This window comes from Vibrio sp. PID17_43 (genome assembly GCF_002608565.1).
GTDB lineage: Bacteria > Pseudomonadota > Gammaproteobacteria > Enterobacterales > Vibrionaceae > Vibrio.
The window spans coordinates 115343-158473 of record NZ_LIXM01000009.1 but is presented as its reverse complement, the minus strand read 5'-3'; the positions used below and the strand labels follow the sequence as shown (position 1 = coordinate 158473).

General features: G+C 44.4%; 46 protein-coding genes (1 of these 46 running past the window's edge). 24 read left to right on the top strand and 22 right to left on the bottom strand.

What is annotated here, in order from left to right:
* Positions 1 to 357: 357 nt before the first annotated feature.
* From AK965_RS08660 to tagD, 13 genes are all read left to right on the top strand, one after another.
* Complete coding sequence (locus tag AK965_RS08660; protein WP_099079230.1) at positions 358 to 567, top strand: hypothetical protein; 210 nt, start codon at positions 358 to 360, stop codon at positions 565 to 567.
* A gap of 64 nt (positions 568 to 631) precedes the next feature.
* Positions 632 to 1306: a YjbF family lipoprotein gene (locus tag AK965_RS08655; RefSeq protein WP_099079229.1), complete on the top strand. Its 675-nt coding sequence runs from the start codon at positions 632 to 634 to the stop codon at positions 1304 to 1306.
* On the top strand, positions 1303 to 2055 hold the full coding sequence (locus AK965_RS08650) for a capsule biosynthesis GfcC family protein (RefSeq protein WP_099079228.1): 753 nt from the start codon (positions 1303 to 1305) through the stop codon (positions 2053 to 2055). The genes AK965_RS08655 and AK965_RS08650 overlap by 4 nt, the downstream gene beginning before the upstream one ends.
* A complete protein-coding gene (locus AK965_RS08645; protein ID WP_099079227.1) occupies positions 2052 to 4250 on the top strand; it encodes a YjbH domain-containing protein in 2199 nt (732 codons plus the stop codon). Before AK965_RS08650 ends, AK965_RS08645 begins: the two co-directional genes overlap by 4 nt.
* 674 nt (positions 4251 to 4924) lie before the next feature.
* A complete protein-coding gene (rfaD, locus tag AK965_RS08640) occupies positions 4925 to 5866 on the top strand; it encodes an ADP-glyceromanno-heptose 6-epimerase (protein ID WP_099079226.1) in 942 nt (313 codons plus the stop codon).
* Between the two features lie 106 nt (positions 5867 to 5972).
* On the top strand, positions 5973 to 7130 hold the full coding sequence (locus AK965_RS08635; RefSeq protein ID WP_099079225.1) for an O-antigen ligase: 1158 nt from the start codon (positions 5973 to 5975) through the stop codon (positions 7128 to 7130).
* Positions 7105 to 7848 (top strand): glycosyltransferase family 25 protein, encoded by a 744-nt coding sequence (locus AK965_RS08630; protein WP_172438112.1) that lies wholly within the window; start codon positions 7105 to 7107, stop codon positions 7846 to 7848. The genes AK965_RS08635 and AK965_RS08630 overlap by 26 nt, the downstream gene beginning before the upstream one ends.
* A 157-nt stretch (positions 7849 to 8005) precedes the next feature.
* Entirely contained in the window at positions 8006 to 8989 is a 984-nt protein-coding gene (lpxM, locus tag AK965_RS08625; protein WP_099079223.1) for a lauroyl-Kdo(2)-lipid IV(A) myristoyltransferase, read from the top strand.
* Complete coding sequence (locus tag AK965_RS08620) at positions 8989 to 9711, top strand: glycosyltransferase family 25 protein (RefSeq protein WP_099079222.1); 723 nt, start codon at positions 8989 to 8991, stop codon at positions 9709 to 9711. The genes lpxM and AK965_RS08620 overlap by 1 nt, the downstream gene beginning before the upstream one ends.
* Complete coding sequence (gene waaF / locus AK965_RS08615; protein ID WP_099079221.1) at positions 9708 to 10763, top strand: lipopolysaccharide heptosyltransferase II; 1056 nt, start codon at positions 9708 to 9710, stop codon at positions 10761 to 10763. The genes AK965_RS08620 and waaF overlap by 4 nt, the downstream gene beginning before the upstream one ends.
* Positions 10757 to 12010, top strand: coding sequence for a lipid IV(A) 3-deoxy-D-manno-octulosonic acid transferase (gene waaA / locus AK965_RS08610; protein ID WP_099079220.1), 1254 nt, complete (start codon positions 10757 to 10759; stop codon positions 12008 to 12010). The genes waaF and waaA overlap by 7 nt, the downstream gene beginning before the upstream one ends.
* A gap of 1 nt (position 12011) precedes the next feature.
* On the top strand, positions 12012 to 12749 hold the full coding sequence (locus AK965_RS08605) for a hypothetical protein (RefSeq protein ID WP_099079219.1): 738 nt from the start codon (positions 12012 to 12014) through the stop codon (positions 12747 to 12749).
* A 3-nt stretch (positions 12750 to 12752) separates the two neighbouring features.
* Complete coding sequence (gene tagD / locus AK965_RS08600) at positions 12753 to 13223, top strand: glycerol-3-phosphate cytidylyltransferase (RefSeq protein WP_099079218.1); 471 nt, start codon at positions 12753 to 12755, stop codon at positions 13221 to 13223.
* 244 nt (positions 13224 to 13467) lie between these two features.
* Here the strand turns inward: tagD and AK965_RS20675 are convergent, their stop codons facing one another.
* The 3 genes from AK965_RS20675 to AK965_RS08585 all read right to left on the bottom strand — a co-directional run bounded on the left by AK965_RS20675 (position 13468) and on the right by AK965_RS08585 (position 15107).
* Positions 13468 to 13788: a glycosyltransferase gene (locus AK965_RS20675; RefSeq protein ID WP_301182226.1), complete on the bottom strand. Its 321-nt coding sequence runs from the start codon at positions 13786 to 13788 to the stop codon at positions 13468 to 13470.
* Positions 13789 to 13949: 161 nt separating this feature from the next.
* On the bottom strand, positions 13950 to 14678 hold the full coding sequence (locus AK965_RS08590) for a 3-deoxy-D-manno-octulosonic acid kinase (protein ID WP_099079217.1): 729 nt from the start codon (positions 14676 to 14678) through the stop codon (positions 13950 to 13952).
* Between the two features lie 21 nt (positions 14679 to 14699).
* The gene (locus AK965_RS08585; RefSeq protein ID WP_099079216.1) at positions 14700 to 15107 is read right to left on the bottom strand and encodes a diacylglycerol kinase; all 408 of its coding nucleotides are present in this window, start codon (positions 15105 to 15107) and stop codon (positions 14700 to 14702) included.
* Positions 15108 to 15212: 105 nt separating this feature from the next.
* Between AK965_RS08585 and AK965_RS08580 the strand changes: the two genes are divergently transcribed.
* Genes AK965_RS08580 through AK965_RS08570 form a run of 3 tightly spaced genes read left to right on the top strand, consistent with a single transcriptional unit; the run spans position 15213 to position 17858 of the window.
* Positions 15213 to 16268: a glycosyltransferase family 9 protein gene (locus AK965_RS08580; RefSeq protein WP_099079215.1), complete on the top strand. Its 1056-nt coding sequence runs from the start codon at positions 15213 to 15215 to the stop codon at positions 16266 to 16268.
* 37 nt (positions 16269 to 16305) lie between these two features.
* On the top strand, positions 16306 to 17070 hold the full coding sequence (locus AK965_RS08575; RefSeq protein WP_099079214.1) for a glycosyltransferase family 2 protein: 765 nt from the start codon (positions 16306 to 16308) through the stop codon (positions 17068 to 17070).
* Positions 17070 to 17858, top strand: coding sequence for a glycosyltransferase family 2 protein (locus AK965_RS08570; protein ID WP_099079213.1), 789 nt, complete (start codon positions 17070 to 17072; stop codon positions 17856 to 17858). The genes AK965_RS08575 and AK965_RS08570 overlap by 1 nt, the downstream gene beginning before the upstream one ends.
* 50 nt (positions 17859 to 17908) lie before the next feature.
* Here AK965_RS08570 and AK965_RS08565 read toward each other — a convergent pair whose 3' ends face one another.
* The 8 genes from AK965_RS08565 to radC all read right to left on the bottom strand — a co-directional run bounded on the left by AK965_RS08565 (position 17909) and on the right by radC (position 22977).
* Positions 17909 to 18844, bottom strand: coding sequence for a glycosyl transferase family 90 (locus tag AK965_RS08565; protein WP_099079212.1), 936 nt, complete (start codon positions 18842 to 18844; stop codon positions 17909 to 17911).
* Positions 18831 to 19313, bottom strand: coding sequence for a pantetheine-phosphate adenylyltransferase (gene coaD, locus AK965_RS08560; RefSeq protein WP_099079211.1), 483 nt, complete (start codon positions 19311 to 19313; stop codon positions 18831 to 18833). Before coaD ends, AK965_RS08565 begins: the two co-directional genes overlap by 14 nt.
* A gap of 9 nt (positions 19314 to 19322) precedes the next feature.
* Positions 19323 to 20075, bottom strand: coding sequence for a glycosyltransferase family 25 protein (locus AK965_RS08555; RefSeq protein ID WP_099079210.1), 753 nt, complete (start codon positions 20073 to 20075; stop codon positions 19323 to 19325).
* 22 nt (positions 20076 to 20097) lie between these two features.
* The gene (gene mutM / locus AK965_RS08550) at positions 20098 to 20907 is read right to left on the bottom strand and encodes a bifunctional DNA-formamidopyrimidine glycosylase/DNA-(apurinic or apyrimidinic site) lyase (protein WP_099079209.1); all 810 of its coding nucleotides are present in this window, start codon (positions 20905 to 20907) and stop codon (positions 20098 to 20100) included.
* A gap of 20 nt (positions 20908 to 20927) precedes the next feature.
* Positions 20928 to 21404 (bottom strand): hypothetical protein, encoded by a 477-nt coding sequence (locus tag AK965_RS08545; RefSeq protein WP_099079208.1) that lies wholly within the window; start codon positions 21402 to 21404, stop codon positions 20928 to 20930.
* A 175-nt stretch (positions 21405 to 21579) separates the two neighbouring features.
* A complete protein-coding gene (rpmG, locus tag AK965_RS08540) occupies positions 21580 to 21750 on the bottom strand; it encodes a 50S ribosomal protein L33 (RefSeq protein WP_004410866.1) in 171 nt (56 codons plus the stop codon).
* Positions 21751 to 21763: 13 nt separating this feature from the next.
* The gene (gene rpmB / locus AK965_RS08535) at positions 21764 to 22000 is read right to left on the bottom strand and encodes a 50S ribosomal protein L28 (RefSeq protein ID WP_005467944.1); all 237 of its coding nucleotides are present in this window, start codon (positions 21998 to 22000) and stop codon (positions 21764 to 21766) included.
* 302 nt (positions 22001 to 22302) lie between these two features.
* The gene (radC, locus tag AK965_RS08530; protein WP_099079207.1) at positions 22303 to 22977 is read right to left on the bottom strand and encodes a DNA repair protein RadC; all 675 of its coding nucleotides are present in this window, start codon (positions 22975 to 22977) and stop codon (positions 22303 to 22305) included.
* A gap of 300 nt (positions 22978 to 23277) precedes the next feature.
* Between radC and coaBC the strand changes: the two genes are divergently transcribed.
* The 3 genes from coaBC (at position 23278) to AK965_RS08515 (ending at position 26199) form a co-directional block, all read left to right on the top strand.
* Positions 23278 to 24489, top strand: coding sequence for a bifunctional phosphopantothenoylcysteine decarboxylase/phosphopantothenate--cysteine ligase CoaBC (gene coaBC, locus AK965_RS08525; protein ID WP_099079206.1), 1212 nt, complete (start codon positions 23278 to 23280; stop codon positions 24487 to 24489).
* A 163-nt stretch (positions 24490 to 24652) separates the two neighbouring features.
* On the top strand, positions 24653 to 25243 hold the full coding sequence (gene slmA / locus AK965_RS08520) for a nucleoid occlusion factor SlmA (RefSeq protein ID WP_099079205.1): 591 nt from the start codon (positions 24653 to 24655) through the stop codon (positions 25241 to 25243).
* 5 nt (positions 25244 to 25248) lie between these two features.
* Complete coding sequence (locus AK965_RS08515; protein ID WP_099079204.1) at positions 25249 to 26199, top strand: Kdo(2)-lipid IV(A) acyltransferase; 951 nt, start codon at positions 25249 to 25251, stop codon at positions 26197 to 26199.
* A 391-nt stretch (positions 26200 to 26590) separates the two neighbouring features.
* Here the strand turns inward: AK965_RS08515 and pyrE are convergent, their stop codons facing one another.
* Both pyrE and rph read right to left on the bottom strand, forming a co-directional pair.
* On the bottom strand, positions 26591 to 27232 hold the full coding sequence (gene pyrE, locus AK965_RS08510) for an orotate phosphoribosyltransferase (RefSeq protein WP_099079203.1): 642 nt from the start codon (positions 27230 to 27232) through the stop codon (positions 26591 to 26593).
* 109 nt (positions 27233 to 27341) lie between these two features.
* A complete protein-coding gene (gene rph, locus AK965_RS08505; protein ID WP_099079202.1) occupies positions 27342 to 28058 on the bottom strand; it encodes a ribonuclease PH in 717 nt (238 codons plus the stop codon).
* Positions 28059 to 28223: 165 nt separating this feature from the next.
* Between rph and AK965_RS08500 the strand changes: the two genes are divergently transcribed.
* A complete protein-coding gene (locus AK965_RS08500; protein WP_099079201.1) occupies positions 28224 to 29090 on the top strand; it encodes a YicC/YloC family endoribonuclease in 867 nt (288 codons plus the stop codon).
* A gap of 145 nt (positions 29091 to 29235) precedes the next feature.
* Here AK965_RS08500 and AK965_RS08495 read toward each other — a convergent pair whose 3' ends face one another.
* From AK965_RS08495 to AK965_RS08485, 3 genes are read right to left on the bottom strand one after another with little or no spacing between them, the layout of a single operon-like run.
* The gene (locus AK965_RS08495) at positions 29236 to 30231 is read right to left on the bottom strand and encodes a DUF2955 domain-containing protein (RefSeq protein WP_099079200.1); all 996 of its coding nucleotides are present in this window, start codon (positions 30229 to 30231) and stop codon (positions 29236 to 29238) included.
* Positions 30221 to 31327, bottom strand: coding sequence for an HlyD family secretion protein (locus AK965_RS08490; protein WP_099079199.1), 1107 nt, complete (start codon positions 31325 to 31327; stop codon positions 30221 to 30223). Before AK965_RS08490 ends, AK965_RS08495 begins: the two co-directional genes overlap by 11 nt.
* The gene (locus tag AK965_RS08485; protein WP_099079198.1) at positions 31327 to 31857 is read right to left on the bottom strand and encodes a permease; all 531 of its coding nucleotides are present in this window, start codon (positions 31855 to 31857) and stop codon (positions 31327 to 31329) included. Before AK965_RS08485 ends, AK965_RS08490 begins: the two co-directional genes overlap by 1 nt.
* A gap of 205 nt (positions 31858 to 32062) precedes the next feature.
* Here AK965_RS08485 and AK965_RS08480 point away from each other — a divergent pair, with 205 nt between their 5' ends.
* The gene (locus AK965_RS08480; protein WP_099079197.1) at positions 32063 to 32467 is read left to right on the top strand and encodes a YgiW/YdeI family stress tolerance OB fold protein; all 405 of its coding nucleotides are present in this window, start codon (positions 32063 to 32065) and stop codon (positions 32465 to 32467) included.
* Between the two features lie 66 nt (positions 32468 to 32533).
* Here the strand turns inward: AK965_RS08480 and AK965_RS08475 are convergent, their stop codons facing one another.
* From AK965_RS08475 to AK965_RS08450, 6 genes are all read right to left on the bottom strand, one after another.
* On the bottom strand, positions 32534 to 32959 hold the full coding sequence (locus AK965_RS08475) for a phosphate-starvation-inducible protein PsiE (protein WP_099079196.1): 426 nt from the start codon (positions 32957 to 32959) through the stop codon (positions 32534 to 32536).
* Between the two features lie 152 nt (positions 32960 to 33111).
* Positions 33112 to 33951 (bottom strand): ABC transporter ATP-binding protein, encoded by an 840-nt coding sequence (locus AK965_RS08470; RefSeq protein WP_099079195.1) that lies wholly within the window; start codon positions 33949 to 33951, stop codon positions 33112 to 33114.
* Positions 33952 to 33987: 36 nt separating this feature from the next.
* Positions 33988 to 34845 (bottom strand): ABC transporter ATP-binding protein, encoded by an 858-nt coding sequence (locus tag AK965_RS08465; RefSeq protein ID WP_099079194.1) that lies wholly within the window; start codon positions 34843 to 34845, stop codon positions 33988 to 33990.
* A gap of 9 nt (positions 34846 to 34854) precedes the next feature.
* Positions 34855 to 36681, bottom strand: a complete 1827-nt coding sequence (locus AK965_RS08460) for an extracellular solute-binding protein (RefSeq protein WP_099079193.1) — start codon at positions 36679 to 36681, stop codon at positions 34855 to 34857.
* A 37-nt stretch (positions 36682 to 36718) separates the two neighbouring features.
* Entirely contained in the window at positions 36719 to 37762 is a 1044-nt protein-coding gene (locus AK965_RS08455; RefSeq protein WP_099079192.1) for an ABC transporter permease, read from the bottom strand.
* Between the two features lies 1 nt (position 37763).
* On the bottom strand, positions 37764 to 38789 hold the full coding sequence (locus AK965_RS08450; protein ID WP_099079191.1) for an ABC transporter permease subunit: 1026 nt from the start codon (positions 38787 to 38789) through the stop codon (positions 37764 to 37766).
* 820 nt (positions 38790 to 39609) lie between these two features.
* On the opposite strand from AK965_RS08450, the gene AK965_RS08445 reads away from it, so the two are divergent.
* From AK965_RS08445 to AK965_RS08435, 3 genes are all read left to right on the top strand, one after another.
* Positions 39610 to 42210, top strand: coding sequence for a TonB-dependent siderophore receptor (locus AK965_RS08445; protein ID WP_099079190.1), 2601 nt, complete (start codon positions 39610 to 39612; stop codon positions 42208 to 42210).
* A 71-nt stretch (positions 42211 to 42281) separates the two neighbouring features.
* Positions 42282 to 43046 carry a DUF3450 domain-containing protein gene (locus tag AK965_RS08440; protein ID WP_099079189.1) on the top strand — a complete coding sequence of 255 codons (765 nt, stop codon included), beginning with the start codon at positions 42282 to 42284 and terminating at the stop codon, positions 43044 to 43046.
* Between the two features lie 3 nt (positions 43047 to 43049).
* On the top strand, positions 43050 to 43131 hold the beginning of the coding sequence (locus AK965_RS08435; RefSeq protein ID WP_099079188.1) for a MotA/TolQ/ExbB proton channel family protein. It continues 1280 nt past the right edge of the window; the window shows 82 of its 1362 coding nt (coding positions 1–82); the start codon lies at positions 43050 to 43052; the stop codon falls past the right edge of the window.

Genomic DNA, 43131 nt, shown 5'->3' with positions numbered 1-43131 from the left:
AACCGAGAAGGTTCGTCATTCTAGCGAGCTCAAGCGAGACTAAGAATCTAACCTCAGCAAGCTCCCCAACCAAATAGAGCCATCTCACTACCGCAAAATCGGATAGTAGGTCCTGAATCACGTTCGTTCCTCACGGTTCAGAATGACAAGTATTTTCCTTAATAGCTCAGAGACAAAATTTAAGCGTAATCCGTAATCCGTGACATTAGTTCCTAGGCCCTTTCTTTTAACCCCAGAACCTGTATTCCTTATAAGAAACTGTTTACATGCTGGTTGTTTTTTAACTAAAATAATCAATGGTGCACCATAAGTGCATCAAACATCGATGTTTTAAAATTAGAAATACAAGGATTAATAATGAAAAACACAGCTCTAGCTATTCTTATGGCGCTAAGCGCATCAACGGCGTTCGCAGCAACTGAAACAGGTACAACTGGTACAGCAGCAGCATCTGCATCAGGTACAACAGCAGTAGCAATCGGTGCGGCAGCAGCAGTAACAGTAATTGCAGTAGCAGCGTCAGATAGCGACTCTACAACAACGACTACTACTAGCGTTAAAAAATAAGTAAACTCACGTTTATTATGTCGCCCTGATTAATTCAGGGCGATTTTATTTGTAAGAGGGAATAATGACTACCTTTCGACCACGAACGTGGATGCAGCTGCTCGTTGCCCTGCCCGCATTAAGCCTGATTTTCGGTTGTACCCAAAAATTCAACGATGTTTCTGCAACAGCACAAGAAGCTTACAGTAACTACGTCGATGTAGAACTCACCGCAGAAGAAATTAAAGCCGTCCCTTACGCCAGCGCCTATTTAAAAATCGGCGACCAAAAACAAGTCTTTGTTGTTCTCGCCTTTGCCGAGCAAAACCCGTTAACCGGTAAAACCCAACTAAAATGGGTCAGTGCAGACAAGGCGATGGTGGTGACAGAAAACGGCCATATCGTAAAAACGATTGGCTTACAGAAGAATAATTTAGCGGGTGTGTACGGCAGCGTGCCGGCTTATACACCGAGTCAAATCGAGTACCCTCTCTCTTACGATTGGCGTGAACAATACCGCTACGGTTTTCCGGCGAAGGTAACGCGCACTTATCAAGGCACAGAGCCGGTCAATACGCCAATCTCTACCACTCAGACCAATGTCTACCGTGAATCGGTTCACTTTCCGACCTTATCGCAAAGTGTCGACAACGTTTATTGGGTCGATAACCAAGGGCAAGTCATCAAAACCTTGCAACACCTTGGGCCAAACATGGTGCCCATTGAGCTAACCATTTTGCAAGGGTACAGCAAATCATGAGCAAACGACTTTCCGCCCTTTTAACACTATCCCTGTTTGCCAGCACAAGCTTCGCTCAATCATCAGTAAAAACCCCTGATTCACTCCAGATGGAGTTATTGGGCACAGGCAAGCAATTGCAATCGGAGCAACCGGTGCGCTTAGAAGACGTGCTCAAACTGGCACAAGCGCAGAAAATGGTGCTGCAATACCCACTCGGCACCACATTGTTTGATGAGTCAGAACACGCAAAGCAAGAGACCACGGCGCTAAAAAACACCGTATTGAATCAGATGATTCAGTACAACTTAGCTGCGCATCCTTTGTATACGTTCATCCAGCACCAACAGTTTGCACCGCGAGTGTTGTCTGCTGTCGATATTGACCAAGTCCGCCTTGATAAATTTGATAACCCACTCCTGCGAGGCCAATTGTCCTTGGCAGCGGCAACGCGTGATGAGCAGGTTCGCTATCTTGGCAATCTAGACAATGTCTTTGCGGTCAGTTCACAAGCGGGCATTCCACTGCAACAACAACTTGATAATTTAGCGTCTCGAATCGGTGAACTTTCTCAGCCCCCTGTGCTGATCTACCCTGATGGTAATGTGGTGCAACCACACCATGGCGCTTGGCTAAACACGCAATATTACTTGCCACCACTCACCATGGTGTACATCCCTTTCGAGTCACTAGAAGAATCAGAAATGGATCAAAATATCATCAAGCTACTGACTCAACTTAAGCCAATGCCTTCGAAGACGCCACTATGACGCTAATTAGAACCAGTTTAACCCTTTCATTAATGGGCCCGGTACTCGTTTGGGCTCAAGAAATGCCTTTTGAAGCACCACCTTTGCAACCATCACAGATGGACTTTGGCGGTGTGGGCTTAATGCAAATGCCAACTGGCCGCATGGCGTCAGAAGGTGAATTCAACTTTGCTTTGACCGGCAGTGATGAATACCTATTCTACAACGTAACGCTACAAGTATTACCTTGGCTAGAAACCACAATTCGCTACACTAGGGTGAATGATGTTCTCTATAGTGAAGACCCAAGCTTTTCCGGTGATACCAAATTCACCGATAAAGGCATCGATTTTAAAATTCGCTTGTTAGAAGAATCCCAATACCTGCCAGAATTATCGGTCGGTATCCGCGACTTTGCCGGTACGGGCCTGTTTGATGGCGAATTTGTTGCAGCAACCAAGCGCTACTCTAACCCGAACGTAGGCAGCTTCGATTTTACGCTGGGCATGGGCTGGGGCTACCTAGGCACCCGTGACAACATCAGTAACCCCGCTTGCAAACTATCAGACAAGTACTGTGAGCGCCCTTCTGATTTTAAAGGTAACGGCGGCAATGTCGATTTTGAGCGCTGGTTTAAAGGCCCATCGGCGCTATTTGGCGGGGTGGAATACCAAACGCTGCATGCGCCACTGCGCTTTAAGCTCGAATACGACAGTAATGATTACAGCGAAGACTATCCAGTAACTCGTGGTAAAGTCGACATGACTCCACACACACCGTGGAACTTTGGTGTGCTGTACCGCTTAGGCCATATGGCGGATCTGCGCGTCAGCTATGAGCGTGGCGATATCTTAGTGGCGGGCGTGAACTTGTACACTAATTTTAATAAGATGCCATCGTTCTGGCGAGATACTCCAACACCTGAAGTAGGCGATCAACAACCGGATCAACTGTCTGATGTGGATTGGCAGCGAGTTACCGAAGAGCTCGATAAAATCGCTGGCTACGAGAATACGCAAATTTACGTAGAAAACGAGACGGTCTCGATTATTGGTACACAGAAGAAATACCGTGATCGTAACGAAGCACACGAAAAAGCCGCGGCGGTACTCTACAATCAAATGCCTGAAAGCGTAAACACTTTTACCATCAATGAACGAAATGGCGGTTTGATCAGCGACCAAGCGATTATTTCAAAAGACAAGTATCGAGATTTTGCGCAAGTAAACTACATCGAGCCAAAAATTGAAGACGCGGTTTCTACATCGAACGACACTCCTCAAAGCGAATTGACATACGATGGTTTTAAGCGTTTTGACTACGGCTTTTCTCCACAGCTAGTACAAACACTAGGGGCCGCTGAAACATTTTATTTCTTTAGTGTCGGTCTTAAGGGAGAAGCCTCTTACTGGCTAACAGACCAACTAGAAGTAGGAGGTGCGCTTTACTGGGATTGGTACAATAACTACGACAAATTTAACTACGTTACTCCGCCTGATGGCACCACAATCCCTCGCGTGCGTACTATGTTTAGAGCATATCGAGACGAATACCCTGTAACCATGCAAAACCTACAATTGACTTGGTTCCAAGAATACTCGGATACCATGGACCAGCAGTTCTATGCGGGTTACTTGGAAAGCATGTTTGCTGGTGTCGGTACGGAATTTTTGTACCGACCTCAAGGCGCTAACTGGGCAATTGGTGCGGATGTTAACTTGATTTCTCAACGTGATCCGCAAAGCTACTTTGGTGTTTACGATGAAAAGTGGCAATATGTTCCAGAATACGGAGATCCTTTCCAAGTCATCGATAAAGGATTTACAGGTTTCGTTTCTGCGTACTACTACCCGCAATGGGATTTCCTATCCAATTTGATGATTCAGGTCGATGTGGGGCAGTTCCTAGGTGGTGACGTTGGTACTCAGTTAAACGTAGCTAAACAATTTGATAGTGGCGTAATAGCTGGTGCTTATGCTTCGTTTACAAATTTAACTGCTGATGAATTTGGTGAAGGTAGCTTTACTAAAGGTCTCTATATTTCAATCCCATACGATATCATGACCGTGAAACCAAGTAATAATAGAGCAAACTTTTCTTGGCAACCGATCACTCGTGATGGCGGCCAAAAGCTAAATAGAAAGTATGATCTCATTAAATTGACGGACGAACGTAATCCTTGGTTACAAAGACCAAACCGTTCGGAAGTAAAATAGTAAAATCGATTAGGGGGCTTCGGCTCCCTTTTTGTTTTTTAAAGATCCTAGATTTTAGGGCCTAGGTTTTAGATCCTAGGTCCTAAGTGGAGCGTGCTGGAAGTTTGTGGATTTCATTACCTTTTGAGAAAGTGACTGGAATACCGAATACCGAGCGCTGCGCTTACAGAAAAACACTCACTGAACTAACGGCGTCATTCCGGACGAGCTCAAGCGAGCATCCGGAATCTATTATCAGCGCACTATTTAATTTCGGAATATCTCCTTAGTGATATCAAACTCGGTCTGTAGATTCTGAATCACGTTCGTCCCTCACTGTTCAGAATGACAGTTACTTTAACGCGCTCTCAACCGAGAAGGTTCGTCATTCTAGCGAGCTCAAGCGAGACTAAGAATCTAACCTCAGCAAGCTCCCCAACCAAATAGAACCATCTCACTACCGCACAATCGGTCAGTAAATTCTGAATCACGTTCGTCCCTCACGGTTCAGAATGACAAGTATCTTCCTTATAACTCAAAGACAACGATTGCGCATAATCCGTAATCCAAAACATTAGGCCCTAGGATCCTAGGACCTTTCTTTTACCCTCAAACCTTTCTTTCCCCATCCATAGCGCTATTTTTCGTTTCTTGCTAAAATTCCTGAGAAAATTTTAATCTATGGTGGAAGTCTTATGATCATCGTAACTGGTGGTGCTGGCATGATCGGCAGCAACATTGTTAAAGCGCTAAATGAAGCAGGTATTAACGATATTCTGGTTGTCGACAACCTAAAAAATGGCAAGAAGTTTAAAAACTTAGTTGATCTTGATATCACTGATTACATGGATCGTGACGACTTCCTTACCCAAATCATGGCTGGTGATGATTTTGGCCCGATCGAAGCGGTGTTCCATGAAGGAGCTTGCTCAGCAACCACTGAGTGGGACGGCAAGTACATGATGCTGAACAACTATGAGTACTCAAAAGAGCTACTTCACTACTGTTTAGATCGTGAAATTCCGTTCCTATACGCTTCATCTGCTGCGACTTACGGTGAAACCGATACGTTTGTTGAAGAGCGTGAATACGAAGGGGCACTCAACGTATATGGTTACTCAAAACAGCAGTTTGATAACTACGTACGTCGCCTAAGCCAAGATGCCGAAGAGCACGGTGAGAAACTGTCACAAATTACTGGTTTCCGTTACTTTAACGTCTACGGCCCACGTGAAGATCACAAAGGCAGCATGGCATCGGTAGCATTCCACCTGAACAACCAAATCAACGCCGGTGAGAACCCAAAACTTTTTGCTGGTAGCGAAACATTCAAACGTGATTTCGTCTACGTTGGCGATGTCGCTAAAGTAAATCTTTGGTTCCTAGAGAACGGTGTATCAGGCATCTTTAACTGCGGCACTGGCCGAGCAGAATCCTTTGAAGAAGTGGCAAAAGCGGTGATCACCCATCACGGCAAAGGCGAAATCCAAACCATCCCATTCCCAGACCACCTTAAAGGCGCGTACCAAGAGTTCACACAAGCCGATCTGACGAAGCTTCGTGCTGCAGGCTGTGACGTAGAATTTAAGACGGTTGCAGAAGGCGTTGCTGAGTATCTTGCGATTCAAAATAGCTAATACTATCGATTCCGTTTGTTACAACCATTTTGGAACGCCCTACAGTTTCAGTCTCTTAAAAAAAAGGAGCGGCCTTTGACTCCGCTCCTTCCTGAGATATTTTAAAATGAATAACGCACTTCGCTCAGTCGCACTCTTGCCGATTCTGTTTGTTTTTACCGCGATGTTTTGGTACGCCGATGCGACCAAAGATATCATACTCATTACTTTAGCTTCGATCGCAATCTATCAAATTGTCTATTTTCGAGCTCACCATCAATTCCATTTTCACTGGGATTGGATAAGCAAAGCTCTTATTATCATTTCTATTTACTATATTTTTAGCAAAGAATATCATGACTTTAGCTCAAGCACGCTTCGAGTTGTCATTTCAATAGCTTTATGCTCGCTTTTTCTCGCACGACCTAAGCTTTCAAAAAACATGCTAGCAGGACTTGTTGTGTTATCAGCAGTATCGGCATGTCTATACTATGTGCTGCTAGGCAGTGACAATATCTGGCATTTAAACCGCATAAACTTTGCGACATACACGGCTACCATTGCAATTTTGAGCCTTTACTTGGTCGCCCAGACACCATTATATTTCAAACTAACGGGTATCACCTCTTTCATCTTGGTTAGCTTTCCGTTTATTGGCGCTTCTTCTCGAGGGCCGCTACTCGCCTTAACTGTGGCTATCAGTATATTAATCTTGCAAGCCCTTTTTGAGAAGAAACCTAAAAACGCTCTTATCATTTTTTTTCTGAGTATTAGTGTTCTGACACCTCAGGTGCTATCCAACTCTTTTCTAAGCCACAAGTTAAATCAAGTGGGCGAGTACAATGAAAATACGTCAAATAAATCCTACAGTATCCACTCTAGACTAGAGCTATGGAAGGCAGGATTATCGTTTATCCCATCTGCGCCACTGCTTGGGCATGGCTATGAGGACAAGCCTTTACTACAAGAGCGCTTTGATAAACATGGCGGACTAGACTTAACCGTCCTGCATCACTACCACAATCAAGTCATTTCAAGTTGGGTTCGTGATGGTTTAATTGGCGTCGTCATCGTCATCGGTTTTTTGATTGTTCCGGTTGTTCATTACGTGCGGTATTTCATGCCCCGTACCGATGCTATGCTACTGGTATGTAGTGTATATGCGGTCTCAGGTTTAACCGATGTACCTTTAAGTAACGCGAGTACACTAAGCTTCTATTTATGTTGTTTGCTTTTATATTATTCAAATGAGTGCCGTGATGAAAATCTTCGTCTTAAGTCTTAAGAAGTCCATTGAACGCCGAGAGCGAATTAGCGCAATGCTCAATGCTGCCAATGTTGAGTTCGAATTCTTTGATGCTCTATCTCCTCAGGATTTAACAGATGCACAAAGAGAACAGGTAAAACCGGCTAAAACATACCGCTTAAAAGGCTACCAACTAACAGAGGGCGAAGTTGCCTGCTTTTTTAGTCATATGGCCATATGGCAATGGTGTGTCAAACATCAACAAGACGTACTAGTGTTGGAGGACAATGTCGATATTCATCCAGAGATCGCATCTTTAGTAACGGTATTGAAAGATGCAGATACCAAATTCACTCCTCGCGCGCTTGTTAAGTTAGCCGCATCCAAGCGAGGCATTCCATTTAAAACAGTAGAAGCGATAACAGAAACGTTTGCTCTCGGTGATTATGCTAGCCCCACAACGGGGGCTATGGGGTATTTAATACGCCCAGAAACTGCTTCACAACTTGTGAATCATGCCAAGGAAATACTCTTTCCTGTCGATGACTACATGGAAAAGGTCTGGATTCATGACATTGATATTATGAGTATCTTTCCTGACGTAGTATTCCGTGCAGCGATACCCTCGACCATTGGGCATACACGAAAATGTAAAGCCAAATTGGGTTTGACAAACAAGTTATACATCGAAGCCTTTCGATTCTATGAACAGTTAAGAAGAAAACTGTATTTGCTCACAAAGTATCATTCTAATTAACATGGATAATTTATACTCTTGTACTTTGCAATGAAGTAAATTCTCGAGCAATAACTACCTACGGATATCATTGACTCTTACGCTAGAATACATAACCATTTGGCTAGATAGCAATGAGCACCATAATTTTGAACAATAAAGGTTGTAAATTACTGTAATGACAACTGAACGTAATGACTTCGATCCTAAAGCTTATAACCCCAAGTTTGAGCGTCACTTTCTTGCGCCAAAATATTGGGGAACATGGTTAGGTGTCGTGCTTTCTTTACCACTTGCGATGTTGCCTTTAGGGGCTCAACAATGGCTTGCAAAAACCATCGCAAAAAAGCTGGCGAAATCACACAAGGGGCCTGCTCATCGTACTCGTGTGAACTTTGAATTGTGCTTCCCAGAAAAAACGTTTGCAGAGCGTGAAGCCCTTATTGAGAAGACCCTATATACCGCTGCCCTATTCTTTTTCCGCTTTAGTTTACTTAGCTTACGTTCACCAACGTGGTTGCAGCAACGTTGTCAGATCCGTGGCCTTGATATTTTGCAACAACACATCGACAACAATGAAAACGTCATCCTAATGGTACCCCATTCTTGGGCGATCGACATTCCTGCAATTTTGCTGGCTTCAATGGGCATGCCCGTCTCTGCAATGGCAAAAAAACAGAAAAATGAAGTGGCTGACTGGTTGATGCACAAACAGCGAGTGCAGTACGGCGGTCGTGTTTATGAACGTTCTGGTGGTATCAAACCGTTTTTGAAATCCATTCGTGATGGCTACATTGGTTACTACCTACCAGACCAAGATCACGGCCCAGAACACAGTGTGTTTGTCGATTTTTTCGCGACAAGAAAAGCAACGCTACCAGGCTTAGGTAAAATCGCTAAGTTATCACGCGCGAAAGTGTTACCAATGTTCGCTTCCATGAATACCGAAGATGGGTCATTTGATATCGAAATCCTACCAGCCTTCGAGTTAGACCAAGGCGAAGAGCAAGATGCTCGCACTTGTAATCAAGCCATCGAATATTTTGTCGAAACTAAACCTGAGCAATATATGTGGGTGTTACAGCTTTTACACTCTCAAGAAAACGGCAACAATTATTACAATCTATTTAAACCAAGATATAACAGAGACTGGAAAGTGTAGTGAAAGTATTTGTCGTGAGTTTGGCTCGATCGATCATTCGCCGAGAACGTATTGAAAAAAAATTAAAACAAGAAAATATCGAGTTTGAATTTTTTGATGCCATCGATGGCTCTGTGGACGGATTTTTACATTCAGAAAAATGCCGTCCAACAATAACTCAACAACGTAAGGGCTATCAGCTCAAAACAAGTGAAATTGCCTGTTTCTCAAGCCATTATGAATTGTGGATGCGCTGCGTTAATCTTGATGAGCCTATCGTTATTTTAGAGGATAACGTGAATCCTATTGAAGGGGTGAAAACCATCCTTCAAAGCACTTTCCCTCTAACAAAAAAATATGACTACATTAAACTTTCTGCGACTAAAAAACGTAAATTTACCCCAATTGTCGCTATCGACAATGAGCATTTTTTAGGTGGCTACTCTGGTGGCACCTGTGGCACAACGGCCTACATTGTGACTCCGGCTGCTGCCACTAAATTTGTCAATCATGCTCAAGAGTTTATTGAACCTGTAGATGACTACATGGAAAAGCCATGGCGTCATAACGTCCAAACCTATAGCGTCGCTCCGGATTTATTCACAAGAGCACAGATAGCTTCGACAATTGGTAGCAAACGAAAAGATAAGTCAAAAATGACGTTAGCTAACAAGATTTACGCAGAATTTTTTAGAACCTACGAATCTGTTCTTAAATTTTTGTACTGGAAGAATAAAGCATGAAAATACTCATTATCGGCCCTTCTTGGGTTGGCGATATGGTGATGTCACAATCACTCTACATCGTATTAAAGCAACTTCATCCAGAAAGCCAAATTGATGTGATTGCCCCTGGTTGGTGCAAACCCATTCTTGAGCGAATGCCAGAAATTAACCAAGCTATTGAAATGCCAATTGGGCATGGTGAATTCAACTTGCTTGGCCGTAGAGAAATCGGTAAATCGCTACGCGAGAAGCAATACGATCACGCCTACATTCTGCCAAAGTCCGCAAAGTCCGCACTGATACCATGGTTTGCGAACATTCCACTTCGAACTGGCTGGAAAGGCGAAATGCGCTATGGCCTGCTCAACGACATTCGTCCGAACATGAAATCTTTCCAATTCATGGTTGAGCGCTATGTGGCGTTGGCTTATTCGCAAACGGAGATGATCGATTCTTCTTCTTTAGGTGGTCTAGAGACCCTGCCTCGCCCAAGTCTGTTTATTGATAAAAAAGAACAACGTGCGACTATCGATAAGTTTAAGCTAGACCAAGAATCCCCGATTGTTGGTTTGTGCCCAGGTGCTGAGTTTGGTCCTGCGAAAAAATGGCCAGAAGTGCACTATGCAGAAGTCGCATCAGCTATGGCAAATCAAGGAAAGCAAGTGTGGCTATTCGGCTCTCAAAAAGATCTTGATACCTGTAACAATATTAAGAATCTAGTACCTACAGAGCTTCAGCAAAAAATTCATGTTCTTGCAGGGCAAACTAGCCTGATTGAAGCCGTTGATCTGCTTGCCGCATGCCAAACTGTCGTGGCAAACGACTCTGGTCTCATGCACGTGGCAGCCGCTGTTGGCTGTAATGTTGTTGCTGTCTACGGTTCCACGTCGCCGAAATACACGCCGCCACTGGCAGAAAAAGTCGAGATTGTTCATACCGACATTGACTGCCGTCCATGCTTTAAACGCGAGTGTCAGTTTAAACACTTGAAGTGTTTGACGGAGTTATCGCCTGAGCAAGTTCTTAACAGTATCCAAAAACTTGAAGCGATTACCGTCAGCCCATGTTAATTCGTATTATCTATACATTACTGTTAGCACTTGCCTCGCCGGTCTTGTTGTTTGGTTTGTACAAAAGCAAACCAAACAAGCCCAAGTTTGGTAAACGCTGGAAAGAGCACTTTGGCTTTACGCCGAAGTTAGAATCGATTGAGCGACCAATTTGGATTCATGCAGTCTCGGTCGGTGAGAGTATTGCGGCAATACCTCTGATCAAAGCCTTGAAAAAGCAAAAACCAGAGCAACCGATTCTCGTCACGACGACGACAAGTACTGGCGCAGAACAAATTGCCAAATTAGGCGATTTAGTTGAGCATCGATATATGCCTATAGACTTCGCTTTTGCAGTTAAAGGCTTTCTTAAAGCAACAAAACCAAAGCAAATGTTGATTATAGAAACTGAGCTTTGGCCAAATACACTCAACGCTGTTCACAAAGCCAATATTCCGATTAACGTGGTTAATGCTCGCCTTTCTGAAAAGTCATGTAATAACTACGCTAAAGTGCAGCCCCTGTTTAACCTTTTAATTCCTTGTATCAATAAAGTGCTGTGTCAAGCACAGTCAGATGCCGAGCGCTTCGAGCGTTTAAGCGTCGAAAAGAGCAAACTTTTTGTTACTGGCTCGATTAAGTTTGATATTCAGATCTCGGACGAAGTAAAAGAAAAAGGTAAAGCGCTTCGCACTGAACTTGGCCACGACCGCCCAGTTTGGATTGCCGCAAGCACCCACAAAGGCGAAGATGAGCAGGTACTGGAAGCTCACAAACAAATCTTAGAGTCTCAACCGAATGCGCTTCTAATCCTTGTGCCTCGGCATCCAGAACGATTCGACAACGTATTTGAGCTTTGCCAAAAGCAAGGGTTCGACACCATTCGTCGCACAAGCCAATCAATGGTGACAGAATCAAATCAGGTTTACCTTGGGGATACCATGGGTGAGATGTTGCTCTTGATGGGGGCTGCTGATATCTGCTTTATGGGCGGTAGCTTAGTTGGTGATAAGGTTGGTGGACATAATATAATAGAGCCATTAGCACTATCTATTCCTGTTCTGTCGGGACCAAGTTACTATAACTTCCAAGAAATAGTAGATACCTATATTGAACAAGGTTTTGTTACCATAGTTCAAAAGGAAACGTTGGAAACAGAAGTACTTCGTCTTTTAAATCGACAGACCAATACTTCACTTTCAGCAATAAAAATAACAAACTCACCGATACAAGCTACGATATATCATTTAATTCAAAGAGAGCAGTAGAATGTTATTAAAAAGAATTGAGCATTTTTTGAAGAACCTTGCTCTTGTAAAAAAATTGAGATCTAAGCGTAAGAAAACAAAAAAGAACAACGAACTCCCTAAAAATCAGGCGCACCTAGCAGATGAGGTACTCTGCTTAGTTAGGGATATAGAGCCTAATATCTATCCGATGTTCGGTACACTATTGTCTATCTATAGAGATTCTGAGTTTAAGTTTGCTGATGATTTTGATTTCGCAGTCAATGATAAGTCTTTGTTTAGTCATGATTTGATAGACAAGTTCGAAAGTCATGGTGCTAAACTTACATCAATTTCAACTGTAAACAATCACCTTGATATTGTTGAACTATCTTTTAATTTCAAAGGTGCAAAGGTTGACTTATTCTACATTGATAACGATGACAATTACTCAATACATCGCTGCCCAAACTTTAGAACAAACAAAAGCAAACCTAAAAAATTATTTAAAGGCGGTCTAAAATTTAATATTTACGAATCATACTTTGAAGTTAAGTACCCTAAAATAGCACTTAAAATAGATAAAAACTTTAATATTTCCATACCAAATGATCCTGTCTCAATTTTTGAGCGCCATTACGGCTTAGATTGGGCAACCCCTAAACTAACCAACTTTATAGATTTTAAATATTACACATTTATAGAGTTCGAGTCATCAACCATATCAGGTAGTAGCAAAAACCTAAAACGCTACTTTAAAAAGGCTATGTTGGAGAGCTAAAAATTGAAAAGAATTATTACATATGGAACATATGATTTATTTCATGCTGGGCATGTTCGCTTATTTAAACGATTAAAAGAAGAGAACTGCTTTCTTATCGTAGGGGTATCTACGGATGAATTTAATGAAGAGAAAGGTAAAAAGTCTATTTTTTCTTACGAAGAGAGAAAAACCATTGTTGAAGCTTGTAAATATGTTGATTTAGTGATTCCAGAATCAAGCTGGGAGCAAAAGAGAAATGATGTAATTCAACATAACATCGATGTCTTCGCTATGGGGGATGACTGGCAAGGTAAGTTTGATGACCTCTCAGAACTATGTGAAGTTAAGTATTTGAGTAGAACACAAAACATTTCTACTACTGACGTCAGAAAAGCTATTATTTCTAACAAGCTATCCCACATTGATGATGTCATAGAAGTAATGGAAGAAACCGCAAATCTCATAAAAAACTTGCGCCAATCCTTAAAATAACTAGGCGAGAGGTCACCTAGGACGATCTCTCATTTCCTAAACAAATACTTTTGACTTGTATATAGCTTACCCCAAAATCCCATATGCTTAGATTTCAAATATGATACTTTTTTAGGGTTTTTCCAGCTGAATTCCCCCCAATGAATAACATAGTTATCACTACATGGAATATGCTCTTTTCCTTTCCCTTTATATCCATGAAAATAATCAATTGGCAGAATCTTAATACCTTTATAATTTCCTTCTAAAAAAATTTGCTCATTATCTTTGGCCCCATAAAAAGAGGAGATTGCATGATTTCATTTTCATAGAAACAAATTACATCATTTAATACATCCGAATCTGGCATTGAATATATAGTTGATATACCAACATGATTTTCTGAGGCAAAACCTATGACAAACTGCTGACCTTCAAACAAATGAAAAGGTTTTTTTCTGATAGTAACATCTGTATCTAGGTACAAACCTCCTTCGTGCTGTAGTACCTTTAAACGCAGGTAGTCACTAACGAAAGCATAGAGTTTTCTGTCATAACATTCTTTAGCAAATTCACATTCATTTATCCATTTTTTAATGAGGCTGTCTTCTTCAGTCCAAACCTTGTACTCAAACCCCTACTTATTCCAATCATCAATACAAGCAAGGGCAAGAGCACTCAACCTATTACCTAGCCAAACAGCATGAATTTTCTCAATAACCATCTCTTACTCTCTCTAAGATATACTTAACCTTGCCGCTCAATTTGCAAAAAATCAGTGTCTTTCCAATGGATTTTCTTATTTAATAATTCTTTTTGAAAAGACCGCTTTAACCTATTTAAGTTACTTTGCTTCCAATCACCAGAAGCTTCCTGGCGACACTTATCAAAATCGATGATCCACACTTTATCTTGGTCATCAATTAGAATGTTATGGATGTTTAAATCCGTGTGGTTAACGTTCGCCTTATGCATCTTGGCAATCTCTTGCCCTATTTTCTGATACATAGCACTTGGCAATGGCTTTTCTTGCAAGATACTGACCAAGTCTCTGGCATTGGGGATCCGTTCGCTCAACAAATCCGCTTGGTAGGTAGGACCCGATTTAACCGCTCTTGCGGCAATTGGCCGCGGCACATTAACACCAGCATCAATTAGACGTTGAAGTAAATGGAACTCTTGCGCACTGCGCGTTTGTTCCCATCCCGCAAACCAATAGTGATCGTTAACGAGTTTGCCAAACAAGCCACCTCGACGATAATGACGCAACGCCGCCTGCATACCATCAATTTGTATACCCTCGACTTGCATACTCTCGAGTTGCACAAACCACGTGGTTCCTCGGCCCTTAGCGCTCCCCACGACTCGGTTTTGAGATTGCCAATAATTAGCATCAAAAATCGCCGGTGTTGGGTCGCTAATCCATTCATCGTCAAACCAAATGACGCTGTTATCATTTTGATAAATTGTAATCACATTGATCCTCAACGTCTTGACTTAACGCAGGTAAATACCACCAAGAATATACAACCAGGTAAACGCAGCAAAACCTAAGGTCACCATAACGGCTGCAGAACCGATATCTTTCGCTCGTCCGCTGAGTTCGTGATGCTCAGTGCCTATTCTATCAACAACCGCTTCTATCGCCGAGTTGATAAGTTCCACAATCAATACCAAAACCACCACTCCGAGCATCAAAATTCGCTCAACGATAGTCACATCGAAAAAACACACTAAGCCAATCGCAATCGCTAACAACACCAGTTCTTGCCTAATTGCCGCTTCATGTTTAAATGCCGCTTTTAACCCTTTCCAGGAATAACCTGTGGCCTTAATGATTCGTGTTAAACCGGTATTACCTGGCTTACCTGAAGTTTGAGAATGATGTGATTGCGTCTTTGACATTGCGACTATGCCCGTCACTGCTAAGTATAGAAGCGATGTATTTTACATTTATTGGGGATGTCTGCATAATTTAGCTGCATCTATTTACTCGATCAGACAATAACTATGCTCACTTCTCCCCCATCTTCGCTCTGTATATTGCGTTTATCTGCCATTGGTGATGTTTGTAACACCATCGCTACTGTGCAGGCGATCCAAAAACAATGGCCTGAGGCTCACATTACGTGGATCACAGGAAAGCTAGAGGCTCAGCTACTCAAAGCCATTGACGGCATCGAAGTCATTGTCTTTGATAAGAAAGCTGGTTTAAACGGCTATAAGGCGTTATGGCAGCAATTGAAAGGTCGTGAGTTTGATGCCTTGTTACACATGCAATATGCCATTCGAGCAAGCTTGGCAACATTAGGCATCAAAGCCAAATACAAACTTGGTTTTTCCTCTGATCGCAGCCAAGATTTTCAAACGTTGTTTACCAATGTAAAAGTACCTTCACCCACATCGCTCCATGTTGCCGATGGCTTAATGGCATTCGCACATCAAATTGGGGTCCCTAAGTCTGAGCTGACTTGGTCACTTTCTTATTCAGAGCAAGACAAAACGTGGGCAATGCAAGAGCTCGGCACGAATAAACCCAACTTACTTCTTGTTCCTGGCGCAAGTAAAGCATACAAAAACTGGAACGCTGATGGCTACGTTGACGTCATCAATCACGCACGTGAAAAAGGGTGGAATGTCATCCTTGCAGGCAGTCCAGCAAAAGTAGAAGTCGACTTAGCCGATGACATTCAGAGCAAGCTCGGCAAACCCTGCTTAAACTTGGTTGGAAAGAGTTCAATCTTGCAGATGTTAGCCCTCATCGATGAGGTGGAAATGGTGATAGCACCAGATACTGGTCCAGCACACATGGCGAGTGCGATGAATACACCGATTATTGGTTTATATGCGCACCATAACCCCGTTCGTGTCGGCCCATATCACTATTTGAAGTATGCGGTATCGGTATACGAAGAAGCGATTTTTGCTGAAACAGGCAAAACAAGCCAAGAGTTAAACTGGCGCACGCGAGCCAAAGATGAAAAAGCAATGGATCGAATCTCGAGTGAAAGTGTCATCAGCATGTTTGATCAAGTCGTAGAAGATTTGTACCCACAATACCAATAAACCTTATCTGTATAGATTGCCTAAAAAGGAAAACACCTTGTCTAAACCCACTTTAGCCGTTGCCTTAATTGTAAAAAATGAAGAGAAGCACCTCAAAGCTTGCTTAGATACCGTAAAAGATTGGGTCGATGAGATTGTTATTTTAGACTCGGGCAGCTCTGACCGCACCGAAGAAATTGCACGTCAGTACACCGATAAGTTTTATACCAACCTAGACTGGCCGGGATTTGGTAAACAACGTCAACTGGCTCAAAACTATGTGGCATCGGATTTTGTGCTTTGGTTGGATGCCGATGAGCAGGTCACGCCCGAGCTAAAAGAAAGCATCTTACAAGCGGTATCAGAAGATACGCCAAACACCTTGTATAAAGTGAACCGTCTCAGCGCAGCCTTTGGTAAGTTTATTTACCATTCCGGTTGGTCTCCAGATTGGATTGTCCGTTTATATCGCACTCGTTACACGCAATACAATGATGCTCTCGTGCATGAAAAAGTAGAAGATAAAGGCTTTGCAATCAAAAAGCTTGATGGCAGATTGCACCACTACACCTATGAACATCTGCACCATTACATCAACAAGACGACGGGCTACTTAAAAGCTTGGACCGACGAGCGAGAAGGTAAGAAAAAGTCAGGGCTAAGCACTGCAATCATTCATGCGCTAGCAAGCTTTCTAAAAATGTACATCCTTAAACGCGGTTTTTTGGATGGTAAACATGGCTTCATATTGGCGTGGTTAAGCATGCACTCTACCTTTGTAAAATACATCGACTTATACTTACGTGAACAGGCAAAAAAATAATGAAAACGACGTTAATTATTACCACTTATAACTGGAAAGAAGCACTAAAGTCTGTGTTAGAAAGCGTCAAACGCCAAACCATTTTACCTGACGAAGTGATTGTAGCCGATGATGGATCTCGCGAAGACACCAAAACTATGATTGACCAAATGCGAGAGGGGTTTCCTGTTCCATTACTGCATAGTTGGCATGAAGACAATGGTTTCCAGCTTTCTATGAGCCGTAACCGTGCAATTGCTAAAGCATCTGGTGACTACCTGATCATGATAGATGGCGACATGGTACTGTCTCAAACCTTTATCGAGTCCCATAAGCGCGTGGCAAAACCAAATTGGTTTGTTCAAGGTGGGCGAGTTCTGACTGATGAAGCATGCAGCCGTGAAATCATGGAAAATGGATTGGTTCCTTCTGTATTTAGCAAAGGGATCCGTAACCGTAAAAACTGTATTACCAACTCATTATTATCTAAGTGGTTCTCTTACGAGCGCAACAATGATAAAGCAACCCGAGGCTGTAATATGGCGTTTTGGAAAAGTGATGTTGTCGAAGTTAATGGCTTCAACCAAGACTTTGTTGGCTGGGGACGAGAAGACAGCGAATTTGTTCACCGCATGCTTAACTCAGGAAAGTCTCGCCTTTACCTGAAGTTCGCTGGTGTCGGTTACCACCTTTACCACGTAGAAAACTCGCGTGCGTCACTTGGCCAAAATGATGAGATTTTGGAAAACACCATTAATCACAAACTCAAGCGTTGTGAAAATGGTGTAAACCAATTTATCGATGACTAGGCAACAACGAAACATGAGAATAAAGAAAAGGGCCCTGATGCCCCTTTTCTTTATTTCTGGCCTGATAGCGTAAAGTACTTATCCGCCACCATGAGTGAAATTAAGCGTTCACGCTTATCATTTTTAAATTGCTCAACCCATTGGTGTGCATTATCAATAATGGCTAGTGCCTCTTCTTCGTTCTCTAGATAATAATTCATCTTTTCAGGTAGATCTGAATAGTCATCATTCACTTCCACATAATGAACGCCCGCTTGGAGTTTCCCCTCCATAAACCATGTTTCGTATTTTGGTTTAGACATGATAACCAACGAGTTTGAAGACATTGCCCACTTCAAGTTAGTCGCAACATCATTGCCTTCAATACACAGTAAAAACTTATACTGAAGCTGTTCCTCTATACTCATAAAGCCTTTTTCCCAAGGCTGCCCCTCAACAGGACGAGTCTGACCAATGTTGCATTGCGGATGATCGTAAAAAGCATGAATCACTTTTGTACGGTGTGGTTGAAAACCAACGCCACGCCATGCCACCATGTTTTTCTTATCTTGATAACGAACGGGATCATCAATAAATTTAAAATGACGGATCTGGTTAAGCTTTAAAACAACGGAATTTTGGTTTTGTCCCGCAATTGGCCGACTCTTAATAAAACTTGGCACATTGGGAATATGGGTAACATCACCATTAATATAGTTAAAAGCGAAGCGAGAGGGAAAGTAGCGCACCACTTGGCGTATATCAAAAAAGTAAGTCCACCCTTTTGTCTTTTTATACCCACTGATCGTCGCGTAACTTTGCTCGTTACTATCCACCTGAAACGGGGCACCACACTTATTGTAGTAATTAACTCGATCTAGACAGTTCGCCCTTTCAGATTCTGTCAGTGTCGACAGCAACTGCTTAGCTTGTGCTCTGTAAATAAAACGAGGAAGAAGAATAGACAAAGCATTAAAAAAGTAATACGGAAATTTACTGTCTTTCATTCACTTTTATCTCGATAGCGTTGGCCACGACTCTTGGCACAAATTGTTCAATACAACCACCATGAATGGCCACTTCACGAACAATCGTTGATGAGAGAAATGCAAACTCTTCCTCCGGTGTCAAAAATACACTCTCAAGGCCTGGCAGTAACTTCCTGTACATATTGGTTAAACCAAATTCATACTCAAAATCAACGGTCGTTCTCAAACCTCGAATCAAGACTTTAGCTTGTTCCTCTCTCGCAAAATCGACTAATAATCCAGAAAAACCCTTTACCGTTACCCCCGGGAGGTGAGCAACAACGTCTTCCATCAGTGTCACTCGCTCTTCCAATGTGAACATCGTATTTTTGGATGGGCTCGCGGCCACACCGATAACGACTTCATCAAACAATTCATGTGTACGTTCAATTAAATTTAAGTGACCATTAGTCACTGGGTCAAAGGTTCCTGGATATATCACTTTCATTCGTTTTACTCAGTGTTTTTTTACATTTTCAAAGCTGGCTAAGCGCTTTTTGCTCAGATTAGTCACGACATAGCGTTGGTAAGAGTCTCTAAAAAAAGAGGTGATAGAGGTAAAAGCACTTTGCTTTCTAGAGCTTAGGTCGCTATCAAAAGTGCCATTCTTACTTCCTTGATAAACGACAGGAGGATCCATCCAAAATGTATTATATTCTAATACATCTCGCATCTGGGTTTGGAATACATCGCTAGGCATACCCGTTCTATTTTCCTCAAAGAATTGAACAAACTTTCTAGCAACATCAAGGTGTATGATATAGCCACCCGTTCGTTTAGTATGGGATGCTAAATAGCATAATTTTCCTTTTTCTTTGATTTTCAAAGGAACAGAACGGTTACTATGCTCGATATTGACAATAAAGTTCACTTCATCACGCATTTCACATTCGACGAGTTTTAACTTATCTACAGCATCACTTGCCAGAAAAGCATCGTCCTCTAGGACAAGAGCTACCTCTATATTCCTTTTAACGATTTCCTCATAAACCAATATATGTTTATACGCGCAAGAAAGCTCAGGTAAGTTGTCATTTCCTTTGAAATACTTCGTTTTCACTTCTGGCGTGAGATCTTTGATATCGCCACGCAGCATATATTCGAAGTGAACAATCCCTCTCTCAGGAAGGTGCTTATCAATATGTTGTCTACGTTCTTCGTAGCCTTCACTAACATGAATAACAAATACGTGATCTAGAAAACTGGTCATTAGAGCTATATCTCAAAGAAGGTTAATGCTGACACAAAGGACAAAGAAAAGTATTTCTTTGCCCAATTTTTAGGGCTTCAATAATCGTACCACACTCTGGACAAGGTTCGCCTGCTTTACCATAAACTTGAAGTTCTTGAGCAAAGTACCCCGGCTTTCCATCCGCTTGAGAAAAATCTTTAAGTGTGGTTCCACCTTGCTGAATCGCGATCTCTAGCGTTGCTTTAATATTCTCTACAAGCAACTGCCACTCTTTTATTGATAACTTACCTGCTGGCCGCGTCGGGTGAATGCGTGATTTGAACAGAGACTCATTGGCGTAAATGTTCCCGACTCCGACGACGATTTTGTTGTCCATGATGAACTGCTTAACCGCAACGCGCTTACCTTTGGCTTTCTCCGCGACGTAGTCCGCATTGAACTCTTCCGTTAAAGGCTCTGGTCCCATATGCGCTAACACTGCGTGAGATTCATTTGGCGCGCACCAAAGCCATGCCCCAAAGCGACGCGGATCGTTGTAACGTAGGATTTTGCCATTCATCAGTTTGAGATCCACATGATCGTGCTTTGCTGCTGGGAAGTCTGCATCCAACACACGAAGCGATCCCGACATGCCCAAGTGAACAATCGCCGTGCCTTGCTCAGTTTCAATCAGCAAATACTTAGCTCGACGGCGAATATGGCGGATAACCTGTCCTTCTAATTGCTTTAACTCTTGGGGGATCTCCCAACGCAACTTAGGGGTACGGAACACAAAGGCCTTGATCGTTTGCCCAACCAGATGTGGGCTGATGCCCATACGGCTGACTTCAACTTCTGGTAACTCTGGCATAGGTTTTTCCTCTAAGACGTTTACTTGGGCATGATGTAATTACCATCGACAGAGATGGCAATCCATTTATCTTGCCAATTACGAAACAGCCAAAAGTCATCCATTCGAAAGAAAGTGACACGCTGCGGTTCATCTAACCCCTGGTACCAAATCTCGATGCTTTCAGGTGCGGTCAGCCTTGGCTTAAGATGACTATATTGCTCAGGGGTAAGTTCAGTCCCTTCCAAAGATTGCCAACGAGTGATGATCTCTTGTACGGGAATATTGGCTTTAATGTTCGATTGCCATTGACCGTTTTGCTTTTCCATCTCCCAGCCACTGAAGTACAGCGCACTCACTTCGTAATCTGAGCGCAGAAGATTAGGATAAGGATCCGCATCCTCAGTAAGTAGATAAGTTTTGATCCAAGTCGGCGCATTTAAGATCACCATGAAGGCGATAATGCCCAAGATAAGAATGTTGTTCCAACGACGGCGACGAGCCGGACTAATGCGCATAGTGGTTCCTAATCTCATGTGATTAGAGACAAACTATCAAAGCTCATCCATCTTGACTAGAACATCCGTATGCAAACGTGGTGAAGGTAGGGAGGAAGTGATGGGACAAATTTCAGATAATAAAAAACCCAACTCGAGAGTTGGGTTTTTCAAATCGTCAAAGAGACAAAACCAATTACTTGATTTTAGCTTCTTTGTACATAACGTGCTGGCGTACAACTGGATCAAATTTCTTGATCTCAAATTTGCCTGGCATGTTACGCTTGTTCTTATCAGTTGTGTAGAAGTGGCCTGTACCTGCTGAAGATACTAGACGGATTTTCTCACGAACGCCTTTCTTTGCCATTGCCTATTTCCTCTTAAACGTTTTCGCCACGTGCACGGATATCTGCAAGAACGGTATCAATACCTTTCTTGTCGATGATGCGCATACCTTTTGCAGTAAGGCGTAGTTTAACAAAACGTTTTTCGCTCTCTACCCAGAAACGATGAGTTTGTAGGTTCGGCAGAAAACGACGCTTAGTAGCATTTCGTGCGTGTGAACGGTTGTTACCCGTTACTGGACGCTTACCAGTTACTTGGCATACTCGTGACATGAATGTCTTCTCCAAAATCGTTTCAGCTCGATATCAACCTTGGTGGCCGAACCTCTCTATTTCTCGAAAAGAAGTTTGAGGTTAAGAACCGCTATGGAAAATCCATACAAGGCTATCAAAGGTCGCGCATTATACTAACTTGATATGCATTGCTCAAGACCCGAACAGATCCTTTTTACAGGTTTTCGTGATCTTTTTTTAAACAGCGGGTTTTTCTAGCAGTTCAAGCTGAATTCAGTTAAAAATTTAGTGGCGAGGATGATAGCAGATTTTTAGCAACTAACAACCTAAAAAATGCACAGTTATATCCACCCTCTTTCTGCGAAAGAAACACTTTCTCCATCACCAATGACAAAATGGTCCAAAACACGAATATCCACCAATGCTAATGCATCAATTAAACGGCGCGTAATTCGTCGATCCGCTTGACTCGGCTCTGCCACTCCGGATGGATGATTGTGTGCTAGAATCAAAGCTGCCGCGTTATGGTGTAGAGCGCGCTTAACCACTTCTCTCGGATAAACTGACGCCGTATCCAGCGTACCTTCAAATAGGATCTCATCTTTTATTACTCGATGCTGGTTATCTAGGAAAAGAATGTAAAACGCCTCTCTTTGGCGATCTCTTAAAATAGAAGAGAGATATAATTTGGTCTGCTCAGGGTTGGTTAATGCATCCCCCCGCTTTAACGTTTCAGCAAGATAGCGCTGCGCCATCTCAAGAACAGCCTGTAATTGCACATATTTAGCCTGCCCCAAGCCTTTGTGTTGGCAAAAGGATTTTTCAGACGCAGAAAACAACTGCCTAAGCGTCCCAAAGTCTTGAATGAGGAAATCAGCCAGCTCGATGACGTTCATACCTTGTGTGCCCGTGCGCAAGAATATCGCCAGTAGCTCGGCATCGGTCAGGGCTTGTGGTCCTCGCTGGAGTAACTTCTCTCTCGGCATAGAGTCATTGGGTAGGGCTTTAAGGGGCATCAGGCTTCTCACTCAATAAATGAATCCCTATTCCACAAAACCCCCAATAAAAGTCGAGTATCAATGTCGCTTTCCTAGCTCCCAACGGCGTTTCTATGTAATTGTGTGGATCATCAAGAGGTAGGAATTTCGATCAAATTAGCCCGAACGCTAGGCAAATCTTTTTGCCTCTGCGAGAAATAAAAATTGTAAGCATTCGTCACACTTTGTTTGATGTAGATGCATGTCCCATCCGATTTGCGCAGGCGATAAGCGTTTGAGTTGTGCTAGAATCCTCGCCAGAAAAATTGGAGAGCTCACATGCAAACACTAGCAGGAAAGAAAATTCTACTCGGCATCAGTGGCGGTATTGCCGCATATAAATGTGCGGAGCTAACCCGTCGCCTCATAGAAAGAGGGGCGCAAGTTCAAGTTGTGATGACAAAGGCGGCGAAAGAGTTCATTACGCCTTTAACCATGCAAGCCGTTTCTGGGCGCCCGGTCTCTGACAGCTTGTTAGATCCAGCGGCAGAAGCGTCAATGGGCCACATTGAATTAGCGAAATGGGCCGATTTGGTTCTTCTTGCTCCAGCAACAGCCGATTTGATTGCTCGCATATCTGCGGGTATGGGCAACGATTTGCTCAGTACGTTAGTACTGGCAACCGATTCGCCAGTCGCGGTGTCTCCTGCCATGAACCAACAGATGTATCGCAATGTGGCTACTCAAGAGAACATCGCGACATTAACACGCCGTGGTATGCACATTTGGGGACCTGCTGCAGGTGAACAAGCGTGTGGTGACGTGGGGCCTGGCCGAATGTTAGAACCGATGCAACTAGTGCACTTGTGTGAGCAGTTTTTTCAGCCAAAAGTGCTGGCTGGTCAATCTATTTTGATCACGGCAGGTCCAACGCGTGAGGCGCTCGATCCGGTGCGTTACATCACCAACCACAGCTCGGGCAAGATGGGGTATGCGTTGGCGAATGCGGCAACGCAAATGGGAGCGAAAGTCACCCTCGTTAGCGGCCCTGTTAACTTGAACACGCCAACAGGCGTAGAGCGCATTAACGTGTCTAGTGCACAAGAGATGCACGACGCGGTCATGGCGCACGCCGCCACTCACGATGCTTTCATCAGCTGTGCGGCGGTTGCAGACTATCGTCCAGAAGAAGTGGCCACTCAAAAGCTGAAGAAAACCGATGACAGTGATCAAATGACCATCACCATGGTGAAAAACCCTGACATTGTGGCGGCGGTAGCGGCAATGCCAAAGCAGCGCCCGTTTACGGTAGGCTTTGCTGCTGAGACCAATGACGTCGAAACCTATGCTCGCGGTAAGCTTTTGAAAAAGAACCTCGACATGATTTGTGCTAATGATGTCTCAGTTACCGGTCAAGGTTTCAACAGTAATGACAACGCGATTACGCTGTTTTGGCCACAAGGTGAACTTGCACTCACTCTTGAATCAAAAGAAGCATTAAGCTTCAAGATCCTAGAAAAAATGCACACCCTCATGCACGCACAGAAGTAATCGCCGTTCCATTTTTATCAAAATTTGACCAAAAATTGCGATAAACATGACAACTGAGGGTGTTAAAGCTCCCATTCCACCCTCCGTAGTCTAGTTTGATGCCAAATAGCATCTTATAATTCCCCCCCCCCGCCCAACTTTGTATTTTGTAAGGAAGTAATTAATGGCCGGCAGTAGAAAATCCAATCGTCGTGAAGAGATCTTGCAAGCATTAGCACAAATGCTTGAATCAACGGAAGGCGCTTCACGCATTACTACGGCAAAACTGGCAAAGCAGGTCGGCGTATCGGAAGCCGCGCTTTATCGTCATTTCCCAAGCAAAGCACGCATGTTTGAAGGCTTAATCGAATTTATTGAAGAAGCGCTCATGACACGCATCAACCGCATTCTGGATGATGAAAAAGATACCCTTGAGCGCATCCGTATGGTGATCCATCTGATTTTGGCATTCTCAGAGCGTAACCCTGGCCTGACACGCATCCTGTCTGGTCATGCTTTAATGTTTGAAAACGAGCGCCTACGTGAGCGTATCAACCAACTGTTTGAACGCATTGAAACTCAATTGCGCCAGATCTTGCGTGAACGTAAGATCCGAGAAGGCAAATCTTTCCCAGTTGAAGAACGTATCTTAGCCGCTCAAATTCTTGGACAAGTTGAAGGTAGCCTAAACCGCTTTGTCCGCAGTGACTTTAAATATCAGCCAACTGCGAACTTTGACGAGTACTGGGCACTTCTCAGTGCACAAATAAAGTAGAGATTATGAGTAAAGAAAAATACACGCAACCCGAGTTTTCTCTTTCCCTTCTCCACCCTCGTAACTGGGGTGTTTGGCTCGGGTTTGGCCTTTTGGCCATCGTGGTCAACCTCCTCCCTTATCGCTTGCTATTACCACTCGGCCGTACGTTCGGCCATTTGGGTATGCGTTACGGCAAAAAGCGGGTTCATATCGCCACACGTAACCTTGAATTGGCTTTCCCTGACAAAACCGCAGAAGAGATTCAGCATATCGTTGAAGAAAACTTCAAAAACACTGGTATGGCACTCATTGAAACCGGCATCACATGGTTCTGGCCAACATGGCGCTTCAAAACGTTGTTGGTCGAGAAAGACCTTATGGCGGTACGTGAAAAAGCGGCGGAAGGCAAAGGGGTACTGCTTTGCTGCGTGCACGCTCTGAATTTAGAAATCACTGCACGTGCTTTTGCGGTGCTTGGTGTCGCTGGCTATGGCGCATATCGTCCACACAACAACCCAGCCTACAACTTTATTCAATACTGGGGCCGCACCCACGATGGCAATAAGCTGATTGATCGTAAAGATGTGAAGCAGATGATTCGCGTCCTTCGCAGTGGTGAGCGCTTGTTTTACCTACCAGACCACGACTATGGACGTAACAAATCGGTCTTCGTGCCTTTCTTCGCGGTAGAAGATGCGTGCACCACGACCGGAACCAGCATTCTGGCTTACACGTCTAAGTGCGCCATCATCCCTGGATCGGGCTTTCGCAATGATGACGGAAAGTACGAGATCATTGCTGATAAATGCATTGACGCAAATTACCCGAAAAAAGACGAAGTGGCAGCCGCTGCTTACATGAACAAGTACGTGGAAGAGGTGATACTGCGCGCGCCGGCACAATGGATGTGGCTACACAAGCGTTATAAGACCATGGCCGATGAAAGTGCACCAAAAGGGATTCGATATAAATGAGCAGCATAGGTCCTAGGTTGTAGGCCTAGGATCCTAGGTGAAGCGCACTAGAAATTTGTGCATTTCATTGCTTCTTGAGAAAGCCATTTGAATACCGAATACGGAGCGCTTCGCGTACGGAATACTGAAGGCTTCACCTAAATCAAAGCCGTCATTCCAGCGAGCCCAAGCGAGACTAGGAATCTAATATCAACCAGCGCGTGGTCAAAACGCCCACTTCAACCATTGAGCGTTCGACTAGTAGATCCTGAATCACGTTCGTCCCTCACGGTTCAGAATGACAAGTATTTTCCTTATCACTCAAAGACAGCGATTGTGCGTAATCCGTAATCCAATATTTTAGGTCCTAGATCCTAGGGCCCATCTTTTGAACCTAGGACCTACCTTTTCCTTAAATCCCGTATTCCGTGCGGTATGTTTTCACCGCATCAAGGTGCTCTGTTGCGTCACCTTTCTCTTCTAGGTACGTGATCAAATCAGAGAGACTTACGATAGAAATCACCGCACAACCAAAGTCGCGCTCCACTTCTTGAATCGCTGATAGCGCACCTTTGCCTTTCTCTTGACGGTCGATAGCAACCAACACACCAGCAAGGTCTGCACCGTTTGCTTGGATGATTTCCATCGACTCACGAATCGCTGTGCCCGCCGTGATTACGTCATCCACCAGCATGATACGCCCCTCTAGCGCTGAGCCTACAAGGTTACCACCTTCACCGTGATCTTTTGCTTCTTTACGGTTGAAGCAGTAAGGCGTGTCGATGTCGTGGTGATCTGCCAGTGCTACTGCTGTGGTTGTCGCAATTGGAATGCCTTTGTACGCAGGGCCAAATAGCACATCAAACTCGATGCCAGAGTCTGCTAATGCAGCTGCGTAAAAACGGCCAAGGCGAGCAAGGTCTCGGCCTGTATTGAAAAGACCAGCGTTAAAGAAGTACGGGCTCTTACGGCCTGATTTCAAAGTAAACTCACCAAACTTAAGAACTTGTTTCTCAAGTGCAAACTCAATAAATTCACGCTGGTATGCTTTCATTATTTTCTCTCAATTTTCCGTGTGGGTATTATCTTTTTCTAAATCCTAGGTCCGAGGACCTAGCAATATGTAAAAAAATAGCTTCCTTTGTGGGGAAGCTATCTAAAAATTAATGAGCTAACGCCGCCTTCTGCGCTGCGACGATTTCGCTGATGCCGATTTTCGCCGACTCGAGCAAGGCCATCAGCTGTTCTTGACTGAACGGTTCACCTTCTGCGGTGCCTTGAACTTCAATCATCTTGCCTTCTTCCGTCATAACCACGTTCATGTCGGTGTCTGCAGCTGAATCTTCTACGTATTCAAGGTCACATAGCACTTCGTCACCGAGCAAACCAACCGAAACCGCTGCAACATGGCCTTTCATTGGGTTTGCTTTTAGCTTGCCGCTATCAATTAGGTGCTGAAATGCATCGGCCAGTGCAACGCTTGCGCCACTAATAGATGCCGTGCGTGTACCACCATCGGCTTGGATTACGTCACAGTCAACCGTGATCATAAACTCACCCATTGCCTTTAGATCCACAACAGCACGTAGGCTGCGCGCGATAAGGCGTTGGATTTCCATCGTACGACCACCTTGCTTACCGTTCGCCGCTTCACGACGAGTGCGTGAGTGAGTCGCACGCGGTAGCATGCCGTATTCTGCCGTTACCCAGCCTTTACCTTGGCCTTTTAGCCAGCGAGGCACAGATTCTTCTACGGTCGCATTACACAAAACTTTTGTGTTGCCGAACTCAACCAACACTGAACCTTCAGCGTAAGCAGTGTAGTTACGAGTAATTTTGATTGGGCGAACTTGGTCCGCCTTGCGATCGTTTGGACGCATGGGCATCTACCTTTAACAATGGGAAGAAGACGATTTGATTGGGCGTAGATTATAGCGGAATCGTTTAAATAAAGCTATTGGGTTACAGATTGACGAAGCCTCCCTCATCTTGCTGTGCTACTATTGCGGAGTAATTTTCAGCAAAATTAAAGACAGGAAAATTCGATGATTTACAGTATGACAGCGTATGCACGCAAAGAAGTAAAAGGCGATTGGGGCTCAGCAGTGTGGGAAATCCGCAGTGTTAACCAGCGTTACCTAGAAACCTACTTTCGTATGCCAGAGCAATTCCGCGCTCTAGAGCCCGTTTTGCGCGAGCGTTTCCGTAAGCGTCTAGCTCGCGGTAAAGTAGAGTGCAGCCTGCGCTTTGAAGCCAACCCAGCGGCAAAAGCAGAACTCAGCATCAACGAGACGTTAGCCAAGCAAGTGATCAAAGCCGCTGAGCAAGTCATGCACATGACTGGTGAACTCAGCCGCATTAACCCATTCCAAGTTATGCAATGGCCAGGCGTGATGGAAACCCCTGAGCAAGACATGGATACGGTCAACAAAGCCCTCTTAGGCGCGTTTGATGAAGCCATCAACGAGTTCATTGAAGCGCGTGGTCGTGAAGGCGACAACATGAAAGCGTTGATCGAACAACGTCTAGAAGCGATCACGGCAGAAGTCGTGAAAGTGCGTGCTCGCATGCCTGAAATCCTAGAATGGCAGCGTGAGCGCCTGTTCTCTAAGTTTGAAGATGCAAAAGTTGAACTGGACCCATCTCGCGTAGAACAAGAACTGATTCTGTTAGCCCAGAAATCGGACGTAGCAGAAGAGCTCGACCGCTTGGATTCTCACGTGAAAGAAACCACCAACATTCTGAAGAACGGAGGCTCAGTAGGCCGCCGTCTCGATTTCATGATGCAAGAGTTCAACCGAGAATCCAACACACTGGCGTCGAAATCAATCAGCACCGACATCACGGCTTCTGGCGTGGAACTCAAGGTTCTGATCGAACAGATGCGTGAACAGATCCAGAACATCGAATAAGGTTTATGTGAGTTTTCTCTCGTTCACAAATGCACACTAAGCCCCTAATTAAAGGGGCTTTTTGCCTTTTCTAGTAATCTATTCTTGTTATCTACTATTTGCTAATCTTCTGCCAAATAATAACACCAGTGGTGGCAATATCTGTCTAGTGCAATTTGGGGCGTGGCTGCAATATGATCAGCACCATGATGCCAAGAACGACAGCAAGTAAAATCGAACCAAAGCGAACTAAATCATCCGATATCGCGCTGATGCTCGTCGACGTCAAACCATAAAACACCAGAACCACATAACTCGAATACAACAGCTGAATCGAATTGTAGCTCGCCCTCTTTTCCATGGCATGAATCCCCATAAACAGTGCACTCACAATCGCCGCCCCCAATATCCCCAACAAATTGGTCTGCAGCACGCTCATGATTAATGGTGGGATCGCATACAACACACTGGCATAAGTCACCAGTAAGCGCCTTAAACCATAGTCGTGACCAATGACAGGGTCAGGATCTTTGATCACTAATGCAACAACAATGGTGATGATCGTGCTCTGCTCGAGATCCAACGTCATTGTCACGTACAGGGTAATCAAAACCATCAACGCTTTAACAAACACCTGCCATTCATCATTATGCATCGGCTGAGTTTGAGAGGGGCTGAGTGACGGCGCTAATGGCTCCCCATGAGGGAAGACAAAATAAGCCAAATACGCAACGAAGCCAGCAATACCAATGTTACTCAACAAGGCAAGAGGGATTTCACTGACATCTACGCCCTTTTGTTGGGTGAACACCGCAATCATGGCCGTAGATACAACCAGCAAAATCGCCAACACATCCTGTGGATTTTTTTTCGCGCGCGCCATGCACCAATAAAACACGCCAAACAAGGCAAGGTAATAGACTTGAGGGTAATCCGAAAGCAGCTGACTGAGCAGTGCCTGGCTCCAAGCGGTGACAAACAGCACAACGCCCATGATGATGACCATCACTAACGGCGGCGGTTCATGCGTCGTCGTTAAAAACACAGCGCACATAGCAGGAGCAAGCAAAGGCAAATCGGTGCCAAATACGTACTGCCAAAACAACAGCAGTATGGGGAATATGGCCACTCTTAATAATGGATTCGCACTACTACGATACATAACTTAGATAACTCCAAGCCCAAATCCAAACATCAAGCAGGCGCTCACCTAGGTAACTTTCATCGGGGTAAAACGCCACAACCGCACGCCCACTGTAGCGAAGGGTAAGCTCGCTAGGTAGATCAACAAATTCAATATTAACCGGAAAGCGTTGCGCTTTAACACTACCGGTCGGAGAGTCAAACATACCGCTCGCGTTATTCACCGTTAGGCTGCCATTACCACTGCTCCCCCAGCCAATCGACGTCACTTTTCCCTTAAAGACTTCACCTGGGTACGAATCAAAAACAATTTTCACCGGATCTTCTGCTTTGAGGTGCATGAGGGAGTTTTCTCTGACCATGGCCGTCAGCCAAAAACCATTACTACTCACAAACGTCAGCAACGGTTGCCCTGCTGCGGCGTAATCACCAACACTCACATCCATATTTGTGATCACCCCTTCGCCAGGGGCTTTTAACTCGGTATGACTCAGGTCTAGCAACGCTTGCTCTTGCTTATTGAGTGCCGCCTGTATTTCTGGGTTCTTGATGTCACGAGGCCCAAACTCTTGCTTGGCTTTGTCCAATGCGGAAACCGCCTGATCCAAGTTGGCTTGAGCCGACTGGAGGTCCGCTAAGCTGTCATCCATAGCGGCTTGGCTGATCGTGCCTTTTTCCACTAACACACGATTGCGCGCCACGTGACGCTTAACATTGTTCAACTTAACGCGCGCCGCGACTTCATTCGCTTTAGCGACATTAATCGCAGCGGAATCAGCTTGATACGATTGCCCGGCCTGTAGCAATGCCAATTTGGTTGCTTTGACGGCTAACTCAAAGGGTTGCTTGTCAATGGTCAGCAGTGGCTGCCCAAAGGTCACACTGGCGTTATTACGGATGTTAACCGCAGCAATCGGTCCTGACACTTCTGGAGCAATGCGTATCACATTAGTATTCACTCGCGCATGTTCCGTCATCGGTGTAACTCTGTCGGCCCAAAGGGTGTAAAGCCAAAGTAATAAGACGCCCAAAAAAATAATATAGGTGACCGAACGGGCTTTTTGTGTGGTACTTGCCTCTTCTTTCTTCAATTCCGTCGAATGTTCATCTGTCATTAATTGGGATCCTTATGCTCTTCAATGAGTTCAATGAGTTCAATGACGCTGACCTTTTTATACAACAAACTATTTTTTGTTCTGACTTCGATAATCAGTGTGATGAAGAAAGCAAACATCCCCACCATCACCGCTGCGATATAGGCCGAAACCATGACTTCGCCAATGTACTTTGTCCACAACAAGGCCAGTACCGTCAGCCAGCCAAACAAAACCGCAGCATGCTTCAATGCAATGGGCACCAAGTCCGCCCAAAGCGATGATGCAATTTGGGGCAATGCATCTGGGTAAGCTTTGCCTATATGTCGGAGAAATAATTTCGATGTGATGAGAGAGAGAATGATGCCTAAGCCAAAAGTCAAGGTGATCGCTTCTCCCCATACCGTTATCTGCTCATGGCGAATCAGATTGATCGAGACAGGCACGGCATCCATCGGTTCAAAGTGCACGTACGCGATGTACCCATTGATCAGAGCATTTATGATTCCCGCAATCAATGAGTCTTGGACTCGAACTTGTAGACCCAACATAAATCCCCATCTTAAACTGGTTAGATAAAAAGAGAGCGACCGCAGAGTCAGCACACTTCTAAAACCAACAAAAGTAGGGCGGATCTTACCGTCACGTTCGTAGCTTTTTTGTTGTATTGCGCTACATTAACAACTATAGCCTTTTGTAATTAGAATGCTATTTATTGCCTTTGCACAAAAATGACACACTTTGACGGGAGACAGCATGAAAAAAATACTCATGACCGCTATCGGTATGGTCCTTCTATCGAGTCCAACGTTCGCTTCTGACGACACTATCGCCAAAGAAAGCGTCCTCACGACAGACCAAGGGGGATTTGATGGCCCCAAAGAAAATGACACATTAAATACCGTTGAAGATGTGATGAATGCAGAATGGCTCACCGATGGGATGACGGTGACCATTATTGGACATATCACCGTGTCTTTAGGCAATGAACAATATACCTTTGCCGATGATACAGGGAGCATGACCATAAAAATCGGCCCTTATGTTTGGGACGAACAAAAAGTAACGCCAAAAGACAAGGTTCAAATCGTAGGTAAAATTGCCAAGAATGACAGCAGCAGTGCGGTGATTGCTGACTCACTTAAAATCCTCTCCAAGTAGCCGATAATCACACCTAGCGCTTCAATAAAAAAACCAGTTACATCATGACTGGTTTTTTCAATAAAATTATTCGTCTTTTTCGGCGGTTTGATGATCGATATACGGCCAATAATGATGACCAACTCGAATAACCAAGGTTGCAGCAGCCAGAATAAATGCCGCTAAAGACAGCCAGACAATCATCACTGAGTCGAGTTCTTTCATACCAAGGGTGATGTAGCGAGCAATCGCCATAATGGCAATATACATAGGGTAACGAACTGGGATCTTACCATTCATCACAAACTGTCCGACCATGGCGAGCACTTCGAGATAGATGAACATTAATAAGATATCCTCAAGTAACACTCGCTTTTGCACATATATGTGGACAAACTCTTCGGCCATCGCCCACACCGTCGCCATCGTGATGGCAACCAAAAGCACGGCTTCAAGCACATGAAAGATTTTCAGAAAGGGGCGACTGAATGATTGAGGTAAATGGGACGGCATTGCGAACTATCCAAACAAATCAAAGGAATAAATTGGAGTGTAGCACGCTAATTTCAATATCCAATATCTAGAAAAAAGTGAAAATAAAAAACGCCCCATCCTGTGGAGCGCTTCCTTTTTATCTGGCTTTCCGTTCTACTTGAGTCGTGGCATTACGCCACTTGCTGCTTTTTTTCTGCCAAGCGCTTTTTCTTGCGGTACTTGGGATGCGTAATCGGAATCGCCGAAAGTAGCGTCTTGGTATAATCATTTTGCGGATTAGCGTAAATTTCTTTCGCACTGCCCGCTTCCACCACTTTACCAAAGTACATCACTGCGACTTTATCAGAGACGTGTTTCACCACCGATAAATCATGTGAAATAAAGATGATCGCTAGGTTCATCTCTTGCTGCAGTTGCAGCAACAAGTTCAGGATCTGAGCCTGAACCGATACATCCAATGCCGATACCGACTCATCACAAATCAGTAATTTAGGCTTAAGTGCAATCGCACGAGCGATACCAATACGCTGACGCTGGCCACCTGAGAATTCATGTGGATAACGGTTGACTGCGGTTTCTGGTAAACCGACCTTCACCAGTACCTCTTTCACCCATTGCTTCCGTTCTGCAGGGGTGCCAATCTTATGAATAATGTACGGCTCTTCCAAAATCATACCAATGGTGTGACGTTGGTTGAGGGATTCCATCGGATCCTGAAAAACAATCTGCATGTCTTTACGCAATGAACGCATTTCTTTGACAGACAGCTTAGTGATGTCTTTACCTTCAAAGAAAATCTTACCTGCGGTTGGCTCGTACAGTTTTAGAATGGTACGACCTAAGGTACTTTTGCCACAGCCCGATTCGCCCACTAAGCCAAGAGTCTCCCCCTCACCTACTGACAGTGACACACCATCTACCGCTTTAATGGTGTAGCCTTTCTTAAACAGTCCTTTACCAGATACAAAGTGCTGCTTAAGATTTTCAATTCTTAATACTTCTTTTGCCATAACATCCTCTTTTATGACTTGTTCACTTTGCACCAGTTAGCTCGCAAACATACTGGCGTCAATCGGCTTAATGTCGATCATCTGCTTAGGTTCGTTATCCAAACTTGGCATCAAACCCATCAAACGTTTGGTGTATGGGTGCTGAGGATTATCAAACAACTCGAAAATCTCGGCTTTTTCCACAATACGACCTCCATACATCACCGCCACGTCATCACACACTTCAGCAACCACGCCAAGGTCATGGGTGATAAAAATCATCGCCATACCCGTCTCTTCTTGCAGTTCGTTCATGAGTTCAAGGATAGACGCCTGCACGGTAACATCCAGTGCCGTGGTTGGCTCGTCACAGATCAAAATGTCTGGTTTACAAGCCAGTGCCATCGCAATCATCACACGCTGACGCATGCCGCCAGACAAGTTATGCGGATACTCATTCAAACGCTTCTCTGGAAGTGGGATTTTTACTTTCGCAAGCATTTCAACTGCATACGTTTCACGCGCCTTCTTATCCAGTTCAGGGCGGTGCAGTTCTAACACTTCACAAAGTTGACGACCGATAGTATGAACCGGGTTCAGTGCCGTCATCGGATCTTGGAAGATGATAGAAATACGGTCACCACGCATGGCATACATTTCTTCTGCTGGCAGCTTTGCAAGATCAGTACCGCGGTAATTCACTTCACCATTAATGATCTTGCCGTACGGCTTTGGCAACAAGCCCATGATGGACATCGAGGTGACACTTTTACCACTGCCCGACTCACCGACTAAGCCAAGAGTACGCCCAGCGCGAACATCAAAGTTCACACCATGCAGTACTTTTACTGGGCCATCATCGGTTGTGAATTCAACCTCTAGGTCTTTCACTCTTAGGATTACTTCGTTTTCCATAACACATCCTTACAGCTTATAAGTGTCATCAACGACAACAACCGGTTCAAAGGTTTTACCAGACTTCATCGCTTTCTGGGTATCGTTCTTCACGTCTTTATCGATCCAGTAAGTACCATCGCCAATAATGCCACCACTGAACAACGCTTCTGTCATTCGATTCATTGGCTTCTCAGGTAGCTTCAACCAACGCCAGTGGCCGTAACGAACGTATGGCACCATGTAACCCGGGACAATCACGTGCGCGTCAATGATGTCGCGTTGGATTTCATGGCCTAGCTGAATCTTCTTATCCATGTCCATGTTGAAACGGTACTCAATGATCTTCTCATCAAGATCTGGCGTGCTGTAGTTTGTGAACGAGTTAGTTTGTGGCTTATTGGCGTTCACTGAGTGGAAGTACTCCCAATAGGTTGGGATCTCAGACGTACCCATATCTAGGAACGCTAAATCGTGCTTTTTCTCGCGAACGTATTTGAACATCGATGAACCATCGATCAACTTAAGTTCAATATCCAAGCCCGCCAACTTCGCTTGCTCACGCACAAAGGCAATACGTGGCGTATGCACAGGTGTCGCGTAGGTAAGCTCGAAGCTCAAACGCTGGCCTTTGTCATTGACACGGATGCCATCGGAGCCAATCTTATCAAAGCCTGCGGCTACAAATGCTTGTGCTGCTTTTTCTGGGTCAAACTTGGGCGCTTTGGGGTCTGGTAGTGTGTATTTACCGTGACCATAGCCTGTCGGGTTTGGCTTACGGCTGTAATCACCACGCATGATATTTTCGATCATGCCATCAAAATCAATCGCGTAAGTGATGCCTTTACGAATGTTTAAGTCATCCAATAATGGCATTGCGGTATTCATCCAAACACCGCCTGCACCTACAGGGTATTGGTTGTAGCCCCAAAACTTCTGAATATAGCCTTTTTGGTAAGGTTCCGTATCCGATTTGTCATGCCATAAACTTGGTAGCACCAAACCAAACGCGTCTAAGCTGCCTTTCTCAAAGTGCTTTTTGGCAATATCGTTATCACGGATGACTGTGATACGGATTTTGTCGACGTTATAACGGTTTTGGTAGTACTTGTTGGTGTAACCCCACCAATCATCACCTACGTGCTTAAAGGTGACGCTTTTGCCTTTTTTGATATCCGCTAGGTAGTAAGCGCTTGTTGTTGGCTCACTCTTGAAGTTGTAATACCGAACGAAATCATCATGAATGCCGTCGCCGTTAGCGTCTTTCTTCGGATTCGCATAGAAATGAGCAGGGCGAGGACGCAGTGCGCCCATTCTTAACAACAGCTCTTCAGGATTAAGTTCTTTCGCGGCCTTCACAGCAAACGTGTGATCATCAAACTTAATGACATCGGCGACAGTTTTGTTGTAATAGTCGTTATACCAAGGCTCAAGAATGTCTTTCGAACGGTAGAACTTCAGCATAAAAACAAAATCGTCTGCCGTGACGGGCTTGCCATCAGACCATTTCGCTTCTGGGTTCAGTTTGAAATAAACCGTTTTGTTATCACCTGCTAGTGCCCACTCATTGGCAAGTTCAGGGATGAACTCTAAAGTGTCAGGGTGACGAACCACCAATCCTGGCGTCTCATCCAAGATAAAGGAACGCAACCCAGAGTTCGCATCTGGACCAACGCTACGTAGAGTCTGCGGAAAGCTCGACATGTAGGTACGGTAAGTCCCTCCACGCTTCGCTTCAGGCGAGCCATATTGCGGCTCATTCCAGTTGGTTTGCCAGTCTAACTCCGCCGGAGGCGTTGCCGACATCGCACCAAAACTCAGGGCGCTCAGCGTGGACGCTAATAGTATTCTTTTCATAAAACTTCCCTTTTTATGTTCTGTTCACGCTGTTCGCTTAAACATAGCGTGTGAATTTTTTCGGGTCGAATGCGGCACGGATTGCTTCACCGATGAAGGTTACCATCACTAAAACGAGAACAATGGAAGTCACAACAGAAGCAACGATCCATGGCGAGTCTAGGTTCGACTTACCTTGTTGCAGCAGTTCACCCCAACTTGGTGTGGGTGGCATCAAACCTAAGCCTAGGTAATCCAGTGCTGTCAGAGCAGTAATGTTTGCTGCAATGGTAAACGGGGCGAGCGTCACGATCATCACCATGGTGTTTGGCAGAATATGGTTAAACAGAATACGACCCGTTGATGCACCTAGTGCACGCGCGGCCATAACATATTCACGCGCGGATTCTTTGTAGGTCATGGTTCGCATGTACCAAGTCATCCCCATCCAACCAAACAGTACGTTGATAGCAACGAATAAGGTGAAGGTAGGTTGAACGATAGAAACCAAGATCATGATGACATACAAGAATGGCACCATCGACCACACTTCGATCAGGCGCTGGACGAACAGGTCAAATTTGCCGCCCCAAAAGCCCATCGCACAGCCTACCGCCGTACCAATTGCGTAAGAGATCGCCATAGTAAGCAAAGCAAATCCCATTGCTGTACGAAAACCATAAACTAGGCGAGCTAAGATATCGCGACCGATCACATCAGTGCCTAAGTAGTGCTTGTTCTCTGCACTTGGCGCTGTTGGTGGAAAATCACCACTAAAATCTTGCTCGTACGGGTTCCAAGGCACAATAGGTAGAATAACGAAGTTGTCGCCGCCTTCCGCTTCAAATACTTTTTGCAGCTCTCGGTAGTCAGCTTCACTAGAAGCAGCCTGACCAAATTCAGAGCCTAGACGGACATCACTAACGACCGGAAAGTAAAAGCTCCCCTCGTACTTAACAACCAGCGCTTTACTGTTGATCAACAGTTCTGCAAACAGAGAAAGGATCAACATGGTGGATAAGATCAGAAACGACCAGTAACCACGCTTAATCTCTTTAAAGTTACGAAATTTCTTTTCAGTTAATGGGCTAACTTTAATCATATTACGCTCCAAACTTCACACGTGGGTCGACTAAAGCAACACAGATATCAGAAACGATATTACCGATAAGCAGCAATACCGCGTTGATTGCCACGATACCCATTACTACAGGGTAGTCACGTTCCATGATGGACTCATAGCCCAACAAACCAATACCATCGATATTGAAAATCACTTCGATAAGGAATGCCCCCGTCATAAAGAACAGAAGCGAATTACCAAAGTGAGAAGCGATAGGAATCAAGCTATTGCGCAGCGCGTGTTTACGTACCGCTTTCTTAAACGGTAAGCCTTTAGCAATTGCAGTACGAATGTAATCTGACGACAAGTTTTCCATCAGGTTGTTTTTCATCGTCATGGTTAGTGTTGCGAAGTCACCAATCAAGTAACAGATCAGAGGCAGTACCGCATGCCACATCACGTCTTTTGCACGTTCAAAGAAGGTTTCATAGTCGTCAAAATCATCACCAACAAAGCCGCCCATAGGGAACCACTCTAAGTGATAGCTAAATAAGGTAATCAGTAAGACACCAACAACATAGCCCGGTAAAGCATAACCAACAAAGATAAGGATGGAAGAAGCTGAATCAAACACCGACCCGTGCTTAAGTGCTTTGTAGTAGCCCAGTGGGATGGAAATAAAATAACTAATAAAGAAGGTCATCCCACCATAAAAAAGTGACACGGGCAGACGCTCTGCAATCATATCGGATACGGGTTCGTAGTAACGCGTCGACTCACCGAGATCGAGCTGAACTAAACGGCTCAACCACTCAACATAAGCTTCAACGACAGGCTTATCCAAGCCATAAAACGCATTCAGCTCGGCAATTTGATCATCAGAAAGCGCGGTATTACCACCCGCAGAGGTCATGGCCGCAGCACCATCCCCTTGAGCCTGCATCTGAGAAAGCATGCGCTCTACGGGGCCACCGGGTACAAAACGTGTGATAGCAAAGATAAGAATGGTTATCCCGAGAAACGTTGGAATGACCAACGCCAATCGGCGTAAAAAGTACGACAGCATATACAACTTGCTCCTTGTCTACTGTGCATTATGAGTCGGCTTCAATCTGGAGATTTCCGAACCCAAATGGTGCTTCTCTATCCCGTAGTAACTAAAGCTGTTGAAACACACTCCCTGCGTTTCAATAACCAGTTTTTTACACTACTGCAATAATTCCAGGCTCATATTTATCTTGATTCTTGTGCAGCTTCAAGTAATTGAAGCTAAAACATGACAAATCCCCACCAGTGTCGAAAAACCGAAATATTTTTGTAAAAAATTATAAAAAACCACAAAATCAATTCATACAGAATATCAACCTGGTCAATCAAGAGCCCACAGAGCGCATAAAAACCCAATTATATCGCATAAAAAAACACCACCCTAAAGTAACATTTGACGCCATAATACGAGTGAGCCCTTTTGTTACAATGGGTATCATATTCTGATACTCATCGACTCAAATACATTAACAATTCCACTATTCTACGAAACTCACCCCGCAGGATAATCCACTATTTCAACGGGAATTCAAAGAGCGATAAACCCAATGAAAATCCATAAGCGAGATAAGTCATTACTGCCGGCAAGAAACACAAAATACGGCATTTTGCCAACATAATACATCGACACTTAACCCACAAATAGATGATAACTCTACACATTTAGTTCACTTTGGTTTTTTACATCATTTTTACATTTCATCATCTCTTTTTACCACTGGTTTGACTTCCTTTTTCCATCTCAGGTATATATGACGTAAGCGTTAACGAAATATTAACGTCATAAAAAAGTCGGTAGGCAACCGACACAAGGAATTATAAGAAACGGAGCAACAAGGATGTCTAAAAACACAACCGCTTTGTCTGTTGCGATTAGTATTGCATTGGGAACAGCAGCAGTGGCCCCAATCGCGGCACAGGCAGAAGAGCAGCAAGTCGAAAAGCTGCAAAAAATGAAAGTGACAGGTTCGCGTATTTCACGCGTGGATGCAGAAGCACCGCAACCTGTAGTTGTATTTGATAAATCAGATATTGAAAATTCGGGTGCCACCAGCATTGCTGAATTCCTACAGGAATCACCGACACTGCTAGGTCCTGGTGCGACAACTCAAAACGAAACATTAACACAGGTTGCAGGTTCAGCAAGTGCTGACTACCGTGGCTTCGGTCAAGATGCTGTTTTGGTTCTACTAAACGGCCGCCGACTACCAAACAACCCTGTAGCAGCTACATTCGTTGACCTTAACCAGCTACCAACGGCCGCGGTTGAGCGTGTAGAAATTCTTAACGATGGCGCATCGGCTATTTATGGTTCTGATGCCATCTCTGGCGTTATCAATATCATCACAAAAACAAGCTATGACGGCTTAACCGTAACAGCAAACCAAGGTATTACCTCAGAAAGTGATGGTGAAAAAACCTCATTTAGCATTGTTGGCGGTAAAACATTTGAAAATGAGTCAAACCTAATGGTTGCCGTCGACTACTTCAAACAAGGCGTAATCAATGCGAGCGATCGTTCATATTCATCTTCAGCTGTCTATGGTGAAAATGATGGACGAAGCCCATATGGATACCCAGCATCGGTTTTTAAATCTGATTGGAGCGAAGCAATGGCTCCATCCGATTGTGCACCAGAGAATACCGTCCCAAGTTTATATGCTGCTGGTGGTACAGAGTGTGTCTATGACTTTGCATCTGACTACCAACTGGTTCCAGAAACAGAGCGTTGGGGGGTGTTTTCTGTCTACACCAAGCCTTTGTCGGATAACCTAACCGCATCCGTACAAGCTCGCTATAACCACGCAAAAACCATCACTTCAAATGCGCCAGCGCCAGGTTTCTTAACTGTAGGGGTCACTCAGGAATTTTTAGATGCGGGTTATTTAGACGGATTTTCAACGAAACCAGAGGTCGGAGATACAGTCTTTGTCGCTAGACGTTGGGTGGAATTTGGTAAACGTGAAAAAGAAAATACCAATGAAACGATCGAGGTGATCGCATCACTGGATGGCTATGCAGAAAGCATTGAAGTGGAATGGCAAGCAGAATTTGGCCATGCTATTGCTCGCGCTAAACAGGTCGGCATCAACGGGCAATTATTTGAAAGTCAAATGACTGAAGGCGTGGCAAGCGGTGATATCAACCCATTTGACCCATCTCAGAACTCAGCCGCAACGGTAGCCAAATATCAACAGGCTCCTGTTCGAAAAGGTGAAGAAAAAATCACTTTCAGTAGCTTTCGAGGCACTGGCGAGTTTACCGATGAGATCAGCTGGGCATCGGGCGTAGAGTCTCGCTTCACTGAGTATTACGACAAAGTGAGTGAGAACTACACAGACATCATTGGTGGTGCAGCAAGCTCAAGTGAGGGTACTCGCTTCAATGCTGCTGCTTATTTCGAGACCGTTTACATCCCGACTGATGAAGTAGAGTTAGGTGCTGCTGCTCGTTATGATTACTACAATGACTTTGGTACTGCGGTAACAGGTAAGCTTTCTGCTGGTTACCGACCTCTAGATACGCTACTTCTTCGTGGCTCTGTTGGTACGGGTTTTAAAGCTCCGGATATGAAAAATTTGTACCTTTCTCAATCTGAAGGGGTGCTTCAAGCAGTCGACACTAAACGCTGCGATGAGGCTTCAGAAGCAGATAAAGAGCAACTATGTAAGAAGTACGAGATCGATTCAGTTTCTGGTGGTAACCCGGATCTTGACCCAGAAAAATCAGTGGCGATAAACCTTGGTTTTGCCTGGGAAATCATTGAAGACCTCTCAGTTACAACGGATTACTGGAACATTAAGGTCGATGACAAAATCACTAGCATCGGTATTCAAGAAATCATCAATAATGAAAGTGAATACGGCGACTTAATCTCTCGAGATCCTGTTTCAGGAAAAATTGACCAAGTAACAGACATTCTCCAAAACGTAGCAAAAGAACAAGGTCAAGGCTTAGATATCTCTATTCGATACCTACTAGACACTGATTTTGGTGAGTTTAAAACCGATGTCAGTGCGGCGCACTTGATTTCATTTGAACGCAGCAAAGGCGTTACAGGCATCATGTGTGAAGAAGCTGGCACATATGGCGAGCCAAAATGGAAAGGCAGTGCAGGTGTAGCATGGAACCTTAATAATTTCAATGCATTTACCCGTGTCAATTACATCGGTGAATACAAAGATAACGGCACAGGACGCAGCGCTGATAGCTGTGGTTACAAAGACCCGGATTCAGTGAAAACGGTTGATGCTTACACCACAGTAGATCTACGCACAGGTTACGACTTCCAACAAGGTACAACCGTAAACTTTGGTGTTAAGAACGTATTCGATGAAGCGCCTCCGTTCACAAGTGAAGCTACATGGCCTTGGTACAACCAATCGCTATCTAGCCCATTTGGTCGCTACTTCTATTTAGAAGCTTCACATTCATTCTAATAAAACCTTTGGCGCAGGAGCTTTTCCTGCGCCCTATTCGACTGACTTAATACACTGACAAGGATGCTACTATGACGTTAAAGGAATTTGGCGTAAGTGCAGTTACTGCCGCGATTTTATCAGTAAGTGGCGCAGCGTTTGCTGCCGACTCTGGTACGGTCGTCGCTAACCAAGCAAAAACCACGAAGTCTTCTCAGGCTTCACAGCAAAAAATCGACAACTATGCTGAAAGTGCTGAAAGCATGCTGGCCGAGTACAAAGGTCTTCTGCGTCAAATCGACAGCATGAAAGTCTACAATGAGCAGATTAACCGCATGGTTCAATCACAGCAGGGAGAGCTGGACTCATTAAATAACCAAATCGCTCAAATTGATCAGACTGCAACCGAAGTTGTACCGCTGACTCTTAAGATGATCGATGCTCTCGATGAATTCGTGACACTTGATCTACCTTTCCAAAAAGAAGAGCGTAATAAACGTGTAACTGAACTACGTGACCTAATGGATCGCGCAGACGTTACCACTTCAGAAAAATTCCGTAAGGTGATGGAAGCGTATCAAATCGAAGAAGGCTTCTCTCGCTCAATTGAATCTTACAAAGCCAGCCTAGAACGCAACGGCGAGACTGTAACTTACGACTTCCTACGTATCGGTCGTACTGCGCTTCTATTCCAATCTCCGGACGGCGGTGAAACAGGCATGTGGAATCAACAGACCCGCCAATGGGAATCACTACCTGAAAACTACCGTATCGCTGTACAGCAAGGCCTTCGCATCGCTAAGAAGCAAGCGCCACCAGCCTTGATCAAACTGCCTGTATTTGCTGGGGAGGAATAAGAAATGAAAGGATTCAAAACTCTAGCCGCTGGCCTACTAGCGAGCTTATTCATGATTTCAGGTGCACAAGCTGAAGCACCACAAA

Excerpts from the sequence above, each read along its gene's own strand:
- AK965_RS08660 (WP_099079230.1), top strand. The coding sequence starts at position 358 with ATGAAAAACACAGCTCTAGCTATTCTTATGGCGCTAAGCGCATCAACG.
- AK965_RS08655 (WP_099079229.1), top strand. The coding sequence starts at position 632 with ATGACTACCTTTCGACCACGAACGTGGATGCAGCTGCTCGTTGCCCTG.
- AK965_RS08650 (WP_099079228.1), top strand. The coding sequence starts at position 1,303 with ATGAGCAAACGACTTTCCGCCCTTTTAACACTATCCCTGTTTGCCAGC.
- AK965_RS08645 (WP_099079227.1), top strand. The coding sequence starts at position 2,052 with ATGACGCTAATTAGAACCAGTTTAACCCTTTCATTAATGGGCCCGGTA.
- rfaD (WP_099079226.1), top strand. The coding sequence starts at position 4,925 with ATGATCATCGTAACTGGTGGTGCTGGCATGATCGGCAGCAACATTGTT.
- AK965_RS08635 (WP_099079225.1), top strand. The coding sequence starts at position 5,973 with ATGAATAACGCACTTCGCTCAGTCGCACTCTTGCCGATTCTGTTTGTT.
- AK965_RS08630 (WP_172438112.1), top strand. The coding sequence starts at position 7,105 with ATGAAAATCTTCGTCTTAAGTCTTAAGAAGTCCATTGAACGCCGAGAG.
- lpxM (WP_099079223.1), top strand. The coding sequence starts at position 8,006 with ATGACAACTGAACGTAATGACTTCGATCCTAAAGCTTATAACCCCAAG.
- waaF (WP_099079221.1), top strand. The coding sequence starts at position 9,708 with ATGAAAATACTCATTATCGGCCCTTCTTGGGTTGGCGATATGGTGATG.
- waaA (WP_099079220.1), top strand. The coding sequence starts at position 10,757 with ATGTTAATTCGTATTATCTATACATTACTGTTAGCACTTGCCTCGCCG.
- AK965_RS08605 (WP_099079219.1), top strand. The coding sequence starts at position 12,012 with ATGTTATTAAAAAGAATTGAGCATTTTTTGAAGAACCTTGCTCTTGTA.
- AK965_RS08585 (WP_099079216.1), bottom strand. The coding sequence starts at position 15,107 with ATGTCAAAGACGCAATCACATCATTCTCAAACTTCAGGTAAGCCAGGT.
- AK965_RS08580 (WP_099079215.1), top strand. The coding sequence starts at position 15,213 with ATGCTCACTTCTCCCCCATCTTCGCTCTGTATATTGCGTTTATCTGCC.
- AK965_RS08570 (WP_099079213.1), top strand. The coding sequence starts at position 17,070 with ATGAAAACGACGTTAATTATTACCACTTATAACTGGAAAGAAGCACTA.
- AK965_RS08565 (WP_099079212.1), bottom strand. The coding sequence starts at position 18,844 with ATGAAAGACAGTAAATTTCCGTATTACTTTTTTAATGCTTTGTCTATT.
- coaD (WP_099079211.1), bottom strand. The coding sequence starts at position 19,313 with ATGAAAGTGATATATCCAGGAACCTTTGACCCAGTGACTAATGGTCAC.
- AK965_RS08555 (WP_099079210.1), bottom strand. The coding sequence starts at position 20,075 with ATGACCAGTTTTCTAGATCACGTATTTGTTATTCATGTTAGTGAAGGC.
- mutM (WP_099079209.1), bottom strand. The coding sequence starts at position 20,907 with ATGCCAGAGTTACCAGAAGTTGAAGTCAGCCGTATGGGCATCAGCCCA.
- AK965_RS08545 (WP_099079208.1), bottom strand. The coding sequence starts at position 21,404 with ATGCGCATTAGTCCGGCTCGTCGCCGTCGTTGGAACAACATTCTTATC.
- rpmG (WP_004410866.1), bottom strand. The coding sequence starts at position 21,750 with ATGGCAAAGAAAGGCGTTCGTGAGAAAATCCGTCTAGTATCTTCAGCA.
- rpmB (WP_005467944.1), bottom strand. The coding sequence starts at position 22,000 with ATGTCACGAGTATGCCAAGTAACTGGTAAGCGTCCAGTAACGGGTAAC.
- radC (WP_099079207.1), bottom strand. The coding sequence starts at position 22,977 with ATGCCCCTTAAAGCCCTACCCAATGACTCTATGCCGAGAGAGAAGTTA.
- coaBC (WP_099079206.1), top strand. The coding sequence starts at position 23,278 with ATGCAAACACTAGCAGGAAAGAAAATTCTACTCGGCATCAGTGGCGGT.
- slmA (WP_099079205.1), top strand. The coding sequence starts at position 24,653 with ATGGCCGGCAGTAGAAAATCCAATCGTCGTGAAGAGATCTTGCAAGCA.
- AK965_RS08515 (WP_099079204.1), top strand. The coding sequence starts at position 25,249 with ATGAGTAAAGAAAAATACACGCAACCCGAGTTTTCTCTTTCCCTTCTC.
- pyrE (WP_099079203.1), bottom strand. The coding sequence starts at position 27,232 with ATGAAAGCATACCAGCGTGAATTTATTGAGTTTGCACTTGAGAAACAA.
- rph (WP_099079202.1), bottom strand. The coding sequence starts at position 28,058 with ATGCGTCCAAACGATCGCAAGGCGGACCAAGTTCGCCCAATCAAAATT.
- AK965_RS08500 (WP_099079201.1), top strand. The coding sequence starts at position 28,224 with ATGATTTACAGTATGACAGCGTATGCACGCAAAGAAGTAAAAGGCGAT.
- AK965_RS08495 (WP_099079200.1), bottom strand. The coding sequence starts at position 30,231 with ATGTATCGTAGTAGTGCGAATCCATTATTAAGAGTGGCCATATTCCCC.
- AK965_RS08490 (WP_099079199.1), bottom strand. The coding sequence starts at position 31,327 with ATGACAGATGAACATTCGACGGAATTGAAGAAAGAAGAGGCAAGTACC.
- AK965_RS08485 (WP_099079198.1), bottom strand. The coding sequence starts at position 31,857 with ATGTTGGGTCTACAAGTTCGAGTCCAAGACTCATTGATTGCGGGAATC.
- AK965_RS08480 (WP_099079197.1), top strand. The coding sequence starts at position 32,063 with ATGAAAAAAATACTCATGACCGCTATCGGTATGGTCCTTCTATCGAGT.
- AK965_RS08475 (WP_099079196.1), bottom strand. The coding sequence starts at position 32,959 with ATGCCGTCCCATTTACCTCAATCATTCAGTCGCCCCTTTCTGAAAATC.
- AK965_RS08470 (WP_099079195.1), bottom strand. The coding sequence starts at position 33,951 with ATGGCAAAAGAAGTATTAAGAATTGAAAATCTTAAGCAGCACTTTGTA.
- AK965_RS08465 (WP_099079194.1), bottom strand. The coding sequence starts at position 34,845 with ATGGAAAACGAAGTAATCCTAAGAGTGAAAGACCTAGAGGTTGAATTC.
- AK965_RS08460 (WP_099079193.1), bottom strand. The coding sequence starts at position 36,681 with ATGAAAAGAATACTATTAGCGTCCACGCTGAGCGCCCTGAGTTTTGGT.
- AK965_RS08455 (WP_099079192.1), bottom strand. The coding sequence starts at position 37,762 with ATGATTAAAGTTAGCCCATTAACTGAAAAGAAATTTCGTAACTTTAAA.
- AK965_RS08450 (WP_099079191.1), bottom strand. The coding sequence starts at position 38,789 with ATGCTGTCGTACTTTTTACGCCGATTGGCGTTGGTCATTCCAACGTTT.
- AK965_RS08445 (WP_099079190.1), top strand. The coding sequence starts at position 39,610 with ATGTCTAAAAACACAACCGCTTTGTCTGTTGCGATTAGTATTGCATTG.
- AK965_RS08440 (WP_099079189.1), top strand. The coding sequence starts at position 42,282 with ATGACGTTAAAGGAATTTGGCGTAAGTGCAGTTACTGCCGCGATTTTA.